Origin of the sequence: Bacteroides luhongzhouii (genome assembly GCF_009193295.2) — a bacterium.
Lineage (GTDB): Bacteria > Bacteroidota > Bacteroidia > Bacteroidales > Bacteroidaceae > Bacteroides > Bacteroides luhongzhouii.
Map to the genome: position 1 here is coordinate 1,557,128 of NZ_CP059973.1, position 57,671 is coordinate 1,614,798.

General features: G+C 39.6%; 40 protein-coding genes (2 of these 40 running past the window's edge). 21 read left to right on the plus strand and 19 right to left on the minus strand.

The genetic code is table 11. The features are described 5' to 3' along the window. From GD631_RS05640 to GD631_RS05690, 11 genes are all read left to right on the plus strand, one after another. A protein-coding gene (locus GD631_RS05640) for a ribulokinase (RefSeq protein ID WP_143256741.1) crosses the window boundary here: on the plus strand, positions 1-273 show its final stretch. 1,383 nt of this gene lie to the left of the window's left edge; only the last 273 of its 1,656 coding nucleotides appear in the window; the start codon falls outside the window, past its left edge; its stop codon occupies positions 271-273. 710 nt (positions 274-983) lie between these two features. Beyond that, on the plus strand, positions 984-3,953 hold the full coding sequence (locus tag GD631_RS05645; RefSeq protein ID WP_185911585.1) for a SusC/RagA family TonB-linked outer membrane protein: 2,970 nt from the start codon (positions 984-986) through the stop codon (positions 3,951-3,953). A 15-nt stretch (positions 3,954-3,968) separates the two neighbouring features. Beyond that, positions 3,969-5,711: a RagB/SusD family nutrient uptake outer membrane protein gene (locus GD631_RS05650; RefSeq protein ID WP_143256743.1), complete on the plus strand. Its 1,743-nt coding sequence runs from the start codon at positions 3,969-3,971 to the stop codon at positions 5,709-5,711. Between the two features lie 133 nt (positions 5,712-5,844). Continuing rightward, entirely contained in the window at positions 5,845-8,751 is a 2,907-nt protein-coding gene (locus GD631_RS05655) for a glycosyl hydrolase 115 family protein (protein WP_143256744.1), read from the plus strand. A gap of 1 nt (position 8,752) precedes the next feature. Continuing rightward, on the plus strand, positions 8,753-9,850 hold the full coding sequence (locus tag GD631_RS05660; protein ID WP_143256745.1) for a glycoside hydrolase family 183 protein: 1,098 nt from the start codon (positions 8,753-8,755) through the stop codon (positions 9,848-9,850). Positions 9,851-9,890: 40 nt separating this feature from the next. Next, positions 9,891-11,084 (plus strand): glycoside hydrolase family 172 protein, encoded by a 1,194-nt coding sequence (locus GD631_RS05665; protein ID WP_143256746.1) that lies wholly within the window; start codon positions 9,891-9,893, stop codon positions 11,082-11,084. A 45-nt stretch (positions 11,085-11,129) separates the two neighbouring features. Further along, a complete protein-coding gene (locus GD631_RS05670; RefSeq protein ID WP_143257075.1) occupies positions 11,130-14,741 on the plus strand; it encodes a beta-sandwich domain-containing protein in 3,612 nt (1,203 codons plus the stop codon). A 56-nt stretch (positions 14,742-14,797) separates the two neighbouring features. Next, the gene (locus tag GD631_RS05675) at positions 14,798-17,914 is read left to right on the plus strand and encodes a GH92 family glycosyl hydrolase (RefSeq protein WP_143256747.1); all 3,117 of its coding nucleotides are present in this window, start codon (positions 14,798-14,800) and stop codon (positions 17,912-17,914) included. Between the two features lie 230 nt (positions 17,915-18,144). Continuing rightward, on the plus strand, positions 18,145-19,347 hold the full coding sequence (locus tag GD631_RS05680) for a glycoside hydrolase family 88 protein (protein WP_143256748.1): 1,203 nt from the start codon (positions 18,145-18,147) through the stop codon (positions 19,345-19,347). 164 nt (positions 19,348-19,511) lie between these two features. Continuing rightward, complete coding sequence (locus GD631_RS05685) at positions 19,512-21,062, plus strand: sulfatase family protein (RefSeq protein WP_143256749.1); 1,551 nt, start codon at positions 19,512-19,514, stop codon at positions 21,060-21,062. Between the two features lie 132 nt (positions 21,063-21,194). Next, positions 21,195-24,056, plus strand: coding sequence for a chondroitinase family polysaccharide lyase (locus tag GD631_RS05690; protein ID WP_143256750.1), 2,862 nt, complete (start codon positions 21,195-21,197; stop codon positions 24,054-24,056). Between the two features lie 140 nt (positions 24,057-24,196). On the opposite strand, the gene cysS is transcribed toward GD631_RS05690, so the two are convergent. Continuing rightward, positions 24,197-25,678: a cysteine--tRNA ligase gene (gene cysS, locus GD631_RS05695; RefSeq protein WP_143256751.1), complete on the minus strand. Its 1,482-nt coding sequence runs from the start codon at positions 25,676-25,678 to the stop codon at positions 24,197-24,199. Between the two features lie 231 nt (positions 25,679-25,909). Next, positions 25,910-26,722, minus strand: a complete 813-nt coding sequence (locus GD631_RS05700; protein WP_143256752.1) for a Cof-type HAD-IIB family hydrolase — start codon at positions 26,720-26,722, stop codon at positions 25,910-25,912. 380 nt (positions 26,723-27,102) lie between these two features. Here GD631_RS05700 and GD631_RS22125 point away from each other — a divergent pair, with 380 nt between their 5' ends. Next, on the plus strand, positions 27,103-27,306 hold the full coding sequence (locus GD631_RS22125) for a hypothetical protein (RefSeq protein WP_223225801.1): 204 nt from the start codon (positions 27,103-27,105) through the stop codon (positions 27,304-27,306). An 80-nt stretch (positions 27,307-27,386) separates the two neighbouring features. Here the strand turns inward: GD631_RS22125 and GD631_RS05710 are convergent, their stop codons facing one another. The 3 genes from GD631_RS05710 to GD631_RS05720 all read right to left on the minus strand — a co-directional run bounded on the left by GD631_RS05710 (position 27,387) and on the right by GD631_RS05720 (position 34,923). Further along, on the minus strand, positions 27,387-29,414 hold the full coding sequence (locus tag GD631_RS05710; RefSeq protein ID WP_143256753.1) for a PL29 family lyase N-terminal domain-containing protein: 2,028 nt from the start codon (positions 29,412-29,414) through the stop codon (positions 27,387-27,389). A gap of 24 nt (positions 29,415-29,438) precedes the next feature. After that, a complete protein-coding gene (locus GD631_RS05715; protein ID WP_143256754.1) occupies positions 29,439-31,937 on the minus strand; it encodes a BT3328 family hyaluronic acid endo-lyase in 2,499 nt (832 codons plus the stop codon). Positions 31,938-32,082: 145 nt separating this feature from the next. After that, the gene (locus GD631_RS05720) at positions 32,083-34,923 is read right to left on the minus strand and encodes a DEAD/DEAH box helicase (RefSeq protein ID WP_143256755.1); all 2,841 of its coding nucleotides are present in this window, start codon (positions 34,921-34,923) and stop codon (positions 32,083-32,085) included. Positions 34,924-34,976: 53 nt separating this feature from the next. Here GD631_RS05720 and mnmA point away from each other — a divergent pair, with 53 nt between their 5' ends. Then, complete coding sequence (gene mnmA, locus GD631_RS05725; RefSeq protein ID WP_143256756.1) at positions 34,977-36,095, plus strand: tRNA 2-thiouridine(34) synthase MnmA; 1,119 nt, start codon at positions 34,977-34,979, stop codon at positions 36,093-36,095. A 188-nt stretch (positions 36,096-36,283) separates the two neighbouring features. On the opposite strand, the gene GD631_RS05730 is transcribed toward mnmA, so the two are convergent. Continuing rightward, positions 36,284-37,810: a GH3 auxin-responsive promoter family protein gene (locus GD631_RS05730; RefSeq protein ID WP_143256757.1), complete on the minus strand. Its 1,527-nt coding sequence runs from the start codon at positions 37,808-37,810 to the stop codon at positions 36,284-36,286. Between the two features lie 137 nt (positions 37,811-37,947). On the opposite strand from GD631_RS05730, the gene GD631_RS05735 reads away from it, so the two are divergent. Then, on the plus strand, positions 37,948-38,958 hold the full coding sequence (locus tag GD631_RS05735; protein ID WP_143256758.1) for an ATP-dependent 6-phosphofructokinase: 1,011 nt from the start codon (positions 37,948-37,950) through the stop codon (positions 38,956-38,958). On the opposite strand, the gene rnc is transcribed toward GD631_RS05735, so the two are convergent. The 3 genes from rnc to GD631_RS05750 are packed head-to-tail and all read right to left on the minus strand — an operon-like array spanning position 38,900 to position 41,345. Beyond that, complete coding sequence (gene rnc, locus GD631_RS05740; protein WP_143256759.1) at positions 38,900-39,865, minus strand: ribonuclease III; 966 nt, start codon at positions 39,863-39,865, stop codon at positions 38,900-38,902. The two genes, GD631_RS05735 and rnc, sit on opposite strands and share 59 nt — an antisense overlap. Continuing rightward, entirely contained in the window at positions 39,831-41,093 is a 1,263-nt protein-coding gene (gene fabF, locus GD631_RS05745; RefSeq protein WP_117809356.1) for a beta-ketoacyl-ACP synthase II, read from the minus strand. The genes rnc and fabF overlap by 35 nt, the downstream gene beginning before the upstream one ends. A 15-nt stretch (positions 41,094-41,108) precedes the next feature. Continuing rightward, the gene (locus GD631_RS05750) at positions 41,109-41,345 is read right to left on the minus strand and encodes an acyl carrier protein (protein WP_002558672.1); all 237 of its coding nucleotides are present in this window, start codon (positions 41,343-41,345) and stop codon (positions 41,109-41,111) included. 98 nt (positions 41,346-41,443) lie between these two features. Between GD631_RS05750 and purN the strand changes: the two genes are divergently transcribed. Continuing rightward, complete coding sequence (purN, locus tag GD631_RS05755; protein ID WP_143256760.1) at positions 41,444-42,067, plus strand: phosphoribosylglycinamide formyltransferase; 624 nt, start codon at positions 41,444-41,446, stop codon at positions 42,065-42,067. Here the strand turns inward: purN and pdxB are convergent. Continuing rightward, entirely contained in the window at positions 42,057-43,097 is a 1,041-nt protein-coding gene (pdxB, locus tag GD631_RS05760) for a 4-phosphoerythronate dehydrogenase PdxB (protein ID WP_143256761.1), read from the minus strand. The two genes, purN and pdxB, sit on opposite strands and share 11 nt — an antisense overlap. A 117-nt stretch (positions 43,098-43,214) precedes the next feature. On the opposite strand from pdxB, the gene GD631_RS05765 reads away from it, so the two are divergent. Genes GD631_RS05765 through GD631_RS05775 form a run of 3 tightly spaced genes read left to right on the plus strand, consistent with a single transcriptional unit; the run spans position 43,215 to position 45,992 of the window. Next, positions 43,215-43,820 carry a DUF4254 domain-containing protein gene (locus GD631_RS05765; RefSeq protein WP_117809353.1) on the plus strand — a complete coding sequence of 202 codons (606 nt, stop codon included), beginning with the start codon at positions 43,215-43,217 and terminating at the stop codon, positions 43,818-43,820. A 3-nt stretch (positions 43,821-43,823) separates the two neighbouring features. Then, positions 43,824-44,855: a glycosyltransferase family 9 protein gene (locus GD631_RS05770; RefSeq protein WP_117809352.1), complete on the plus strand. Its 1,032-nt coding sequence runs from the start codon at positions 43,824-43,826 to the stop codon at positions 44,853-44,855. Positions 44,856-44,915: 60 nt separating this feature from the next. Further along, positions 44,916-45,992 (plus strand): glycosyltransferase family 4 protein, encoded by a 1,077-nt coding sequence (locus tag GD631_RS05775; protein ID WP_117809363.1) that lies wholly within the window; start codon positions 44,916-44,918, stop codon positions 45,990-45,992. Here the strand turns inward: GD631_RS05775 and GD631_RS05780 are convergent. Next, positions 45,975-47,033: a glycosyltransferase family 9 protein gene (locus tag GD631_RS05780; protein ID WP_143256762.1), complete on the minus strand. Its 1,059-nt coding sequence runs from the start codon at positions 47,031-47,033 to the stop codon at positions 45,975-45,977. The genes GD631_RS05775 and GD631_RS05780 overlap by 18 nt on opposite strands. A 232-nt stretch (positions 47,034-47,265) precedes the next feature. On the opposite strand from GD631_RS05780, the gene GD631_RS05785 reads away from it, so the two are divergent. Continuing rightward, complete coding sequence (locus tag GD631_RS05785; protein WP_143256763.1) at positions 47,266-48,177, plus strand: lipopolysaccharide kinase InaA family protein; 912 nt, start codon at positions 47,266-47,268, stop codon at positions 48,175-48,177. Here the strand turns inward: GD631_RS05785 and GD631_RS05790 are convergent, their stop codons facing one another. The 6 genes from GD631_RS05790 to GD631_RS05815 are packed head-to-tail and all read right to left on the minus strand — an operon-like array spanning position 48,178 to position 53,568. Next, positions 48,178-48,990, minus strand: coding sequence for an FkbM family methyltransferase (locus GD631_RS05790; protein ID WP_143256764.1), 813 nt, complete (start codon positions 48,988-48,990; stop codon positions 48,178-48,180). Beyond that, positions 48,987-50,120 (minus strand): glycosyltransferase family 4 protein, encoded by a 1,134-nt coding sequence (locus GD631_RS05795; protein WP_143256765.1) that lies wholly within the window; start codon positions 50,118-50,120, stop codon positions 48,987-48,989. Before GD631_RS05795 ends, GD631_RS05790 begins: the two co-directional genes overlap by 4 nt. Positions 50,121-50,149: 29 nt before the next feature. Next, positions 50,150-50,962, minus strand: coding sequence for a LicD family protein (locus GD631_RS05800; RefSeq protein ID WP_009039123.1), 813 nt, complete (start codon positions 50,960-50,962; stop codon positions 50,150-50,152). 17 nt (positions 50,963-50,979) lie between these two features. Next, complete coding sequence (locus GD631_RS05805) at positions 50,980-51,711, minus strand: phosphocholine cytidylyltransferase family protein (protein WP_143256766.1); 732 nt, start codon at positions 51,709-51,711, stop codon at positions 50,980-50,982. Then, on the minus strand, positions 51,708-52,757 hold the full coding sequence (locus tag GD631_RS05810; RefSeq protein WP_143256767.1) for a pyridoxal phosphate-dependent aminotransferase: 1,050 nt from the start codon (positions 52,755-52,757) through the stop codon (positions 51,708-51,710). The genes GD631_RS05805 and GD631_RS05810 overlap by 4 nt, the downstream gene beginning before the upstream one ends. A 1-nt stretch (position 52,758) precedes the next feature. After that, positions 52,759-53,568, minus strand: coding sequence for a glycosyltransferase family 2 protein (locus GD631_RS05815; RefSeq protein WP_143256768.1), 810 nt, complete (start codon positions 53,566-53,568; stop codon positions 52,759-52,761). A 195-nt stretch (positions 53,569-53,763) separates the two neighbouring features. On the opposite strand from GD631_RS05815, the gene GD631_RS05820 reads away from it, so the two are divergent. Beyond that, a complete protein-coding gene (locus GD631_RS05820; RefSeq protein WP_143256769.1) occupies positions 53,764-54,747 on the plus strand; it encodes a glycosyltransferase family 2 protein in 984 nt (327 codons plus the stop codon). A gap of 28 nt (positions 54,748-54,775) precedes the next feature. Beyond that, a complete protein-coding gene (locus GD631_RS05825; RefSeq protein WP_143256770.1) occupies positions 54,776-55,885 on the plus strand; it encodes a glycosyltransferase WbsX family protein in 1,110 nt (369 codons plus the stop codon). Here GD631_RS05825 and GD631_RS05830 read toward each other — a convergent pair. Both GD631_RS05830 and GD631_RS05835 read right to left on the minus strand, forming a co-directional pair. Further along, positions 55,875-56,993: a glycosyltransferase gene (locus tag GD631_RS05830; RefSeq protein WP_143256771.1), complete on the minus strand. Its 1,119-nt coding sequence runs from the start codon at positions 56,991-56,993 to the stop codon at positions 55,875-55,877. The genes GD631_RS05825 and GD631_RS05830 overlap by 11 nt on opposite strands. A gap of 187 nt (positions 56,994-57,180) precedes the next feature. Beyond that, positions 57,181-57,671: the 3' portion of a transposase gene (locus GD631_RS05835; protein WP_244983359.1), read on the minus strand. Its footprint extends 421 nt past the window's final position; 491 of the gene's 912 nt are visible here — the last part of the coding sequence; its start codon lies beyond the right edge, outside the window — the gene reads right to left on this strand; its stop codon occupies positions 57,181-57,183.

A 57,671-nucleotide genomic window follows, 5' to 3' on the forward strand; every position in this document is an offset into this window, starting at 1 on the left:
CCTTTTGTAATGCAGACACTAGCAGATGTATTAAGTATGCCTATTCGTGTGATCCGTTCCGAGCAGGCTTGCGCTTTAGGAGCAGCTATGTTTGCTTCTGTTGCAGCCGGAATATACTCGGATATTAGCGAAGCTATGAAAAACATGAGTTCGGATATTGAAGTCGAATACAAGCCAAATAAAAAACGCTCCCTTGTTTATGAGGTGCTTTACAGAAAATATATTGAATTGTCGAAATTTTCTGAATCTTATTCGAATGATGTCTATTTATAAATTTGGGAGTTTGTTGCATGGATCATTTTGGTAGTATTCTAATTTCTTGTTTTTAAGGTTCATGATGAATGTCTGACAAAAGCTTTTTGGCATTACTTATTGCAAATCTGTGTTATGAAGGCCTTCACATTTTTCTTGCCAGAAGTAACAGTCTTATGGCTTTTGATATGTATGTTCATCGAACTTGATATGTGTTGTGGAATTGTCTATGATTAATTTTACAGGCAACTCCAATTGTTCTTTGGCAATATGAATATTTGTCTTCAACTCTGTGTTTATAATAAATTCTAACTATGGAGCTGTTGTTAGTGGCAGTACTTACACGCAGAATATAGTTTTTAGCCATTTCGGTGCTCCCCTATAGTTACAAGGTTTGCAGACAATATTTGATTGTTTCCTCTGTTCCTTTAGATAGGTAGAAGATGTACTGTCTGGGAATTGTCGTATGAATTTTTGTATATAAATATAATCCTATATTTTTTACTGAAAATGTATTTATTGTTAGTAAAATGTGTGACTATGTTAGTTGTGAATTTATAAAATCATTTGTAATGTTCAATAACATATACTAATGATCGTGTGTTTAATTTAATTATTTCTGTGCTATGAAAGTGTATTATAAAATTTTATTTATTTGTTTTTTATATCTAGGAATGGTGCCAACAGATGTAAAGTCTGAGATTAGGCTTCCTGGCGAAGGAACTAATTCCATGATAGGAGTTGATAAAAATTCTTCATTGGTTATTCAGCAAAATAAACGAAAAATTTCGGGAAAAGTAGTTGATGCCGCTACAGGTGAAGGGTTGATAGGGGTTACTATTGTTGCGAAAGGTACTCAAGATGGTACAATAACAGATGTAGATGGGAATTTTACGTTGTCGGTTTCAAATGGGACTATACTGGAAATATCTTATGTGGGATATAAGAAACAGACTATTACCATTAGAGACCAGCAGAAGCTGGACTTACGCATGCATTCGGATAATGAGATGCTTGATGAGGTTGTTGTTATTGGTTACGGTTCCATGAGAAAGTCGGATTTGACAGGAGCAGTAGTAAGTGCAAATATTAAGGATTTTGAGAAATCTCCAAATACAAATATATTGCAGTCACTGCAAGGTACTGTACCCGGATTGAACGTAGGACAAGTGACTTCGGCAGGTTCTTCTCCTAGTATACAAGTGCGTGGTAAAAATACGTTGTCTGGAAGTGAAAGTGTATTAATTGTTTTGGATGGTATCATATATACCAACTCTTTGTCTTCTATTAATCCGAATGATATTGAATCGATTGACGTCTTGAAGGATGCAAGTGCTACTGCTGTTTATGGTGCTCAGGCTGCTAACGGAGTATTGCTGATTACTACTAAAAGAGGAAAGACAGGAGGTACAAAGGTTGATTTTTCTTCATCTTACACAATTTCTAGCCCGACAAAGAACCTTCGCCCAATGAATCGTCAGGAATTCTTGGACTTTACAAAAGAGTTTTATTATGATAAAGCTTATATGGGTCCCGATTATACAACGCCTAATCCTGATTTCAATCTTGCTGATTATCTTCCGGCTCCGACAATGCTTGATAGCTCTCAGCCTGACGGAATCTCTGCTAAAGATTATAGCTGGTGGGATGAAGGTACACAGACAGCTTCGGTTTTTGAGAATCGTTTAAGTGTGTCCGGTGGTTCTGACGCAATGTCTTATTTGATTTCATTCTCTAATACAGAACAGCAGGGATATCTTATCAATGATGATTTTTCAAGAAATAGTATTCGTGTAAATCTGGATGTAAAACCGTATAAATGGTTGAAAATGGGAGTTCAGTCATTTGCTTCTTTTGTGAAGCAAGATGGTGCTTCTCCAACTTCACAGAGTTTGATACAACAGAGTCCGATGATTGAACCGTATGATGAAGAGGGAAAGATTGTCCCATACCCATTTAATACAGTGGCTACTAATCCTTTTATGCAATCGGATGTTAATGACAAGGAAAGACATAATTACTTCTTTGCTAATGTTTATGCAGAGGTTCAATTGCCGATAAAAGGGTTGACATACCGTTTCAATTATGGTAATAATTATCGCATTGACGAGCATCATCAGTCAAATGAATATGGCGCAAGTATGAAAGGAGAAGCTTATAAGCATCATACTACTTATTATGATTGGACTTTTGATAATATATTGAATTATAGTGCTGAGTTTGGCGATCATAGTATTGCAGCAACTTTACTTTATGGTGCTAGTGAACGTAAGGAAAGCTATACTTCTGCTTTAGCAAGAAAATTCTTGCGCTTATCATTGGGCTTTGATGCGTTGGAATCAGGAACGGATCAGTTTGTTGAGTCGAATGCATGGAGTGAAGCTTTGTTGTATCAGATGGCTCGTGTGAATTATAAATTGAAAGACCGCTATTTGTTGACTGCCACAGTGCGTCGAGATGGCTTTTCTGGCTTTGGAGAAAATAACAAGACTGCTATATTTCCATCTGTTGCGCTAGGTTGGGTAATGTCAGAAGAAGAGTGGTTTAAGATTGATTGGATTAATAATCTGAAATTACGTGGGGGTTGGGGTATCAGTGGTAACCAGACGTCTCGTTATAAATCATTATCCAAGACAAATGTTGATCCTGGCTATGTATTTGGTGATGGAGGTGAAACTGAGAATTCTCAAAGAGTAACAACCATGGGGAATAGTGATTTGAAATGGGAAAAGACAGCTGGCATAAACTTGGGACTTGATTTCTCTATATTAAATAATAGAATTAATGGTTCGTTGGAGTTCTATCAGACTACTACTCGTGATTTGCTTTATGATATGACGATTCCTACTATTACAGGTTTTGGTTCTGTTAGTTCAAATATTGGTAAAATTAGAAATAAAGGTGTTGAATTTATTATAACTTCGCACAATTTTACTACTCGTGATTTTGAATGGAGTACAACATTTAATATATCAGCTAACAGAAATAAAATTGTTACTCTGTTTGGTAAGGATGCTGATGGAGACGGGAAAGAAGATGATTTGACGTCAAGTAACCTTTTTATAGGAGAACCTATCTCTGCTATCTATAACTATCAAATAGATGGTATATGGCAGCTCGATGATGAGATTCCTACAGGTTATCATCCTGGTAACTATAGAATTGTAGATACTGATGGTAAGGATGGAATTACAGTTGATGACCGTATAATTCTTGGAAAGAAGGATCCTGCTTACCGTTTTGGTATAATGAATAAATTCCGTTATAAAGATCTTACTTTCAGCTTCTTTATCAATTCTGTACAAGGAGGTAAAAATGGATATCTGCAGGCTAATTCGGGTTCTCTGAATAGAGGAGATGTCAACCATCGTTTATACAACCGTATAAGTGAAATGGGAGCGGATTATTGGTCACCAAACAATCCTAATGCAACTTATGCACGATTTAGTCAGGCGCCTACTATAAATCCCACCCGTTATCAACAGCGTAATTTTGTTCGTTTGCAAGATGTAACTTTAGGATATAATCTTCCTAAGAGCTGGACAAAAACAGTTGGTATTGAAAATGTGAATCTTTATGTAACGGGAAAGAATCTTTTGACTTTTACAAAGTGGAAGGGATGGGATCCGGAAGCAGGCCAAGACTACAACGGTCGTCCGGTACTTAAGAGTTTTACATTCGGTTTAAATGTTACACTATAAATTAGAAGTACGATTATGAAAAAGTATATAGTTTTATGTTGTGTGTTGAGTGGAATGTTGTTCGGTTGTAATGAGAGTAGTTTCTTAAGGGAAGTTCCGGCAGACTTTATGAGTGCTGAAAACTCTTATGAGACTGAAGATGATTTCAACATGTCTGTAAATGATTTATATGGTTTGGTGCGGGAAGATATGTATGGTTATGATGAATGGCGCCCGTTTGATTATTTATATGGAACAGATTTGATCTTTGATGGTGAACCTGGTACGCAAATTCGACATAGTAATATGCTAGGAGCTTATCATCCCACAGCAGTAAGTCCAAGTGTTCATTGGAATCTAATTTATAAAATGATTGCTGGAGCAAATACTATTATTGATAGACTCGAGATATCTTCATTATCTGAGGACAAGAAGACTTTGTTTGAAGCTAAGGCTCGTTTTTTCCGGGGTTTTGGTTATAGAACTTTAGGGTATTTATATGGTGGAGTACCTCTGGAACTTCATGAAGTGAAACAGGCTAAGACTGATTATGTACGTTCTACTCGTGAACAGACCTTAATACAAGCTATGGAGGATGTGAAATTTGCCGCTGAAAAGTTACCGGATATTACTCAGGTAAGAGATGGTGAGGTTTCTTCTCCGGCAGCTTATCATCTTCTTGCAGAGCTTTATCTTGCGCTTGGTAGAGATCAGGATGCTGTTGATGCTGCTACTTTAGTGATTGATAATCCTGCGTTGGGATTAATGAAAGACCGTTTCGGTTCTAGAAAATCAGAAGCAGATAAAGATGTGTATTGGGATTTGTTTCGTAGAAATAATCAAAATAGAGGCGCTGGAAATACTGAAGGAATTTGGGTTATTCAGTTTGAGATAGATACTCCGGGGGGAGGTAGTAGTTCTACTAAATTGCAAGAGAAATTTAATTATAGATTAGAGCGAAATATTGCTCCTATGGTTCGTGATGTACGAATTAAGAAGAATGGAAAAACATATACACCGTTCAATTGGCCTGTTTCTGATTACACGGGAGGTCGTGGTATCGGTTGGGGTATATCCACTAAATATTTCTCTAATACTGTTTGGGAAGATGATTTTGACGGCGATATGAGAAATGCAAATCATAATTTTGTACGTAAGTTTCGGGTTCACAGAAGCGAGGTTATTAATTTAGGGATAACAGAACTTGATGTTGATCATTTGCCGGAGGGAGTGGAGGTCATCGTTGGGCAAGGAAATAGTACAACTATTCCTGGACGTTATTTATATGCATATCAGTCTAAATGTACTACCCCTGGTAATCATCCGGATGCATTATATTCCAATAAAGCTAATCTTTCTTTGAAAGGGGATGCGGGAGTTACTTATACAGATCAATATATGTTCCGTCTTGCTGAAACTTACTTATTGAGGGCCGAAGGATATATGAATCTGAATAAAAAAGATCTGGCAGCAAAAGATATAAATGAAGTCAGGGATAGGGCACATGCAAAACCGGCAGATGAATCAGAAATTGATATGGATTATATTCTTGATGAGCGTATGCGTGAGCTTGGTATTGAAGAAAAACGTCGTCTTACATTAATGCGAACACAGACTCTTTATGATAGAGTTATGAAGTGTAATCCATATTATGCGAATCCTGAGACTAATGGTGATGGCGTAGGGATGCAGAAGCATTATAATATTTGGCCTATTCCGCAATCTGCTATAGAGGCGAATAGTGACGCTGTTCTTGAGCAGAATCCAGGATATAATTAATTAAATAGTCCACTTGAAAAGGTATAGTCCGATCTTTGTATTTGTTGGAAAATAACTATAAAGGTTGGTTGTAACTAAAAAAGCTTTTTCAAGTGGACTCACTTAATGACTGTTTAATAATTAAATGAACTGTATGAGAAGAATACTTCTAGTTTTATTTGTGTTTTGTGCTGTAATCGTAAATGCACAAATTAAAGTTTGCGACAAGGCTGTGGGAGGAATAGATTTTCCCCTGTGCACTGACGGAAAAGTCAGCAACATTTTTGTTTCGGATGCTGATTATGAAGTTGTGAAAAGGGTGGCGAATATATTTGCTGATGATATTTGCCTTGTTACAGGGAAGAAGGGTAAGGTTACTACTTCTAAGTCTGTTAAAGGTAAAAATATAGTCATTATCGGTACTTTAGGTAGAAATGCTGTTATTGATGATTTTGTCCAAAAGGGACTCATAAATGTAGAAAGTATTAAAAATGGTTGGGAACAATATGTTGTTAAAGTACTAGATAAACCACAGGCGAATATAGATCGCGCATTGGTGATAGCAGGTTGCGATCGTAGAGGTACTGCTTATGGTGTGTTTGCAATTTCTGAAGCGATGGGAGTCTCTCCATTATATTGGTGGTCTGATATACCTGTAAAAAGATCTAGATCTTTATTCGTCCAAACTTCAGAATACATCTCAAAAGCTCCAAGTGTGAAGTATAGAGGGCTGTTTATCAATGATGAAGGATGGGGGATTACTCCATGGGCAAAGAAAACTTATGATCCGGAACTTGGTGATATAGGTCCGAAAACGTATGCTAAGGTCTGCGAGTTGATTCTTCGAATGAAAGGCAATATGTTATCTCCTGCAATGCATCCAGGTTCGGGAGCATTCAATAAGTATCCTGAAAACAAAATCGTAGCTGATAATTATGCTATCGTAATGACTTCTGCTCATTGTGAGCCATTGTTGTTTAATAATGTGACAGAATGGGATAAAAAGACAATGGGCGATTGGAACTATATGACTAATAAAGGTATGATTAATAAGGTCTTGGATAAACGTATTTCGGAGAATGGTCCTTATGAGAACTTTTATACTCTAGCTATGCGTGGAATTCACGATTCAGGTCTTATTGGCGTACCGAAAGATAAGGAAGTATCACTTATTGAGGAAGTTCTTGGTGATCAACGCGATATCTTGGCAAAGCATATCAATAAACCTATCGATTCTATTCCTCAATTATTTATGCCTTATAAAGAGGTGCTAGATATATATGAAAAAGGATTGAAAGTACCGGAAGATGTAACTTTGGTATGGCCGGATGATAATTTCGGTTATATAAAGAGACTAAGTAATAGTGAAGAACGTAAACGAAAGGGTGGAGCAGGGGTATATTATCATATTTCTTATTGCGGTGCTCCTCATGATTATCTATGGATTAATACAACTCCCAATACGTTGATTTTTGAGGAGATGCGTAAGGCTTATGATACTGGAGCTGATCGCTATTGGTTATTGAATGTAGGGGATATAAAGCCGGGAGAACTTGCGCTGAAGTTTTTCTTTGATATGGCGTGGAATGTTGATTATTTTAACTTCGAGAATTCTTATGATTTCAATACAAACTATTTAACTTCAATTTTTGGTGAGAAGTATAGAGACGATTTGAAAGATATTCTTGATACTTATTTCCTCCTGGGCTTTCAGCATAAACCGGAATCTATGGGCTGGGGTTATCTTTGGAACAACTATCAACATATGGAAAGAGTCATAGATACGGATTTCTCTTTGATAAATTATAGTGAAGCCGAAGACCGTATGAACGAATATGATCGTATCTCTGATAAAAGTGAAAAAATATGGAAGTCTCTTCCTGTAGAACTAAAAGCACCTTTTTATGAGCTTGTGCATTATCAAGTCAAGGGAGCTGCATTGATGAATAAGAAGATGCTGACTGCTCAAAAGAATCGTTGGTATGCTCGTCAAAATCGTGCAGCAACGAATCTTTATGCTGATAAAACCAAGCTCTTCCATGATAGTCTTGATTATTATACTAAAGAGTATAATACAATGCTTAATGGGAAATGGAATCATATGATAACTGTTTCTCCAGGGTGGAAAGGTAAATATCAGAATATGCCTCCAATAGAAAAGTATCACCCGAAGCATGGTGAGGATATGCAGATATTTATACCAGGTAAAGATTGTACTTTGGGTCTTGGCGCTGCAAATGTATTGCCAACCGTCAATCCGTTCGTTGAGAAAAAACTATTTGTTGAACTTTATAATAGGGGCGATAAAGCGTTTAGCTGGGAAGCAACCACAGATATGCCATGGGTAAAACTTAGTAAGAAAACTGGGACTACATTACTGCAGGAACGTATTGATATATCTGTTGATTGGGCTAAGGTTCCTACAGGAGATAATCTTGTAGCTGAGATTGAATTTAAAACGAAAAATAAAGTGGAAAAGGTGATTTTACCGGTGTTTAATCCTCAAACTCCAACAGTAGCAGAGATTAAAGGACTTTATGTGGAAGATAATGGGTGCGTATCGATTAATGCAGGTAAGTTTCATCGTAAGCAAGAGGCCAATGGAGTAAAAGTACGTACTGTTATGGGTCTTGGATATGAGAATGAATGTGTGCAGTTGGGTGAGGCAACTCAGGAAACCCAAAGTATGTGGAATACTCATAAAGTTTCTCAGGCTCAATATGATTTTTATTCATTCAACGGTGGCAATGTAGTAGCATATATATATGCACTTCCTTTATTTCCGATAGATCCGAAGCATGACACTCGCTATGGCGTTATGGTTGATGACGGTTTAGTGCATTGGGTAACAGTTTCATCTAAAGAATACTCTGGTGAATGGCATCGGAATGTTTTCCGTAACAGTGCGATTGCTACGGTAAAAATGCATGTAGGGAAACCTGGTAAACACACATTTAAATTGATTTGTGCTGATCCGGGAATGATTATTCAAAAAGTGGTATTAGATTTTGGTGGTATGAAGCAATCATATTTGGGGCCAAAGGTAACTATGGTAGAATAAGATGAATAGAGTAAGTATTCTGTTGTCTTTGTATTTGTCCTTTTGTTCATGCATATTGCATGGGCAAGGGACATATATATATAACCCAAGTATAGGTAAAACAACTTGTGTTGCTCGGGTAACAGGGATGCCTTTGCCTGATGAGGAATTCTCGTCGCCAAATTTGACTGTTCAGCAATGGAATATCGGAGGGACTGATCTTGGCATAGTTTGGGAACAGAATCCGGGTCAATATGGAATTTTTTTTGGTGATAGCTATGGTAGGAATTTCAAACCTTTCGAGCCAAAGCCGAATGATGCAAGCGGTGAATGGAGATGTAACTTTCTGGCTTTTTCAACAGATACTGATCTTGAGGATGGACTGTCGTTTTCGGGTGTGGCAACTGATAATAAAGGGGAAGCTCGTGAGATTATTCCTGGTGGAAAGGATAAGTCGGGAAAGGGGGATTGGACATCTATTCCGACAGCGGCTATTCGAGCTAATGGAAAAGATTATGTTCATTATTTCAATATGCGAAACTGGCGTCATTGGGATACTAACTATTCTGGTCTCTATCGTTCTGCTGATTCAGGAATAACTTGGGGACCATGTATTGATGTTAAATTCTCGTCAAATAGTTATTTCGGTCAGATTGGCTATTTTAAGAAAGATGGGTATATTTATATGATTGGGACAGAGACAGGACGTAATACTCCTGCCCGTCTGGCCCGTTTCCGGGAGAAAGACATAGAGCGACAGAAACGTTATGAGTACTGGGACGGAATAGCGAAAAGATGGATACGTGGTGATGAAAAGCGTGCTACTGTGATAATTGATGATAAAGTCGGTGAGCTATCATTCATTTATAATTATAAGTATAAGAAATGGATAATAGCTTATTTTGCTTCAGCCCGATATGACATCACTCTTCGCATGGCCGATGATATTACGGGGCCTTGGAGTGAACCGTACAAATTGGTTGACTCTAAAGAGTATCCTCAATTATATGGTTCTTTCTTTCATCCATTGTCTTCCTATGGCGATGAGCTTTATTTCTTGATGTCAATGTGGAAACCATATAATGTTTTTCTCATGAAAGCTAAGCTTCTTAAAAATTAATTGTGTATGTGTAAATTATAAATTTAAAACTAATTATTGTATGAAGAAAATTTCATTCTTATTTTTGTTTTTTCTTTTAGGAAATGTTTGTTCATCTGTTTTCGCACAGATTGGCTTGGATAATGATTTATTCAATCTGGCTCAGATTAAATCAGGGATGAGAAACAGAAGAATTTCAAGTACTGATCCGACTAATGGTAATCGTGACCATTTGGAACCATTTAAACCTGGTGAAAAGAGAACTATTGCTGAGATCAAAGGTACTGGAGTGATTAATCATATATGGATAACTTTATCTCCGACTCCAGATCAATTGAGCCGTAATGATATTATTATTCGTATGTATTGGGATGGCAATGATTTTCCTTCTGTTGAATCCCCAATCGGTCCATTTTTCGGACAAGGCTGGAATGAGTCGTACAATTATGGGGCTATGCCTCTGTCGGCCGGACCGAAGAATGGTACTGGGCTTACTTCTTATTTTACGATGCCTTTTGAAAAAGGTGCACGTATTGAGATTGAGAATCAAAGCGGAAAGACAATTAAAGCTTTCTATTTTTATGTAGACTATCTTGAGATGAAGAAGCTTCCTAAGGATATGGGACGATTTCATGCGTGGTATAACCATAATCTTACAGAAGCTTTGCCGGAAGGAGAAACAGAATGGGGGCTTACAGGAGAGCAACATCCTAATACAAAGGAAGAACGTAACTATGTGTTTATTGAAACGAAGGGCAAGGGACATTTTGTAGGTATAAATTATTATATTCATTGTCCGACGCCTATGTGGTACGGTGAAGGGGATGATATGTGGTTTATTGACGGTGAAGAGCATCCTTCACTTATCGGTACTGGTACTGAAGATTTCTTTAATACATCGTGGTGTCCTAAAGAGCAGTTCTCATTTCCATATTTTGGAGCTCCTCGGGTGAATGACGATCATGGTTGGTTAGGACGTACTCATGTATACCGCTTCTTTATTTCTGATCCCATATTCTTTGAAAATAGTGTGAAGGGTACTATAGAGCATGGATCCAATAACAATCTTACTTTGGACTTGGCTTCTGTTGCATATTGGTATCAGGATACAGCAGTTGCTCTGCCCCCGGCTCCAACAAAAGAACAGAGAGCGTTGAAACCATTTATCAATTATAAAGATATGCATCGTTGGCGTGATGCTTGGCGTAAATCAAAAGGTAATAAGCCGACTCTTTGGGGGAATGAAATTAAATAAAGAGCAATAAATAGAATATTTATGAGCAAAATAATAACTGGAAAAATGAGGAAAACCATTGCTTTGATAATCTCCGTATTTTTGCTGTCTGGCAGTGTTTATGCTCAGGATGTTGCTTCGAAACAAAAGCCAAAAGCATATATTGTGTCGAATGCGCATTTGGATACTCAATGGAACTGGGACATACAGACTACGATTAAAGAGTATGTGTGGAATACAGTAAACCAGAACCTTATGCTTCTTAAACAATACCCTAATTATGTGTTCAATTTTGAGGGTGGTGTCAAGTATGCATGGATAAAGGAATATTTTCCTATTCAATACGAAGAGATGAAGAAGTATATCAAGACCGGACGTTGGCATGTGAGTGGCGCGAGTTGGGATGCTACGGACGTATTAGTGCCGTCAATAGAATCTTCATTACGTAATATAATGTTGGGTCAGGATTATTATCGCAAGGAGTTTGGAATAGAAAGTACTGACATATTTTTACCTGACTGTTTTGGATTTGGTTGGACTTTACCAGCCATAGCCTCACATTGCGGGCTTATCGGATTTTCATCTCAGAAATTAAAATGGCGTACTAATCCTTTCTATGGGAAAAGTAAATACCCATTTACTATTGGACTGTGGGAAGGTATAGATGGTTCTACTATAATGATGGCGCATGGTGAAGATTATAATAAACGTTGGAAAGAAGAAGATCTGTCCAATAATAAGGATTTACTTAAATTCACAGCACAATCTCCTCTGAATATGGCTTATCGTTATTATGGCACAGGGGATATAGGTGGGTCTCCTACATTGGAGTCTGTGCGTACAGTGGATAAAAGCGTAGAAGGTGATGGATTGGTTGAAATTGTTAGTGCTGCTAGCGATCAACTTTATAAAGACTTTATGCCATATAAGAATCACCCTGAGCTTCCACGATATAATGGTGAGTTACTGATGGATGTACATGGTACTGGATGTTACACTTCTCAAGCTGCGATGAAATTGTATAATCGTCAGAATGAATTGTTAGCAGATGCTGCAGAACGTTCATCTGTTGTAGCGGATTGGTTGAATCAGGCTTGTTATCCGGGGAAAGCTTTTACGGAAATTTGGCGGCGTTTTATTCTTCATCAATTCCATGACGATTTGACGGGTACTAGTATACCTCGTGCTTATGAGTTCTCATGGAATGATGAACTCATTTCACTTCAGCAACTTTCTGGTATTCTTACATCTTCCGTGGATGCTGTTGTTCGCCAGATGGATACGAAAACTAAGGGTGTGCCAGTGGTTATTTATAATTCTTTGGGCTATAATGTTACCGATCTTGCAGAGGTGGAAATAGAAATGTCCAAGGCTCCTAAGGGTGTTTCTGTGTATGATGCTAATGGTAAGAAGGTTCCAGCACAGCTTTTGAGTTACTGCAATGGCAAAGCTAAGTTGCTGCTGGAGGCAACAGTTCCTGCTGTTGGATACGCTGTATATGATATACGAACTTCAAATACTTCGGAACGTACTGTCATCCCTTCTAATGCTTTTGTATTAGAAAATTCAATCTATAAATTGTCTCTCGATCAGAAGGGGGATGTGATCTCTTTATTTGATAAGCAGCATAACAAAGAGCTGGTTAAAGAAGGCAAAGCAATACGTTTAGCCTTATTTACTGAAAATAAATCGTATGTTTGGCCTGCTTGGGAAATTAAGAAGGAAACAATTGATACTATTCCTCAATCTATTACAGATGATGTTAAGATAACGATGGTAGAGAATGGTACACTACGCAAGTCTATTTGTATCGAAAAACATTATGGAGAGTCAAGCTTTAAGCAATATATTCGTCTGTATGAAGGAAGTCGCGCTGATCGTATTGATTTTTATAATGAAGTAGACTGGCAATCCACTAATTCATTGTTGAAGGCGGAATTCCCATTGAATATAACTAATCAGAAGGCTATGTATGATCTTGGATTAGGTTCTATTGAGAGAGGCAATAACACTACTACTGCATATGAGGTTTATGCTCATCAATGGGCTGATCTGACAGATAAAAATAACAGTTATGGTGTTACGGTAATGAATGATTGTAAATATGGTTGGGATAAGCCTGATGATCATACCATTCGTCTTACTCTCCTTAATACACCTGGAACTAATAAACGCTATGTATATCAGGATAAACAAGATTTCGGTTATCATACATTTACTTATAGCCTGGTTGGACATAGCGGAAAATTAGAAAAACCGAAAACTGTATGTAAGTCTGATTTGCTGAACCAAAAGCTAAAAGCTTTCTCTACAAGTAAACATCAAGGTACTCTGGGTAAAGAATTCTCTTTTGCATCTTCAGATAATGAAAATGTTATTGTTAAAGCGATAAAGAAAGCAGAAAATTCAGATGAATATGTGGTGCGTGTTTATGAAATTGGTGGTGAAAAGAAGCAAAAAGCGACTATTACTTTTGCAGGTAATATTATAGATGCATGTGAGGCTGATGGTACTGAAAAAGAAATAGCTCAAGCTCAATTCAGCGATAATATGTTGTCTTTGAATATAAAACCGTTTTCTATCAAGACCTTCAAAGTTCGTCTCAAAAAATCAGAATTGGAACCTTTTGAGTTGCAATATACTCATCTTCTTTTGAACTATAATCAAAAGTGTTCTTCTTTTAATGAGTTCCGTGCAGAGGGTGATTTTGATGCAGGTTATTCATATGCAGCGGAATTGTGGCCTTCGAAACTCTGTGTTGATCAGATACCTTTTGAATTCGGTGAAAAGGATACTGCAAATGGTATGTCCTGTAAAGGGGATACGTTGTATTTACCAGAAAAAGGAACATACAATAAATTGTATGTTTTAGCTGCTGCTACTGATGGGGATTATACAGTTCCATTTAAAAGTGGACATGTTGAGAGCAAAGTGTATATTCCTTCATATACCGGTTTTGTAGGTCAATGGGGGCATACGGCGCATACTAAAGGTTACTTGAAAGATGCGAATATTGCATTTGTAGGAACACATCGCCACTCATCTACGGATGATGAGCCATATAATTTCACTTATATGTTTAAGGTAGGTATAGATATACCGAAAGGTGCGCGTAGTATTGTATTGCCAAATAATGAAAAGATTGTACTTTTTGCAGCGACGTTAGTTAATGAAGTTTTGGATCCGGTGGAGGTTGCATCTGTTCATTTTAATACAGCTATAAAAGAGAATGCTATTAATCTGAATGATGGGGATATTAAGTATGATAATCTTCTTAAAGGTGCTAAAGTTATAGGATTCTCCGGCTCTTATAATGAGCGTGAAAAACCTCATCAAATTATTGATGGTAATTATAATACAAAATGGTGTGATGTCGGAAAACATCTTAATTACGCAGATTTTGATTTAGGGGAAAGCAAGTCACTTACAGGCTGGAAGCTTGTGAATGCAGGGCGCGAAGATAAAGGTTATGTTACCTCTGCCTGTTTCTTATTGGGGCGTAACAGCCTTGACGAGGAATGGCAGCCACTTGATAACTTTGATGGTAATCGGCAGAATATCGTGCAACGCACCATGAAATCTCCGGCTAAGGTACGATATGTTCGTTTAATGATCACTCGTCCGATGCAAAATGCTGATGGAGATGTTCTTCGTATTAATGAATTTGAACTATTTTAAGCTTTATAAGGTAGGGGTGTTTTTATTAAAACATCCCTATCTTATGTTTATAGATTATGGGAAAAACATATCTTATATCTTGTATTGTAGCAGTTTTATATGTGTTAAATGTAGATGCTAGTAATATAATTTGGCAAATAGGCAAAGCTGACAATTCAGCTTCTGAATTTGCTCTTGGCCCTTCTGAATATAAAAAGTTTTTATCAAAAGATTTTGGTTATGAAGATAGATACTTTTTGATTGGTTATTCAAAGGCTGATGAGGATTTTCCATATGTGTTACCTGGGCCAAATGATGTATGGGGAGGTACCTGGCGTACTTCCGGTTGGCGCACTCATAGTACGAACATCTTATTTGGTTTAGATAGAATGCCGGAATGTGGAGAGTATAGATTGATTGTCGATCTATTGGATGCTGATCCAAAAAGATCATTGGTCAAGATCTCTATCAATTCTATCGAGAAAAAGTTTGAGATAAAAGGAAAATCTGAAAAGGTACTTGATGGAATTGTTAGTGGTTCGCAAGGAGTTGTCTTGGAAGTTCCTGTTGCTGCTTCTGATTTAAAGAACGGAGGTAATATTGTTACAATCTCTGTTTTAGAAGGTGGTTGGATTGTGTTTGACCAAGTTAGGCTTGAAGGTTCTCGCAGTATTGCGTTGAAAAAAAAATCTAATTCTGCATTTCTTCGTAATGTGTCTCCTGCTGAGTATGAGTTGAAGCAATGTGGCTCAATGATTCAACCTTTGTTGGTGGACATTGAACACCTTTCTGGAAAACCTGATTTAACAGTTAAACTTGATGGGAAACTGATCTTTTCCTCTGAACTTGATACTGCTCGCTATATATTTGAGGTGCCTATGCCTGCAGTGAAGAAGAAGGTGAAGAGTAAATATCAGATATTCTCTGATGGTAAACTATTGGAAAGCGGTATTGTTTTACGTTCTCCACAAAAGGAACAGACTTTAGCCGATTATGTTGACACGAAAATGGGGACTGCACATTCTCGTTGGATGATTGCTCCTGGCCCTTGGATGCCATTTAGTATGGTTAAGTTAAGTCCTGATAATCAGAATAAAGGTTGGCAAGCGGGTTATCAGCCAACATTTGAGACAATAGGGTGTTTTAGTCATATACATGAGTGGACTATGGCAGGATTAGGCATGATGCCGACAAATGGTGAACTTTATACAAAAGTAGGAGATCAGTTTTGTCCTGATAAAGGTTACCGTTCTCGAATTGAGAAGAGAACTGAAGAAGCTCCATTAGGTTATTATAAGGTATTTCTGGCTGATACGCAGATCAAAGTGGAGGCGACTGCCACAGAACGTGCCAGTTTCCAACGATATAGTTTTCCTCAAGATAAGGATGGGCGTGTGATGATTGATTTGCACATTCAGGCTGAATATGATTATAAGTTGTTTGATGTTGATATTAATAAGGTCAGTAATAAGCGTATTGAGGGGTGCTGTCGACAAGTTTCTTCTCGTATATGGGGTAAAGATGCCGAACAGGAATATGTTGTTAATTTCGTTATAGAGTTTGATGCTCCGATAAAAAAAGTGGGAGGATGGAAAAATGATGAGGTCTTTGATACATCTCAAATTTCGGGAGAAGAGCTTAGTGATGCAGGTTTATTTGTGGAATTTGACACAAAAAAATACCCCATAGTTCAGCTTCGTACAGGATTGTCGTATGTTAGTGTAAGCAACGCCTCTGAAAACTTGAATAAGGAGATTTCAGAGCGTTTCGGTTGGGATTTTGATGCTGTGGTAAAGTATCAGAAAGAAGTATGGAATAGTTTTCTTAATAGAGTTGTTATTTCTACTAATGATAGATTAGAAAAGATTCGTTTTTATTCTAATATGTATCGTGCGCTTTGCCGTAACCTATTTAGTGATGTAAATGGAGAGTGGGTATCGGCTGATGAAAAAGTACGTAAACTATCAAATCCCGATCATTTGGCTTTAGGATGTGATGCTTTTTGGAATACATTCTGGAATTTAAATCAGTTCTGGAATTTGGTTACTCCTGAGTGGTCATCTAAATGGGTGAATTCACAATTGGCAATGTATGATTCAAATGGATGGCTAGCCAAAGGTCCGGCCGGAATGGAATATATACCAGTGATGGTAGCCGAACATGAGATTCCTTTAATAGTATCTGCATATCAGATGGGAATTCGAGATTTTGATTCGGAAAAGGCTTTTAATGCTATGAAAAAGATGCAAACTACTCCTGCTGTGCACATAGGAGGTGGATTTGCAGGAAACCGTGATCTTGTTGAATACCTAAAATACCGATATGTACCCATTGAGAAGGGGCGGTTCTCTAATTCACTGGAATACTCTTATGATGACTGGACTGTTGGTCAAATGGCAAAAGCTCTGGGCAAATCTGATGATTATAACGTTTTTAATGAACGTGGCTATTGGTGGAAGAATGCTATTAATCCTGAAACCGGCTATGCTCATATGCGACGGGCAGACGGAAAATTTGTTTCTGATTTCGATCCTTTTCTTACGGGACGTAATCAACATTATGTGGAAGGTAATGCTTGGCAACTTACTTTTTTTGTACCACAGGACGTCCCTGCTCTTATAGAAACAATCGGTGAGAAGAATTTTGTAGAACGTCTTAATTGGGGATTTGAAGTTAGTGAGCAATGGAGATATAATGCTCCAAATGATCAATATTGGGACTACCCGGTTGTGCAAGGAAACCAGCAATCTATGCATTTTGCATTCTTGTTTAACTGGGCAAAAAAGCCCTGGCTGACTCAGAAATGGTCACGTTCAATTATAGATAGATATTATGGCAGTGGTGTGGCTAATGCTTATCTTGGTGATGAGGATCAAGGGCAGATGAGTGCTTGGTTTGTGATGGCTGCATTAGGATTATTCCAAACGGATGGAGGATGTAGAGTCAATCCTATATATGAGATAGGTAGTCCTCTTTTTGAGAAAGTTGTTATAAATTTAGGTGGGCTTTATGGGCGTGGTGATTGTTTTGTTATTGAAGCAAAGAATGTTTCAAGAAAAAACAAGTATATTCAGAGTGCGGTTTTGAATGGAAAAACATTGAATTCTTTTTACTTTCAAGCTTCGGAACTGCTGAAGGGGGGAAAGCTTATACTTGTTATGGGGGATAAACCGAATCATTTGTGGGGAATTTGATTGAGGAGTTAAGAATAAACTATCTTATAAGTCGTATTCTTGGAATTGGGTAGAGCCCTTTGGACATTTTTTGTAGTTTGTTTTTAGGAATATCTATGCAAACACGTTCTTTTAGATCAAAATGTACCAAAATTGTCCTTCATTTGGATTATTTGGGTCGGTCAAATCTATTTAAATGCACTACTTTTGCCATCAAGAAAATTAATCACTTAACAAATAATCCCTGTATTATGAAAACAATTCTTAGCGCATTAGGATTTTCCCTTTTGATCTTAACGAGTTGCGGTGGACAAAAAAAGGTTGAAGTAGACTTTATTCAGGACAACATCGACAACGCAGTTGCACAAAACACGATTCAAACGGACATTATTGAAAAATCCGGTAAGATCCTGAATCCAAGAACCATCAACGAAGACGGTAGTATATCCTATATACCTATCGAAGACTGGTGTTCCGGTTTCTTCCCCGGCAGTATGTGGCTCACATATAATCTGACCGGAGATCAGAAATGGTTACCATTGGCCGAAAAATATACGGAAGCTCTCGATTCGGTAAAATATCTGAAGTGGCATCATGATGTAGGCTTTATGATCGGTTGCAGTTATCTGAACGGCTACCGTTTTGCGGACAAGAAAGAATATAAAGATGTAATCATTGAAACAGCCAAGTCACTTTCTACTCGTTTTCGTCCGAACGCGGGCGTTATCCAGTCATGGGATGCCGATAGAGGCTGGCAGGGAACACGTGGATGGAAATGTCCGGTGATTATTGATAATATGATGAATCTCGAACTTTTATTTGAAGCAACCACTCTTTCCGGTGATTCTACTTTCTATAATATTGCAGTGAAACATGCTGATACAACGATGGCTCACCATTTCCGACCGGATAATAGTTGCTACCATGTGGTAGATTATGATCCGGAGACAGGTGAAGTGCGTAAGAGACAAACTGCGCAGGGATATGCGGACGAATCGGCTTGGGCGCGCGGACAAGCTTGGGCACTCTACGGATATACTACTTGCTATCGTTATACGAAAGACAAGAAATATCTCGACCAGGTACAAAAAGTATATAATTTTATATTTAATAATAAGAATATGCCGGAAGATCTCGTTCCTTATTGGGATTACGATGCTCCGAATATTCCGAACGAACCGCGTGATGCTTCTGCTGCCGCTTGTACAGCTTCTGCTCTTTACGAACTGGATGGCTACCTGCCGGGTAATCACTATAAGGAAACCGCTGATAAGATTATGGAAAGTTTAGGCTCGCCTGCTTATCGTGCGAAGGTTGGAACAAATGGAAACTTCATCCTGATGCATTCAGTAGGTAGTATTCCTCACGGTCAGGAAATCGATGTCCCTCTGAACTATGCTGACTACTACTTCCTGGAAGGACTGATGCGTAAAAGAGATTTGGAAAAGAAATAAGGAATAAGAAATAACAAAAAATAATGAACGGTAAACAGTGAACGATGAATACTCTACAGATTCTAACGTAACATGTTTACCGTTTATCATTCAGCATTGATTGTTTATTATTCCCCTCTTATCATTTATCACTAACCTGTTTAAATCATTTATCGTAAACTATCATGAACAAACCTATTAACCTCCTTGTAGGAGGCCTGACACTGTTTGTTGCACAGGGTTGCAAGGCTCCGAAGCAAGTGACCCAACAAGCTGAACATCCCAATATAATCTATGTATTTCCCGATCAATACCGTAATCAGGCGATGGGCTTTTGGAACCAGGACGGATTCCGGGATAAAGTAAATTTTAAAGGAGATCCCGTGCATACTCCCAACTTGGATGCGTTTGCGCGTGAATCGATGGTACTGTCGTCTGCACAGAGTAACTGTCCGTTGAGTAGCCCTCATCGTGGAATGTTATTGACCGGTATGTACCCGAATAAAAGCGGTGTGCCATTGAATTGTAACTCCACACGTCCGATCAGTTCCTTACGCGAAGATGCGGAATGTATTGGCGATGTATTCAGTAAAGCAGGTTACGATTGTGCCTATTTCGGCAAACTTCATGCTGACTTCCCAACTCCGAACGATCCCGAACATCCGGGCCAATATGTGGAAGAGAAACGTCCGGCATGGGATGCTTATACTCCGAAAGAACGTCGTCATGGTTTTAATTACTGGTATTCTTATGGTACATTTGATGAGCACAAGAACCCGCATTATTGGGATACAGACGGCAAGAGACACGATCCGAAAGAGTGGTCGCCCCTGCATGAGGCAGGTAAAGTCATTTCTTATCTGAAAAATGAGGGCAACGTACGTGATACCAAGAAACCGTTCTTTATTATGGTAGGTATGAATCCCCCTCACAGTCCGTACCGTTCTTTGAATGACTGTGAAGAACAGGATTTCAATCTTTATAAAGACCAGCCTCTGGATAGTCTGTTGATTCGTCCGAATGTCGATTTAAAAATGAAGAAGGCAGCATCCGCCCGCTATTATTTCGCTTCCGTAACAGGTGTAGACCGTGCTTTCGGTCAGATTCTGGAAACATTGAAAGCGATGGGATTAGATAAGAACACAGTTGTCATCTTTGCTTCCGATCATGGTGAAACGATGTGTAGCCAGCGCACTGATGATCCGAAGAATTCCCCTTATTCCGAATCTATGAATATTCCGTTCCTGGTTCGTTTCCCCGGTAAGATTCAGCCGAGGGTGGATGATTTATTGCTTTCTGCTCCTGATATTATGCCTACGGTACTTGGCCTGTGCGGGCTGGGTGATTCTATTCCGGCAGAAGTGCAGGGGCGTAATTTTGCTCCTCTTTTCTTCGATGAAAAGGCGGAAATCGTTCGCCCTACCGGTGCGTTGTATATCCAGAATATAGATGGTGATAAAGATGAAAATGGATTGGTACAGACTTATTTTCCTTCCTCAAGAGGTATCAAGACCGCTCAATATACGTTGGCTTTATATATCGACCGTGATACGAAGCAATTGAAGAAAAGCCTTTTATTCGATGATGTAAAAGATCCATATCAACTGCATAACTTGCCTTTGGAAGAAAATAAGGAAATTGTGGTACAACTTTGCGGTGAAATGGGAGCTATGTTGAAGGAGATTAACGATCCCTGGTATACGGAAAAGATTCTGTCGGATCGGATTCCTTATTAACGATTTATGTATTCTTAATATAATCATTTAGGCACAGATTACACGGATTTCACGGTCTTTAGTGTTGTCATTGTTGCAAAGTAGCCGCATTCATCCGTGTAATCCGTGCCTAAAAAAGATAACAATTCAGTAATGAAAAGTAGTTGTTTTATAATATTATTCCTTTTGGGAATCATTCCTTCAACTTTCGCTCAACTCATCGGATTTGAAGAGGAAGTACCCGAAGCATTTAAAGTTTCCGGAAAGGGAGAAGTGAAAATCTCTTCTCTTTTTTACAAAGAGGGTGAAAGTAGTCTGGAATGGGACTTTCAACCCGGTTCTACGCTGGATGTTCAAATTGCTCCTTTATCGTTGAATACGAGAAACGAGAAGCAGTTCGGCATTACCTTGTGGATTTATAATGAGAAACCACAGCAGGATTCCATTCGTTTTGAGTTTCTGAATAAGGAGGGAGAAGTCTCTTATTGGTTTTCTTATCGTTTGCAGGCAGCAGGTTGGCGGGCTTGCTGGATCTCTTTTGAGTATATGCAGGGAGATAAGAAAGATAAGAAGATCGTAGCTTATCGGCTGGTTGCCCCGCAACGGAAGGGGCGTATCTTTCTTGACCGTCTGATTTTCCCGGAAAAGAAAATGAATCTTCGTACCACCCCCGATCAGCAGTTGCCTACTAATAATGGATTGTCTAATCGTGACCTGTGGCATTGGTGTCTCGTGTGGAAATGGGAACAACAGTCGTATGATATTCCTCTGCCTTCTAAATTGACAAGCGAGCAAAAGAAGGAACTGAAGACTATCGAACAACGTTTGACAGATTTTTTGGAAGTAAAGAAGGCACCCCAAGGAGCGATTAATGCTGCCTATAAGACATTTGAGAAGGCTGCAATTAGTCCGTCCATCGCCGGAACGGGATTTATAGGAACCCCTATTGTTGCTCCTGATGAACAGGACAAGAAGAAAGGGGAAATGTCATGGAATGATATTGAAACAATGCTTTCCGGTTTTGCTTATGATGCTTATTATAATCAGAACGAAACGTCAAAGAAGAATTATTTTACCGTATTCGATTATGCTATTGACCAGGGATTTGCATATGGTAGCGGTATGGGTACCAATCACCATTATGGATATCAGGTGCGTAAGATATATACGACTGCCTGGCTGATGCGCGATGCAATCTACAAACATTCTCATCGGGAAGCTTATCTTTCCACATTGCGTTTTTGGGCTGCTTTGCAGGAAACTCGTCAGCCATGCTCTCCAACACGTGATGAATTGTTGGATTCCTGGCATACATTATTGATGGCGAAATTTATCTCTGCTATGATGTTTCCCGATGCAAGAGAACAGGCGCGAGCTTTGAGCGGCTTGTCACGTTGGTTATCTTCTTCTTTGCGTTATACTCCGGGAACGATCGGTGGTATAAAGGTAGACGGTACGACTTTTCATCATGGCGGTTTCTATCCGGGATATACCACTGGAGTACTTGCGACTGTAGGAGAATATATTGCATTTACCAATGGTACAAGTTTTGAACTGACCGAAGATGCGCGCAAACACATGAAATCAGCCTTTATTGCTATGCGCAATTATTGCAATTTCTATGAATGGGGCATCGGAATCAGTGGCCGTCATCCTTTTGGAGGGAAGATGGGAAGCGATGATATCGAAGCATTTGCCAATATCGCTTTATCCGGCGATTTGTCCGGTCAGGGAAATACGTTTGATCGTGGTCTGGCTGCCGACTATTTACGTCTGATACGCAATAGTGATACTCCGAATGCGCGTTTCTTCAAGAAGGAAGGTATTCAACCGGCACAGGCTCCACAGGGATTCTTCGTTTACAACTATGGTTCGGCAGGCATTTTTCGTCGTGCGGACTGGATGGTGACATTGAAAGGGTATACCACTGACGTATGGGGATCTGAAATTTATACGAAAGATAACCGTTACGGACGTTATCAGAGTTATGGCTCCGTGCAGATTATGGGGAAAGGAAATCCCGTGTCACGTGCCGGAAGCGGTTTTGTGCAGGAGGGATGGGACTGGAACCGTTTGCCGGGTACAACTACCATTCATTTGCCTTTCGACTTGCTTGATAGCCCATTGAAAGGAACGACTATGGCACGCTCCAAAGAGAATTTCTCCGGAAGCAGTTCTTTAGATGGTAAAAATGGAATGTTCGCTATGAAGTTGGCAGAACGGGATTATGAGAATTTTACACCGGACTTTGTGGCCCGTAAATCCGTATTCTGTTTTGATAACCGGATGGTTTGCCTGGGAACAGGTATTTCGAACTCCAATGCGGATTATCCTACGGAAACGACTCTTTTCCAGACAAAATATAATGGTAAGGAGCCCAAAGTAGGAGAGGATAACTATTGGCTTCATGATGGTTATGACAATTATTATCATGTAGTGGACGGAACCGTTCGCGCACAGGTGGCAGAACAGGAATCGCGGCATGAAAAGACGCGTGAAATAACCAAAGGAAAATTTTCTTCTGCCTGGATAGAACATGGCAAGGCGCCGAAAGAGGGGACTTATGAATATATGGTATTGATACAGCCTTCTGCTTCCGATCTCGACGAACTGCGCAAAACTCCTGCATACGAGGTGTTGCAACGGGATCAGACTGCTCACGTTGTTTATGATAAAAAGACTGGTATCACGGCGTATGCTGCTTTTGAAGCTTATCAGCCTGCCACTGATAAAGTGTTCGTGGCTATTCCTGCGGAAACAATGGTGATGTATGCAAAGGAATCTGATAAGGGGATCCGTTTAAGCGTCTGTGATCCGAATCTGAATATAGAAGAGAAGACGTATACAACGAAAGAACCCAGTCGTCCTATTACTAAGGAGATACGGCTTAAAGGGCATTGGACATTGACAAGTCCGATGGAAAATGTCCGGTTGGAACAGCAGGGAGATCAGACCGTACTGACGGTAACTTGTCAGCATGGACAGCCGGTTGAAATGCTCATGGAAAATAAATAATTAGTGAATAAGATAAGAGAAAATAAGAATTTAAAGAGAGGGTATTAGTTATCATGTTTCTATGAAAAAAGAGAAGACCGGTTCGTGTTGAGCCGGTCTTCTCTGCAGTTATACGGTGCGTTGGGCACTTTCTTTTCTTGTTATTTATTCAGTCTCCATTCGAAACCGTCTTTGGTATCTTTGATTTCAAATCCGAGTGCTGTCAGTGTGTTGCGGATTTCGTCGGAAGTAGCCCAGTCTTTGTTGGCTTTCGCTTTCATACGTTGTTCCAGTAACATATCTACTACCTTGCCGTAAGCTGCTTCACGACCATCTGAAGAGCCTTTTTCTTCTTTCAATCCCATGATGTCGAAACTGAACAGATGAAATGTTTCTTTCAGGTCTTTCAGGTCTTCGGCGGAGATGGTGGCATTGCCGGCAATGATATTGTTTATAATGCGGGCGCCTTCGAAAAGCTGTGCGATGACAATCGGTGTATTCAAGTCGTCATTCATTGCTTCGTAGCATTTAGCGCGCAGTTCTTTCACGTTGATTCCCTCTGAAGTTGTCGATGAGGGAGTTATCTTATCCAATGCGTCAATGGCTTCCATCAGACGCTGCAGGCCTTTTTCGGATGCTTGCAGTGCTTCATTGCTAAAGTCTACCGTGCTGCGGTAATGAGCTTGCAGGATGAAGAAACGGATTGTCATTGGTGTATAGGCTTGCGCCAGCAGCTTATGAGTACCGGTGAAGAATTCGTCCAGAGTGATGAAGTTGCCAAGTGATTTACCCATCTTGGTTCCGTTGATGGTAATCATGTTGTTGTGCATCCAGTAGTGAACCATGTCATCGCCTTGTGAAGCTACCGATTGTGCGATTTCACATTCGTGGTGAGGGAAAATCAAGTCCATTCCTCCTCCGTGAATATCGAAGTGTTCACCCAGGTATTTACGTCCCATAGCGGTACATTCGGCGTGCCATCCGGGGAAACCGTCGCTCCATGGAGACGGCCAGCGCATGATATGTTCAGGTTGTGCCTTTTTCCAAAGGGCGAAGTCGGCGGGATTGCGTTTTTCGCTTTGTCCGTCGAGGTCACGGGTGGTATTTAATACGTCGTCCAGATTACGTCCGGAAAGTTTTCCGTAGTGGTAATCTTTATTGTATTTGGCTACATCGAAGTAGACGGAGCCTTCGCTTTCATAGGCATATCCGGCATCCAAAATCTTCTGTACCAGTTGGATTTGTTCAATGATATGTCCTGAAGCATGTGGCTCAATGCTTGGAGAAAGTACATTCAACGCTTCCATTGCTTTATGATAGCGGTTCAGGAAATATTGAACAACCTCCATTGGTTCCAACTCTTCCAGACGTGCTTTCTTGGCGATCTTGTCTTCTCCGTCATCGGCATCGTGTTCCAGATGACCTACGTCGGTAATATTTCGTACGTAGCGTACTTTATATCCTAGGTGGGTGAGATAGCGGAATAACACATCGAAGGTTATAGCCGGACGGGCGTGTCCTAAATGGGCATCTCCGTAAACAGTCGGTCCACACACATACATGCCTACATGAGGTGCATGAAGCGGTATAAACAACTCTTTCTTTCTATCTAAGGTGTTGTAAATGGTAAGTTGATGTTCCATAACATTTTATATTTGTTTTATTGGAATCGCAAAGTTAGTATAAAATCTGAATATGCGCCCTATCTTTAATCGGTTGATTTTAAGTGTCGGGTCGTTTTTACCAGTAATGTGATTTGTTTCCCGGTATGAAACTAACAGTTTCACACCGAGGAACCAATAGTTTCATTCCTTGAAACCAAAGGTTTCTCACCGAGAAACTAAAACTCTGCCGGCATGCCAGTAAATGTTTGGCTATTGTTGATTGCAAAACTTCTTGATTGCTTCTGCTACACCGTCTTCTTCGTTACTTAGAGTGATGTAATCTGCTGCTTTCTTTACAGGTTCTTGAGCATTTCCCATGGCAATCCCCAGTCCTGCAAACCTAATCATGGATAGGTCATTATATCCATCACCTATGGCTATAACTTCTTCACGTGCTACTCCTATTTCTTTTAACAGGACGGCCAGAGAAAGAGCTTTGTCGATACCTTGCGGGACTAATTCGAGAAAATAGGGTTCTGAACGGAAAACGTTAATATGTCCTTGTAGCCGGAGACTAAGTTCTGCTTCAAGCGGAATGAGTTTATCTGCGTCTCCCACGATGAGGCATTTGGCTACAGGAAGCGTGATCTCTGTGAGGAAGTCGTTTGTTTCTCGTACTGCCATTTTATTGAGAAAGGCCTCTTTCTGTACGTATGGGTCTTGAGAGTTTTCTGTTATTATATCTGCTCCGTCATAGGTTAATATACTTAGTTGGTGAGTACGGGCACATTCGTAGAGCATCGGAACAACTTCATTAGGTAACACATTTTCATATACCATCTCTTTTGTTTCCCAATTGATAATTTCACCTCCGTTATAGGAAAGAATGAAACCTCCGAATTCATTCATCCGTAATTCGTTGGCTAATGGTACAATACCATAAGTAGGTCGTCCGGAAGCTAATACGAGTCGTATTCCTTGCTCTTGTATACGTATTAGGGTTTCCCTGTTGCGGGGAGTGATTTCTTTTTTAGAATTGGTGAGTGTGCCGTCAAGGTCGAGCACGATAAGTTTGTATTTCATGTAGCGTTGTTTTGGGTGCAAAGATAGATTAAAAAAGTTTTTCCGCAAGGTGGTGAGGGAAAAGATATGGCTTTAGCTGAAATTGCACTATAAGAGTGCGATTTATTTTGTTATTTGCACTGTTATAGTGCAAATAATCGTATTCAAGCCAGCCGTTGTTTGTTCGACTTGGCAGATGCTTTTGTAAAGATTGGGGCAAATGCCTGTTTATTGAAGAAATTTATAAATATAAAAATTAGTCGGAAGAGCTTAATTTAATTTACGATTATCATTCAGAGTTGAATATTGTTTTTACAGGTCCATCTGTATTGGATATTAATAAAGGAGATTCTGATTTGAGTCTTCGCGGTGTCATGTATCAAATGTAGGGACTTTCTTTTTTGAACCAGACCCGCATCTTTTCGGATGTAATAGCTTCTCCTGTTTTTGATTTCTTGATTGATGATATGACATTTGAGGTGGGGGAAAGAAAAAAGGGACAAAAGCAAATTCAGGATGTACAGAAAGGATTTGTGGTGAAGGATGATGTTGAGAGAGGCTTTATGAATGTGGTGCCGTTGTGGCAGTTTGGGATGGGATATTAAGATAAATTTATGATAATATAAAAATGAGGGTGTCCGAAAATGAAGTGACACCCTCTTTTTTAGTTAACTATAAAGGCTATTTATCTATTTTGCATTCCGTAATCTGTATATGGAGCTTTTAAGCTATAGTCTCCTGTACTAAAATCTGTTGCATTGAATGGATTTTCGGTAAGGTAGGTTAATTGATCTGTAGTGGGATTACTCGGTCTACTAGTGGAGGCCGATGGAAAATTAACCCATTTTCCAGAACCTGCAAGGCCAAAAGCTATATTTTCCTGAACATCAAATGTTGGATTACTACCAGCTTTATATACAGCGCATAAGTTGGAACTTAAAGCAGATGAAGGATCTCCGTAGAAAGCATTCTTTTTAATTGTTATGGACTGTGCGTCATATACTTTTAAATGATAATTGGCTCCAACAAAATTGATAATTGTGTTGTTTTGTAACAGAACTTTTATAGATTGTTGATCAGGGGATTGGGCAGTACCATTTGTCCATCCGAAAATCTGTCCTTTTATAGCAACTGGGTTGTAGATTAGATTATTATCCATTGTTAGCTTCTGAAAAGCGTCCATATTAGATGTTTTTCCAAGATTGAATAGTACAATACTAGTATCAGTAGTTCCGGTTTTAGCGGGAGCATTCAATAAGAAACGATTATTTTTCAAATGTATAGTATTAATTCCAAATGTGAGGGAATTGCCGCTGGAAGTAACAAATAAATTCTTTTGCATCTCTGTTATTTCACAATCTTCAATAGATAAATTATTGAAACTTTCAGTTGCACTCGCGTTATTGAATAGATATGTTGCATTTGAAGCACCATTAATCTGGCTCATATCGATATGTAGATTCTTGAAGATAAGCTTTCCACTTATCAAGTTCCAACATAATTTTGGCTGTAACGTTGGTTTGCTATCACTGTATCGCCCTATAATGACAATCTCTGCATTGATTTTGGCAATTTTGTCTACAATGAAGTTGTATTCTCCATTTTCTAAAAATAGTAAGACCTTAGCACCTGCTTTTTGGGATATGTCATTCATTAAGTTAAGTTCTTCAGTCATATCTGCCGCTTTGTATAAGATAGGAGTGCCATAATCATTCTTATTAACTTTTAGATCTCCGATTTCGATGTCTTGCCCATTATTGTATAAGGTATAATAGTCAATCCGTGTTTCTGCTTCTCCGAGTTCTACCTGTATTTTTGCAATGGCAGCATACGATCCTGAAGTAGCGAGAATAGACACATCTTTTGTATTATCAGCAACAGCACGCGATAAAGTCTTTATTGTTGCAGGAGCTTTTATTGTCAATGTTCCTTCATCATTATCTGCGGACGGTTCAGATAAAGTCGCTTCCCAACCTTCGGGAGCAGTAATGATATAAGATTCTACACCCTTCATGTGTACAATGAAATCTTTCGTAGATCCTGCTGCGATTCTTTGTACACCTACAATACTTTCATCAAACTTGCAGTAGAAGTTGCTGATGATAGGGATAGATAACTTTGTGCCATCTCTTAATTCAATATTAAAGCTGTTGCCAACCTTTTCTACAGAGTTGAAGAATTTATCTTTTACGGCTTCCCCGTCAGTAGCTTTTACGGGATTGCCAGCAGAGTCTTTCACATTTTCATAAGTAGTACCGTCGTAGCTGACTTGCCAGTATCCTGTTTCTGCATCGATCTGGAAAAGAGGAGTCTTTCCATTTTCTGCAGTTGCTTTTATAGGATTTCCACTTTTATCTTTCAGTTGTGTAAAAGTGACTCCGTTGTCATAGCTGACGGTCCAATAACCATCGTTATCAATCCCCATTTGTGGAATCAAGGCACCAGCTCCGGTTTCCTCAACGAGTTTGAGTGTCTTGCCGTTGCTTAATGTTATTGTATATATACCATCCTTTAATTCAATATCAGTAATGGTAGCGCCTTCCTTGCAAAGTTCGCGTACAGCTTCAATGTTCCAGTTCAAATCTTGAACGGTTTTTTCAAGGGCGGTAACACGAGTCTTTAAATCGTTAACGTCGTCCCACAAGTCGTCTGTCTTATTACATCCTATCAGACATAAAGTCAGTAACATACATACGTACCAAAGTTTCTTCATAATTGTATTTTGTTTTTAAAGTTATTACTGGAGTGAATTTAACCAAGCCGGAACTGCACCTAAACGTTTGCGCAATTGGGCTTCGTAAAGTGAATATGGAGTGACTGTTTTACCTTGTTCCTCATTCAATTTCATTTGGCTTTCATTGAAGTTAATGCTTCCGCCATGATAGCCAACTACGATTGGGGGAAGGAATTTCCACCAAAGAGAATTACTATCCCACCAAATAAATGGAGAATCTGTGACATTATTCTTTGCGTTAAAGTTCCATAAAGTCAGATCGGCTAAATGATTAGGCATTTGATTATAATCACCCCCTTGGCGGAATCTCATAAAACCACCTGTACAACGGTCAATCAATGTAGCACGAGGTTGTGTTGCGTGAGACTCAAAACAAGCATCGGTTCCCCAGTCTACATTCCAAAGTACAGCACCTATACTTTGCTTGGAAACGCCACATGCATGATATTGTCCTGCTCCTTGTTCATATACATTTCTGTTGTCTATAAGGAATCCATTTGACTTATCTGTCACTTTACCTATAAATACACGTGATGAGGCTTGCGAACGAATGGCTGCATGTCCGCGGTTACCATCAATGATTACGTCGTATACTGATACGTTCGAACTATTAACGATAGAACTAGCTTCACTGACGCTACGAAAACCTACACGGCGCATCCATGAATTTGTTAGACGGACTAGATTAATCGGTTTGTAGGCTCCATCGTCCTCCCATGAACCGTGATGGGTAAAGTCTACCTTGGCTTTTCCTTCAAAGGTCATATCTTCCACACCTACGTTTTCATAGTGGGGGTATTTTTGGATAGTCCATTTCCATTGTGAATCTACAGCGTGCATGATTGGTTCTTTGAAAGTGATAGTTTGTCCGTTGATCGCTGCTACTAAATGATAATCATAGACTTGTACACCATCATTATGTAGATTAGTCATGTTTGAAGTAGGTTGATAAGGTGATAACTCAGTTTTGATAAGTTCCGGACTATTATCCACCAATTGTAAACATACCCAATCTCCAACTTTAATGCCTGTGGTGGAGGCTACTTCTACGGAGAAAGTTCCCTTATCGGCATTTCCTGTAACTTCAGTAAGCTGGGATAGTCCGCTATTATGCTTGATTTCCAGCATTACCGGCGAAGAATACATGACATTTGGATCTTTCGGTTGGTTGGGAGCATCCATTTTTATAATGGTTTGGTCGCGTCCGTCACCTTTTAGAATAACTCCTCCCATTAATAACTGGATTGTTTGTGATTGTCCATCTACATCGTCAGCTGCTGTGTGTAAGATGTATTCTCCTTTGGGGAAATAAATTATAGCTTTGGCATTATCCACTTTAGAACCGATTTTAGCTAATATTTTAGTCAGAGCTTCTCGGTCAGACTTATTATCATTGGGAATAGCACCGTAATCTTTTACATTATATACTGTGTAACCTAAAGACCATACATCAGGGGGAGCAACTTCGCCATGCTTATAACCTGCATAGGAGAAATCAAGCAATAGATTGTCGGCTTCTCCCAAATTGTATTTATTCCATGCATCACATGCATTGGCATCATAACCTGTTGTCAGTAGTTGTACTTTGAGAGGTACTATACGAATATAGTTTTTGGAAGAAGTAATGATGATATTGATTATTTCTTCTTTATTCTCTATGTCGTTTGCCTTAGGAGAAGTAACAGATAGTTCATTGTCTTTTAAGATAATATTCCATCCTTTAGGAGCTTTTATTACTGCTTCTGTTACATCTTGTTGTTCTACCTCATAAAGACGTGTTTCGTTTAGTGGGAAAATTTGCATATCTTCCATTCCTTTTACCTTTAAGTAGAAAGTATCGATCACTTGAAGTTCAATGGTTTTGTCTGCATAGGTAACTGTAAGCTTTTTGGAAGTTGTGTTATATTCCACTTTGTCAAAGATCGAATTTTTACCAGCACTTTCAATGGCTTCTATTTTACTGCCATCGTTGTTGGTTAAGTTCTGATATGTTTTTCCATTATCATAGCTTATCAGCCAGTAACCATTTGCATCTATCTTTAGCTTGGGAGATTGAATGGGAGTGGCAGGTTTACTGGGATCACTAGGCTTACTGGTTGGAATGGCATATATTTTATTGCCATTAACGTCCTTCAAAGGCATATAAGTAGCACCTCCGTCTATGCTATAAATCCAATAGCCTTCATTATCTACAGATAAAGAGGGTACTAGTGCATTGACGGCTTCTCCACTCATAACGGTAATACTTTTTCCATCGCTTAATTCTACAGTATAGCCATTTTTGATGGGAGTGATACCCACAATGACTGGATCATTCAATAAGTACTGTAAACTTTCGATAGAGGTGTTCAATTGATTGGCTGTCTCTTCCAATATTTGGACGCGATTCTTAAGCGAATCAATTTCAGAACGCAGGTCATCCGTTTCTTGGCAAGATTGCAGAACGAATAACATGCTGCAAATACCAAATAGTAATAGGTAGGTAATGCTCCTGTTTTTCATACATTTATTATTTCGGGTTATTTATAATTTTCACAGTGGCAAAGATAACCGGATAAAATAAGAGTATATGGATAAAAAAATTCAGGAATACGATGAAATAATACATTTTACGTATCTCTGTGATAGATTGAGGCTTTATGTATTATTAGAGTAAGTCTACCCATTGCTCATTGCTTAATATAGGCAATGACTCACTGTCGGCAACAAATGTTTCCGCCAGTTTTCGTTTCTCATCTTGCAGATGCAGAATCTTTTCCTCAATGCTGTTTTGTGTAATGAAGCGATAGGCAATCACTTGTTTGTCCTGACCGATGCGATGGGCACGGGCGATCGCTTGCGATTCGGCGGCAGGATTCCACCAGGGATCTATGATAAATACATAGTCGGCTTGCGTAAGATTGAGGCCCACACCTCCTGCTTTTAGTGAAATAAGGAATGCTTGAACATCTTTTTGTTCGGTGAAATGAGCAATTTCGGAGGGCCGATTGTTGGTTGCTCCTGTTAATAGGGCATATTTCCAACTCCGTTCTCGGAAAGCTTCGGCCAGTAGCTCCAGATGTCTGACGAATGAAGAGAAAATCAGGACCTTGTGGCCTTCACTTTGTAATGTATCGAATGTTTCGATTATTTGTGCGGTTTTTCCGGATGTTCCGGTATAATCAGGAAGAATGAGTTGCGGATGACAAGAGAGTTGTCGTAAACGCAAAATGCCATTTAGTACACTGAATGAATGGAGTCTGTTCGTACTTTGAGAGTGCTGGAGAAGTATGTTTCGCAGGCTGTTTTTCTCCTGTTCGTAATACGTGTTCTGCTCTTCAGTCATGTCGCAGTAGATTGTTTCTTCGGTAAGTTCAGGAAGTTCCGGAGCTACCTCTTTCTTGCTTCTGCGGAGGATGAATGGGGCAATCAGTTGTTGTAACTGCACTTGTATGCGGGTGTTTCCCTGACGAATCGGCATTATGAACTGTTTTTGGAATGCGCTTTCCGTTCCCAGTAAGTTCGGTTGTATAAAATGAAATTGAGCCCACAGGTCCTTTAATGAATTTTCGATAGGAGTACCTGTCAGTACAAGTCGGTGTTTGCTTTGCAGTTGAATTGCCGACCGGAAGGTGAGCGATTCGCTATTCTTGATATTCTGACTTTCATCGAGCACGATGTATTCGAAACGGTAAGAACAGAGTGTATCAATGTTGTTTCTCATCATGCCATACGTAGTAAAGATCAAGTGAAAATGACCGAAGAATTTTTCCGGACGTTCCTTGTCTATAACCACGGTATTGTTGTATTCCGCCATTGAGAGCCCTGTAAAACGTTTGGCTTCCCGTCGCCAGTTGTGAAGTAGCGATGTGGGGACTACGATCAGAGTAGCGGGTTGTTTGGGAGCGGATGGCTTATATATGTACTGCAGCAGGGTAAGAGTCTGAAGCGTCTTCCCGAGTCCCATGTCATCTGCCAGGCATCCGCCAAATCCTTGTTTATACAGGTGTACCATCCACGAGAATCCTTTCAGCTGATAGGGGCGTAACGTTGCTTTAAGCGTTCTCGGCGCGGAAACGTTACGTATTTGCAGCTTCGCCGGGAATTTTTTAAGTCCATCCTCACCTAAAGCTGTCTGTACGGCACCTATAAATGTATGTTTCAGACGAATTCCTTTTTCTGTTTGTACTCCCATCTCCAGTAAGTTCGCATATTTGCTGAACCACTCTTCAGGCAGGAGAATCATACGGCCGTCAGGTAACAAGTACTCCCTCTTTTCTTCAAGAATATGCTTGCGGAAACGTGAAAAAGGAATACGCAGATTACCGATAACAACAGTGATGTACAGTTCAAACCAGTCAACCTCATCGTCGCAACTTTGCTCGATACGTATCTCATCCAGACAATAAAACGCATTCTCTACATTACTGATAAGGTGAAAGGATTGCTGCAACATCTCCCGGTGATTGTTGATCCATTCGACAATTGTCTTCTCGGGAGCTGCGGGAGATAGTCGGAAGTGCGTGCCATTGAATTGCTGCAGACCGGCATTCGTTAAGAGTAGGACAACTTGTTCTTCCACTGTAATATTACGTCGGAAAAAGCCGATTTCACCGGATGTTTTCCGATAAATGATTTTCTTCCTTTCATTAGCACTATCCGGTGTGAATGTCTGGTCTCCATAGCGGAAGGCAAGTTGCAATGCTTGTCCGTTGTATGTGACATCTTCGAATGAAAGAACTGCTTCACAGGCACATTCTTCTTCAATAATGTTCAAACCGTGAGTCTCGATATCGTGATAGCGTGCAATCGGAATAACGATGTTGTCTATGTATTTTTCAATCTGTGAAGCGTCCACGCTAATCGATCTTTTTTTGGTGAAAGGTAAGATACGTGCGCTTTCAATGTGCGGAAAGAAGTATAACTCCATTCCTAATAATAGGGTGGCCGGCGAGGAGGTCAGTACAACCACAGGTTTTAACTCATTCAAAGAGAACGGTTGCCCTTCATAATAACACTGCAACTGATAACGGAATGTTTTACTGTCAACATGAAACGTTACGCGAATTTCTACGTCATGAGGGTTTATATGATAAGCATGATGGGCGTATAAGATTTTACTGCCCGCTTGTTTCTGATAAAAAGGCAGTCCGTTTTCCCGTATCAACACCAGCATCTCCAACAATTTCTTTTCGATAAACGGGCGAATATTGTTTTTAATTCGTTCCGGATCTTCGGATAGCTTATGTAGAAAGCGTGATACTGTTTTTTCACGGGAGTAGAGACCCATCAAATACTTTTCTGTATAGTATGAAGCGATATCTATAGCTTGTCTTTCCGCTTCGCTCATTATGCTCATAGCTTCCGGAGAGGCGTGAAACGCTTGCTCCACTAATTGCAAGGTACCATCGTTCAGCCTTTCCACAATATACGGAATCAGTAATATGCCGAGTATCGGATGCTCTGTGAAAACGATTATAACTTGTTCGTTAGTTGGTCTCTCTTTCATTCTCTTTTATGCTTTAACTGACAAAGATACGGGAAAATACTTAATTTTGCAGCATGATAGAGGAAAACAAACGCGTATTGCTTGGAATGAGTGGCGGTACAGATAGCTCTGTTGCTGCTATGCGATTGCTGGAAGCCGGTTATGAAGTAATCGGGGTAACCTTCCGTTTTTATGAATTGAATGGTTCGACAGAGTACCTGGAAGATGCCCGTAATTTAGCAGAACGTTTAGGAATACGGCATATAACATACGACGCCCGTGAAATATTTGCCCGGCAGATTATTGAATATTTTGTGCAGGAATACCTGGCAGGACGTACTCCGGTCCCCTGTACATTGTGCAATAATTACCTGAAATGGCCTTTGCTTGCTAAAATTGCCGATGAAATGGGGATTTTTTATATTGCTACCGGGCATTATGCGCAGAATATACAACTAAATAAAACTTTTTATATAACATATGCTGCCGACTCGGATAAAGATCAAACCTTCTTTTTATGGGGATTGAAACAGGATATTCTTAATAGGATGTTGTTGCCGATGGGCGATATTACGAAAGTTGAAGCCCGTGCTTGGGCTGCTGAACATGGCTTTCGAAAGGTGGCAACCAAAAAGGATAGTATCGGTGTTTGTTTTTGCCCGATGGACTATCGGACCTTTTTAAAAGACTGGTTAGTCAGAAATGGTCAGACATCAATCAGCAATAACCAGACATCGGCCGGTGATAAACAAGCCTGGTCTGACAGAATCAGAAGAGGACGATTTGTCGATGAAAAGGGGAATTTTATTGCCTGGCATGAGGGCCATCCCTTTTATACTATTGGGCAGAGGCGCGGCTTAGGCATTCATCTGAATCGTCCTGTTTTTGTGAAAGAGATTGATCCGGAAAAGAATGAAGTGGTGTTGGCTTCTCTTTCATCGTTGGAAAAAACGGAAATGTGGTTGAAAGATTGGAATATTGTAAATCAGGAGCGTACTTTAGGACGCTCTGACATAATTGTGAAGATACGGTATCGCAAGCAGGAGAACCATGGTACGGTTACCATCACACCGGATCGCTTACTGCACGTGCAGCTCCACGAACCGCTAACTGCCATTGCTCCGGGACAGGCGGCTGCGTTCTATGGAGACGGATTACTATTAGGAGGAGGAATCATAGTCAACGCCCGGTAATTTTATATATAGGGAAGATAAACGCTCTGACGAGAGTGCGTTAAAACCAAACTTAGCTTGCTAATTGACATAACTTAGGCACGGATTATGCGAATTACAAGGAATTGGAGAGTTGTGTTGACACACCCTCCTTGTACAAGTATCTTTGTAATAGAGAAAACTTGTGGTGGCTATGTTTTGGCTTTTGGTTATTCTTCCGAATGAGTACTATTATTCAGCACCAGCATTGTTTCTATATATTCGCGTGTATTGCTTAATCTGGGGACTTTGTGTTGCCCTCCCAGTTTCCCTTTCTGCGCCAGCCAGTCATGGAACAATCCCTGACGGGCAACGATTACTTCCAATGGTTGCAAAGCAATATCTTTCCATCGTTTGGCTTCATAGTCAGAGTTAACCTCTTTCAGCGTAGCGTCAAGTATCGCGGCGAACTTTTCTACCGAATCCGGCATTTTGGCAAATTCTATTAACCACTGGTGCCTGCATTTTGCGTTCTTATCCATAAACACCGGCGCCGCAGAGTATTCGCAAATTTGTGCTCCAGTCTCGGCGCAAGCCTTTGCCAATCCTTTTTCAGCATTATCAACAATCAGTTCTTCACCAAATGCATTGATGAAATGCTTCGTTCTTCCCGTGATGACAAACTTATAGGGATTCTTGCTGGTAAACTTCACTGTATCACCAATCATGTATCTCCACAAACCACAGGAAGTAGAAATAACCATTGCATAGTTCTTGTTGAGCTCGACTTCTTCAAGACAATAAGCCCGTGGATTTTCTTCTCCTACTTCCTCCAACGGAACAAATTCGTAGAAAATCCCATAGTCGATCATTAATAACATGGCAGGATCGGAAAGGTCGTTCTGGGTTCCGAAATATCCTTCCGAAGCATTGTAGGTCTCTACATAATGCATTTTAGGTGTTTTAATCACCTGTTTATATTGCTCACGATATGGCGTGAAAGCCACTCCACCGTGGAAGAAGACTTCCAGGTTAGGCCATACTTCTTCCAGAGCTTGCTTTCCTGTCTTTTCAAGGACACGTTTGATAAGTACCAGCATCCACGACGGTACGCCGGACAAACTTGTCACATTTACCGGAATGGTGCTGTTGGCGATTGCTTCTATCTTGGTTTCCCATTCGCTCATCAACGCAATTTTTTTGCTTGGTACACGGATGAAATTGATAAGCGGATTTACGTTTTGAATCAGAATAGCGGATAAATCTCCTACTAAACTATGATTGGAGTTGAGGTTCGGGCTATGGCTCCCTCCTAGAATCAGTCCCTTGCCAGAGAAGAAATGGCTATCCGGATTGATGCGGAAATAAAGAGCTGCCGCGTCTTTTCCTCCTCTGTAATGAATATCTTCCAAAGCTTCTTTGCTGACGGGAAGGAATTTACTTTTATCATTAGTCGTTCCGGAGGATTTTGCAAACCAGCGTATCTCCGATGGCCAAAGCAGATTCTGTTCCCCGGCTCGCAAACGTTCTACATACGGTTTGATTTCTTCGTATGTTTGGATAGGAACACGTTTACGGAAATCTTCATAGTTACGGATAGAGGAATAATCGTACTTTCTTCCCCATTCAGTTTGAGCGGCCTGGTGTATTAAGCGGCTTAACACACGATGCTGTATCTCACTAGCCTGACTAGCATATAAGTCTATTTGTTTTAAACGGGAATCGAAAGTCTTACTAATAATTTTTGTAATATTCATTTCTGCTTTAACATAATAATGTTTAGTCGTGCAAAAGTAACTTATTTATCTTTTTTTTCTATCTTTACGACGGAAATAATCGTTAAAAATAGACGAGTTTCATATAAATCCCGAGTTTTAGACTAAAAAATGCGACAATGAGAATTGGAATCTTAACATCCGGCGGGGACTGTCCCGGTATCAATGCCACGATTCGTGGCGTGTGCAAAACTGCCATCAATTATTACGGGATGGAAGTGGTAGGTATTCACAGCGGTTTTCAGGGCTTGCTGACTAAAGATGTCGAATCTATTACGGATAAGTCGCTTTCCGGTTTGCTCAATCTGGGTGGAACGATGTTAGGAACCTCTCGTGAGAAGCCTTTCAAAAAAGGTGGCGTTATCTCGGATGTTGACAAACCGTCTTTAATCCTTCAGAATATCCGGGAAATGGGACTCGATTGTGTCGTTTGTATCGGCGGAAATGGAACACAAAAGACTGCGGCGAAGTTTGCTGCGATGGGAGTAAATATCGTATCTGTGCCCAAAACTATTGATAATGATATTTGGGGTACAGACATCTCTTTTGGTTTCGATTCGGCAGTAAGTATTGCTACCGATGCTATCGACCGCTTACATTCCACCGCAAGTTCTCACAAAAGAGTGATGGTGATTGAAGTGATGGGGCATAAAGCGGGTTGGATTGCTTTGTATTCCGGTATGGCAGGAGGAGGAGATGTGATTCTTGTCCCCGAAATCGCTTATGACATTAAAAATATTGGTAATACGATTCTGGAGAGGCTGAAGAAGGGTAAACCTTATTCTATTGTAGTGGTAGCAGAAGGTATTCAGACTGACGGGCGCAAACGTGCTGCTGAATATATTGCGCAGGAGATTGAATATGAGACTGGTATAGAGACCCGTGAAACAGTTCTAGGGTATATTCAGCGTGGTGGTTCACCTACTCCTTTCGATCGTAATCTTTCTACCCGTATGGGCGGCCATGCGACAGAATTGATCGCCAATGGCGAATTCGGGCGTATGGTAGCTTTAAAAGGAGACGACATAGCATCTATCCCTCTTGAAGAAGTTGCAGGAAAACTGAAATTAGTTACTGAAGATCACGATTTGGTGATTCAAGGGCGTCGCATGGGGATTTGCTTTGGCTAGTCTCTGTCTCTGCGGTTTCTGTGGTAAGTTGTACCATAGAGATTTCATTATCGGGGATGTTTTCTTCTGAAACATTCTCCGGTTCTGTTGCAGTTACCGAATGTTGTGCTTTGATCTCTTCGATGGTTGACATAAATTCGGGCTCCTTTACTTTCCTTATAGCCATTTGGGCGGCATTCTGCTGAGACTCTTTCTTGGAATATCCCGTACCTGTTCCTGCCGGAAGCCCTTCAATGCGTACTTCGGTTTGGAAAACAGGATTGCTGTCATGATCGAGGAACTGCTCGATTAACTCAAAGGAAACCTTCATCTTGTTTTTTTGGCTCCACTCAATAAGTTTGGATTTGAAGTTGACCTCTTTTCGGGATATTTTATCCAGGTCGATGTAGTGGTTGATAATCCGTTGTTCCATAAATTGTTTGCAACGTTCATACCCCTGATCCAGATAAATAGCTCCGATAAATGCCTCAAAAGCATTTCCGTACATGTAACTGTTGTGAGAAGAAGAGCGGGTAGAATACTTTATGAGTTTGTCCAAACCGATTTCAACGGCCAACTTATTCAAAGTCTCCCGTTGTACGATCTTAGAACGTGTGTTGGTCAAGAAACCTTCCCTTTTCCCTTCAAAACGTTTATAGACAATATCTCCTACGATGGCGTCGAGGATGGCGTCACCTAAAAACTCCAGTCGTTCATTGTTGAGGGGACGTCCCTTGTCGGAGCGGACAGAAGTCGATTTGTGCAGGAGAGCCTGCTCATAAAGCTGGATATTGCGCGGGTAGAACCCGAGTATCCGGTAAAAACAAAGATAAGACTCTCTATCCTTGCGGAACAAGAGCCTTATCTTATCTATTTCATTACGTAACACGATATTACTCTGCGTATTTCTTGAAGATAACGCACGCATTGTGACCGCCAAATCCAAATGTATTGGACAGGGCAACATTAACTTCGCGTTTCTGTGCTTTATTGAACGTGAAATTAAGGTTATAGTCGATGTTCTCGTCGTTGTCACCTTCTTCGTGGTTGATAGTCGGAGGAACAATGCCGTTCTTGATAGCAAGGATACTTGCAATAGATTCTACCGCACCGGCAGCTCCCAGCAAGTGACCTGTCATTGATTTTGTTGAACTGATGTTCAACTCGAACGCATGATCACCGAATACTTCCTTGATTGCTTTTGCTTCTGAAATATCACCAACCGGAGTAGATGTACCGTGTACATTGATATAATCTACTTCTTTCGGATCCATTTCCGCATCTTCCAGTGCATTTCTCATCACTAATTTCGCTCCCAGACCTTCCGGATGAGAAGCTGTCAGGTGATGTGCATCTGCAGACATACCTACACCGGCAACTTCTGCATAGATTTTTGCACCGCGAGCTTTAGCGTGTTCCAGTTCTTCCAGGATCAGGCAACCGCCACCTTCGCCCATAACGAAGCCATCACGGCTTGCGCTAAACGGACGTGAAGCTTTAGAAGCTTCGTCGTTGCGTGTTGACAATGCGTGCATAGCGTTGAAACCGCCCACACCTGCCGGGAAGATCGCAGCTTCCGAACCACCGGATACAATCACGTTTGCTTTACCCAGACGAATCAGGTTGAAAGCATCTGCAATAGCATTGGTTGAAGTAGCACATGCTGAACAAGTCGCGTAGTTAGGACCATGGAAACCATACATGATAGAAATCTGTCCGGCTGCAATATCCGAAATCATCTTTGGAATGAAGAACGGATTAAATTTCGGACCCATTTCCTGACGAGTGTAGTAGTTGCCTACCTCTTCTTCAAATGTATGTATACCACCAATACCGGCGCCGAAAATAACACCGATTTTGTTCAAGTCTTCTTTCTCGACATCAAGACCGGAATCACTCACCGCTTCTTTGGCAACAGCGATGGCATATTGAGTATACAGGTCCATCTTTCTTGCTTCTTTGCGGTCTATGTATTTCGTTGCATCGAAGTTTTTCACTTCGCATGCGAATTGGGTCTTGAATAACGACGCATCAAAATGAGTAATAGGCCCTGCTCCACTAACCCCGTTCACAATGTTTTCCCAAAACTCGGGAACGCTGTTGCCAACGGGAGTAATGGCGCCAAGGCCTGTTACTACCACTCTTTTTAATTCCATATTGATGAAATCGAATTACTTAGCGTGTTCTTCGATATAAGATACAGCATCACCTACAGTACCAATCTTTTCTGCTTGGTCATCAGGAATAGAGATACCGAATTCTTTTTCGAATTCCATGATAAGTTCTACAGTGTCAAGAGAATCTGCTCCCAGGTCGTTAGTGAAGCTTGCTTCGGTTGTAACTTCTGATTCTTCTACGCCTAATTTATCAACGATAATCGCTTTTACTCTTGATGCAATTTCAGACATAACTTTAAGTTTTTAATTAATAATTAGTTTTATTTCTTTAAATTTGCGGTGCAAAGGAATGAATATTTATCGTTTTGCGCAAATATTTGACTAAATAAATGCAAAGTTTTGCACATTTTTCACTGTTTTGTGCATCGAATTTGAGAGTTATGAAGAAAAACATCGCAATTTTTGCTTCCGGTTCCGGTTCAAATGCCGAGAATATTATCCGGTATTTCCAAAAAAACGATTCCGTTCAGGTTTCGTTGGTGCTTTCTAATAAAAGTGATGCCTATGTTTTGGAACGTGCGCATCGTTTGGGAGTGCCTTCTAACGTGTTTCCAAAGGAGGACTGGATAGCCGGAGATGAAATATTGGCTATTTTGCAGGAGTATCGTATCGACTTTGTCGTACTGGCTGGCTTTCTGGTTCGTGTGCCTGACTTGCTTTTGCATGCTTATCCCGATAAAATTATAAATATACATCCTGCTCTTCTGCCGAAGTTCGGGGGAAGGGGAATGTATGGTGATCGGGTTCATGAAGCGGTAGTGGCTGCTGGTGAAAAGGAAAGCGGTATCACTATACATTATATAAATGAGCATTATGACGAAGGAAATGCAATCTTCCAGGCTACCTGTCCTGTTCTTCCGACAGATTCTCCGGATGATGTAGCCAAGAAAGTGCATGCCTTGGAATATGAACACTTCCCGCAAGTCATAGAGCAAGTATTACTTAATACTTAATTAAATAAGCTGTCTCTTCTCGTCGTAAAGGATAATCCCCGCGTAAGGTTTCGAATAGTTCCGGTTGATTTTTCAATCGGGTACTATCTTCGACAGGATTATACATTTGGAGGATTGCTTCTTCATGGTTTTTGGCATGTATAATAGGAGAGGCCGGTGCCGGTGCATTTATATTATAATCACCTTCTATTTGGAAGAATTTGCAAATAGCATCCAGTGACATGCGTGTGGCGTTTGCTTTTCCATCGGCAGAATAACCCGCAATGTGGGGAGTGCCAATAAATACTTTTTCCAATAACTCACGGTTGATTTCCGGTTCATGTTCCCATACATCAATGATGGCATCCGAGATGGTCCGACTCTCCAAGGCTTTTAAAAGAGCATCAGTGTCAATGACCTCTCCTCGTGAAGTATTAATGATAACCGGTCCTTGTTTGAGTGACCGGAAGAAACTCTCATCTGCCAGGTGGAAGGTTTTATATTTCCCTTCCTTATATAAAGGTACGTGAAAGGTAATGATATCACATTCTTCTGCTATTTTATTTAGTGAGACGAACTGCTCTGTTCCTTCTTTTTCCTCCCGTGGCAAATCATTCAGTAAAACGCGCATACCAAAATTCCGGGCAACTTTAGCGACTTTACTCCCTACGTTTCCCACTCCTATGATTCCAATCGTCAGTTCGTTTAACTTTTTGTTTCTGCAAGATTTCCACACCAGAAGCGATGACTGTATATATTGGGCGACAGAAGCAGAGTTACATCCCGGAGCATTTGTCCATTCTATACCTGCATGTTTGCAATACTCTGTATCAATGTGATCGAAACCAATAGTTGCCGTCGCTATGAATTTCACCCGACTACCTTCCAATAAATCCCGGTTGCAATGTGTGCGGGTACGGACAATAAGCGCGTCTGCATCCCGTACGAGCTCCGGAGTGAAATCTTTCCCCGGTATATAAACCACCTCATCGGCTATTTTCTGAACCGCTTCTTTTATATAAGGTATTTTATTGTCGATAATAATTTTCATATACAATTCATCTTTTATACCCACAAAGGTAACAAATAAAAAAGTAAGAAACGGTTGCTTGTCTGAAAAATATTACATAGATTTGCCCTATTATATATCTATTAGCTAGTTAAGATTATGACATTTAGTAACCTTTGCAACGAGATTTTTTGGAAATCGACAACAGATTACCATGTAACAGATAGTGTGGATGCTCCGATGAACAATCCTTACGAGTTGAAAACTATTGAGTATTATTTATATCTAAAGAACTGGATTGATGCTGTGCAATGGCATTTTGAGGATATTATCCGTGACCCGCAGATTGATCCGGTGGAAGCATTGGCTTTGAAAAGAAGAATTGATAAATCAAATCAGGATCGTACAGACTTGGTGGAATTAATTGATAGCTACTTCTTAGACAAATACAAAGAGGTAAAACCTCTCTCTGACGCAACGATCAATACAGAAAGTCCTGCATGGGCTATTGACCGCTTGTCAATTCTTGCATTGAAAATTTACCACATGCAGCAGGAAGTGGAACGTACGGATACCACAGAGGAACACCGTGCTCAATGTCAGGCTAAGCTGAATATTCTGCTGGAACAACGTAAAGACCTCTCTGTGGCTATTGAGCAGTTGTTGGCTGATATCGAAGCCGGGAGAAAGTATATGAAAGTATATAAACAGATGAAGATGTATAATGACCCGGCATTGAATCCGGTGCTTTATGCTAAAAAATAACGAATGGCGCGTATTCTCATTATTCGTTTTTCAGCTCTTGGCGATGTAGCCATGACAATTCCGGTAATACATTCGCTGGCTGTTCAATACCCGCAGCACGAAATAACAGTGTTAAGTCGTGCTGTATGGCAGCCGCTCTTTCAGGGGCTGCCTGCGAATGTAGGCTTTGTCGGAGCTGACTTAACAGGCAAACACAAGGGACTTTGGGGCTTGAATAGCCTTTATTCAGAATTGAAAGCCATGCATTTCGATTACATCGCAGATTTTCATCATGTGCTTCGTTCAAAATATTTATGTCTGCGATTCCGTCTTGCCAATAAACCGGTAGCTTCCATATGTAAGGGAAGGGCAGGTAAAAAGAAACTGGTTCGTCGTCACGATAAGGTGATGGAGAATCAGAAGAGTTCTTTTCGCCGTTATGCCGATGTGCTTGAGAAGCTCGGTTTGCCGGTTTTATTAAATTTTTCTTCTATTTATGGCGAAGGAAAAGGCAACTTTGCGGAGATAGAGCCAGTCACAGGACCTAAAGAAGATCAAAAATGGATTGGTATAGCTCCTTTTGCCAAACACAGAGGTAAAATTTATCCGTTAGAGTTACAGGAGCAAGTTATAGCACATTTTGCAGCTAATCCGCAAGTGAAAGTTTTTCTTTTTGGAGGTGGCAAAAACGAGCAGGAAGTGTTTGACGCATGGATTGCTAAATATCCTTCTGTTGTTTCAATGATAGGTAAGCTGAATATGCGTACCGAGCTGAATCTGATGAGTCATTTGGATGTGATGCTTTCGATGGATTCTGCCAATATGCATTTGGCGTCCTTGGTCAATATTCCGGTTGTTTCTGTTTGGGGAGCAACTCATCCTTATGCTGGTTTTATGGGCTGGAAGCAATTGCCGGTCAATACCGTGCAGCTTGATTTATCATGTCGTCCCTGCTCTGTATATGGACAGAAGCCTTGCTGGCGTGGTGATTATGCCTGTTTAAGAGATATAAAGCCAGAACAGGTTATTGCAAAAATAGAAGGGATTGTCGGTTGATATTTGCAGGAATTCAATTTAGTTGTTTTTTGAGTCGAAAGAGCGTAGAATCAAATAATGATGGAAAAAGAGATACAACGAAAGAAAAAGGTACTGATAGATCTTACAAATTATGGTAGTCTAACAGCTGGTTTCGGACAGATTGCGGCCAACTATGCGGCCGCTTTTTCGTCTATGTCGGTAGAGGATCTTCATTTTGTATATTTGTTGAGACAGAAATATATGCAGGAATTTGGTCCGAATGTGACCTCTGTTCCGGTACGTCGTATCAATAAATTTTTCCCTTTTACTCTTCCTAAAGTAGATGTATGGCATGCGGTGAATCAGCAGCGGAAGTTGTTGCGTATTGCCGGTGGTACAAAGTTTATCTTTACTATACATGACTTCAATTTCTTAACGGAGAAAAAGCCCTGGAAGGCTAAAATGTATCTTCGCCGGATGCAGAATAAAGTCAATAAGGCCGCCGTAGTCACAACGATTTCTCATTATGTAGCAGATGTCATTCGCCAACATATAGATTTGAAGGGAAAAGAGATTCGAGTCATCTATAATGGGGTGGAGAGGATCGATATGTTGGAAGGAACCCAACCCTCTTTCGCAACGGGACGTCCCTTCTTTTTTACGATTGGACAAATCCGTAGAAAAAAGAATTTCCATCTTCTGGTTGACGTAATGCGCCATTTCCCGGAATATGATTTATATATTTGTGGGGATGCCCATTTCGCTTATGCTGAAGAAGTGCGTAGCTTGATTCGTGAGAAGCAAGTCACTAATGTGTTTTTGACAGATGTAATCACTCAAAGTGAAAAGATATGGTTGTATCGGAACTGTGAGGCGTTCCTGTTTCCTAGTGAAGGAGAAGGCTTTGGACTTCCTGTGGTGGAAGCTATGCAGTTTGGAAAGGCTGTATTTGCTGCTAATCGCACTAGTTTACCGGAAGTTTGTAATGGACATGCCATCATGTGGGAACATTTGGATGCAGAATCTATGGTGCAAAGTATCCGGGAACATTTGCCTGATTTCTATAAAGATGAAGAACGCTTGACCAGAATGAAAGAACATGCGGCTTCATTCAGTTATGAGAAGCATATACAAGCTTATCTTGATTTATATCGCGAGTTAGCTCAGTTGCGTTAATGTCGAAATTAATTGCTCGTATACCTTTTCTGGAGTGATTAATGCAAAACGTTCCTCATAAGTTAATGTCGCTTGTTGTTCCGGCGGAAGAATGTCGTCGGGACTAATTCCTCGGGCAAGTACGGAATTTACAGGTAACCACATTGATTTGGAAGCGCTTGGTGAATAAATAGCGAATGAAGGGATTTCGAGGGCTTGCGCAATGTGCCGGGCTCCTCCTTCGTTTCCGAAATAAAATGAGCAGTTGGCGCAAAGTGCGGCTAGCTGTCGTAATGAAGAGGCTTGTATGTCGATCTTGATGCGTTCCGGACATCCCAATTCCTTGTAGATATTTCTTGCATCTTCTTCTTCATACCCCGGTGCATAGTTGAAGATCATTTGTATGTCCTTGTATTCTTCCAATATTCTTTTAAGTGTGGCTATCATGAACTCCGTATTCCATTTTTTATGGAGGAGCTTAGTGGTGACTCCTATTAGGAATACAGGGCGCGCGAAATCTATCCCCTCCTTTTCCATATAATATCGAAAGTCTTTTTTCTCCTGGTCAGTGAGGTATAACCTGAATTCTTTTGTATATTGAATAGGCTTGATTTTCTCTAATGGCGCTGCAAGCAATAGGTTGCGTTCTACCATATCAATTGTCAGACTATTGCTGTAAGTGTCTGCTCGATAATTTAATAGGGAACGTGTATATCCCTTGATGCGCCCTATCCGGAAAGGAGTTTTTAATGAAAAAAGAGAGAAAAAAAGAGTCCGGATCGTAGAGCGCATATCGATGATGACATCGTATTTGTTTTGGTGCGTCACTTGCCATACTTTTTTTATGTAAGCAGTGAATGGTTTATTCTCATTCTTGTCAAATGTAATAACCTTATCTATGTCCGGATGACCCTCATAGAGCGATGCTATATTTTTATTAAGCACAAAATGTATTTCTGCATCGGGAAAACTTTTTTTCAGTGTACTGCACAATGCAACAGCTAGAATAGAGTCTCCTATTTGTCTAAATCGAATAATCAGAATTTTTTTGATTGGTTTCATGCTTAACTTCTTTATGCTTTTTTATCGTGCAAACATAGCTAAAAAAAAGCATTTATGTCTAAATATAAATGAAAAGAAAAAAGAAAAAACGGCTAAAGTTGTTCGCAACAGTACTTATATGTATAGAGAGTTAGCCAATCTTTGTGAGAAAAGAAAAAAATATAGTCGGAATATGCCTTAATTTCTTTATCTTTGCTCCATCTTTGTAATTAGTATTATATAGGAGAGTGTAATGAGAGTGATTGTAAATCCCAAGTACGCGCATCTGCAGAAGGAGATAGAAGAAATTCCAAGGTCCTTCCAGGAAAAAGGAGATGTGGTGTACGATGGGCGTAATGTTTTAAAACGAATTGGCTTGGGCAGTACTGATGTTGTGGTGAAGAGCTTTAAGAAGCCTCACATCATCAATCGTGTTGTATATTCGTTTTTCCGGCAATCAAAAGCAGAGCGTTCCTATATTTACTCTATGGAAATTCAACAACATGGCTTTGACACTCCGGAGCCAGTTGCTATGATCGAACAATTCCAGAGTGGCCTTCTTTCACATAGCTATTACATTTGTTGTTATGATGGTGGCGAAACAGTTCGTTCCCTGATGGATGGGAAAGTGGAAGGAAACGAAGATAAACTTTCTGCTTTTGCACGCTACACAGTTGCTTTGCATCAGGCAGGTATCCTGCATTTGGACTATTCTCCCGGCAATATATTGATCCATCAGAATGATGCGGATGAATATAGTTTTTCTCTGGTTGACGTGAACCGCATGCAGTTGTTGTCAGATATTGATTGTGATACTGTATGCCGTAATATGTGTCGTTTATGCATCTCTCGTGAAGTGCTGACTTATATAATGACAGAATATGCTTCTTTGAGGGGATGGGATATCAAATCTACTGTTAGTCTGGCTCTTCGTTACAGCGATCAGTTCTTTACTCATTATATTTATCGTCGTGCGGCGCGAAAAGAAAAAGAAAAGCATATCGTATCCTTGATTTTATTCTTTCGTTTGTACCGTTCTGTGCGTAAGTTTTTTTCCTGGGAACCGCATATTTCACGTTTCTTATTGAAAAAAGAAAAGCACATTTATGATACATACCTGTGCAAGTATGACTATTGTGACTTGCTTTCTGCTGATTATCAATGATTAGCTTTTACTTCCGCGCATGACTACGCTGCGGATTTTATGCCTGAAAAACCCTTTTTGATTTGTATATGTGCAGTTATGCTTATCCAAAAATGCAGAAATGACTGCTTCGTCATCATGTAGATGGTATGTGCAAATTGCAAAATCCAACTTTCGGCAATTCTGAAATAAGTTCTTGCATCCGGCCAATGCATGCCGTTCAGCTCCTTCGATATCCATTTTTAGAAATAGATGCTCCTCCGTTTGATTGTTGAAGAAGTCATCCAGAGTTTGTTCTCTCGAAGAATTATGGTCGCTTACATATTTTTGGACAATCGTAACTTTATTTTGCCATGGTTCAAAAGTAGCTCTGATGGCCTCCAGCCATTGTTCGTCCTGCTCAAACAAGTAGACATGTTTAGCTTCTTCGATGATTTCCAATGAAGAATATCCTTCAGCGCAACCGACATCCACAAATACCTTTCCTGTCACTTCTTTAACGCTGTTGAAGTAATGGTGAGGTGAGCGTCTGTCTTGTTCCATGCTCAAAGCCCTGTAATATTTTTGAATTTTCTTGGCCGGAGTGCTCTTTCTGAAATAGAGCCGTTTCTCTTCTTTTTGAACATAGTATAAACCTTTCTTCTCGTCTTTTTGTACGTCAACGGGCATATTGGCATATTCATCTTTGAATTCATACAGGTGTCTTGAATATCCATGCTCTTTAATATATTCATAGTATTTCAGATAAGGAGAGCTAGGCTTATATCCTTTCATGAAATAATATGGGAGAGTGCCATATATAAATTTCTTTATTGTATGTTTAAGTACGTTCATCTCATTAGTTTTTTGTAGATGTTTAAGATCTCTTCCGCTTGCTTTTCTTCAGAGAATCTTTTGGCAAATGTTTGCCCCTTTTCAATCATCTCCTGCTTTCTCTCAGGGTCAGAGTATATCTGTTTGAAAGCATTGGCCATTCCTTTGATATCATCGGGATGTATATAGATCGAGTCGGGACCTCCGGCTTCTTCCAGGCAAGAACCTGTTGCGGCTACTACCGGAATTCCGGAGTATAAAGCTTCTATTATGGGGATGCCAAAGCCTTCAAAGCGTGAAGGATATACAAAAATTTCAGCTAGCTGATAAAAAGTCGGCAGATCATCAAAAGGAACATTGCTGATGATGTGCACTCTTTCTTCCAGCTTGTTCTCCTTAATAAAACGTTCAATCTTATCAGTGTATTCTGTACGGCGTCCTACAATGACAAGGTGGATTTGTTCAGGAAGCATTGTCAGTGCTTGTACTGCCGAAAGGGCATTTTTTCGTTCTTCAATACTTCCTACGTTGAGGATATAGTGTTCCGGTAGCTGATACTTAGCTCGAACTTCTCTTTTTTTCTCTTCTGTTACAGAGTGCGTGAATGAAGTATCACATCCCTGATAAACAACCTCTATCTTATCGGCTGGGATTCCGAAAAACTCAATAATATCACGTTTGGTACATTCGCTGATAGCAATGATTCTATCTGCATTTTCGCAGGCTTTGCGGAATTTGTATGTATATATATTCCTGTCGATCAGATGGTAGTATTGTGGGTATCGTAGAAATATCAGATCGTGGATCGTTACGATACTTTTTACCTCACTTTTATGGATATTCAGGGGTAATTCATTGCTAAGTCCGTGAAAAATATCAATTCTTTCTTTTTCCAATTGGCGGGTGACTCCCAACACTCGCCATAATGAACTTAACTTTTTCCAGAAAGAAGTAGTGGGATAAGAAAGCTGTAGTTGCCGATATTGCTTCGTTAATTTGTTCAGCCTTTTATTTTCCCGTTTCTTGGGGGCATACAATACATATTCATTCTCCGGATAGAATTGGCATAGAATATCCACTATATAGCGGCTATAATTGCCCAAACCGGTGAAATTTTGTACTGCACGTTTTCCGTCAAAACCTATTCTCATTTCTACTTCTTGCCTTTATGTGATTATAGTTAGACTTCAAATTCCCGATAAGGTTTATTCAGGTCTAAATAATGGAAATTGTGCTGTCTTTGTCCACTTTGTTTAGGTATGGTCATGTAATCTCCGTATTTCTGTGACAGATAGACATCGTATTTCTGTACTCCCCATACTTCTTCATTTTCAAATAAGATTGGAGTAGGGGTACCCAGAATATCTTTAGACATGATTCCTTTCATACCGTCATCATAATCACAGACCAATGTGGATTGGTCGAAATCATACTTTTTCATTACTTTCCTGATACTTTCCTGTGCTCCGGTAAGGGTGAAAAGCTTTCTGCATAATAGCGGTATCCATGAACTGGGGCCTTTTCCATGCTTGTATGGATCGCGATGAATCAGATAAAGTACACGTTTGTAGAATTCGTATTTTGCAAAATGCATTCTTTGCGCCATGCGGCTTTCCGGAACCCCGTCAAGTGGAAATATATCAATATATACACCTCCCAAATATTTAAGATGCATACGCTCAATTAGAGTTGTGTCAGCATCCTGTACTTTTGCGAATGGAAGAGGATATTCCTTGTCGTTTTCAGCACATACAGCTTCGTATGGTTTCGGCAACCATTCTTTGGCATTAGCCATTAATAAATCATAATCGGCTCTTGGCATACCGATATCCAGATCATCATCCCAGGGGATAAATCCTTTGTGGCGGACGGCTCCCAGCATGGTGCCTGCCATGATGTAATATCGCAGATTATGTTCTTTGCAAACTTTGTCAACAGCTAATAAATTCTTTAATATGCGAAGCTGTAGAGGGCGGATATCGTAATTTGCCATTTTTATCTGATTTTTGATTAATAAAGACTGGCTGGAATCAGCTTTTGTGCTTGTTGAAAGTCCTCTACAGTGTCCAGTTCGGCCGAGAAGAACTCGGTGGTGTCCATGACGTAAAAACTATATCCTTGCGGAATCAGTCGTTCAAAAGCCCGTTCGTAGAATATATTGTCCAGTCCTTCGGTAGTAATCATAATTTCCAGTTCACGGAATAGAGCTTTGGTGTATTCTGCTGACATCTTTTCGATACCGATAGACTCTCCGATAGCATCGGATATAGAACAAACTTTGCTGATTTCAACAACCTTTTGTGCATCGTCTACGATGACTTTTATTTCTTCCGCTCCGAGCTCATGCCGGTTCAGTGCCAATATGTCGGCCTTGTCCGAGTGAAGCAGTTTCTCTACAATTTGAGGATCAAAAACAATGTCGCTGTCTAATAACAATATTTCTTCCCCGTCTGTATACGGTCGGGTAAGCCATAATGAATAGATATTGTTGGTTGATTCATATCTGTCATTATAGATGAAAGTAATATTTTGGACTGGATAACGTGTCTGCAGAAAATCAACGATTTGTTGCTGGCGATACCCCGTGACGATAATGAATTCGTCGAATCCATTTTGTATCAGAGCATCAAAAGCCCTTTCCAGTAGACATCGTTCTCCTATCTTGAGGAGGCATTTGGGCGTTGTATCGGTCAGCGGGCGTAAGCGTGAGGCTATTCCTGCGGCTAATATTACTGCTTTCATTTGGATGCGATTTCTTTAATTGTATCTATAACAATCCGGTTCTGCTCTGGGCGTCCCAATGTGATACGCAAATGAGTGTTGATATCCGGTTCATTCATAAACTTCACTTTATAGCTCTGTTCTGCAAAAGCCTTTTGCAAAGCCTCTTTTAACTCTATCGGGTATTTGATTAAGATAAAATTGGCCACTGATTCATATACTTTGAACCCGGGCAATACACCAATTTCTGTCTCGTAACGCTTTCGATCTTCGTTCATTAGTTTTGCAATGTTCCGGTAGTGTGTATCCGATTTAAGAGCTGCAATAGCAATATCTTCGGATATTCGGTTGTATCCCAAATACTTATTACTGTATTTACTGAATTTTTCCAGTTCTTTACTCATAAATCCGAATCCCATGCGTAGGCCTGGTAATCCATAAAACTTGGATAAAGTACGGGAAATAATCAAATTCGGATATTTGTTGACCAAGCGTTTGATATAACTCGTATCAGTTGAAACAAAAGAAGCGTATGCCTCGTCTATCAGTACCACTGTTTGGCTGGGTACCTCTGCAAGCAGTTCATCCAGTTCTTCCGGAGTTAAACCGTTACCGGTAGGGTTATTGGGAGAAGCCAGTAAAAGAATCTTCGGATTCTCTTTCTGAATCATATCTTTCAGTGTCTCAAAGTCATATTTAAAGGTGTTGCCGTCTTCGTAAAGAGGATATTGCAGAGTATGACCATTCACCTCATCTGCTATTGATTTATAATACCACCATGAGAACTTGGGAATCAACATCGTTTTGTTTCCATCTTCTTGAGTCAGGAAGTAATGAACAGCTTGCTTCAGAATATCTTCTCCACCGTATCCTAACAAGACTTGAGTTTCATCTATATCATATAGCTCGGATAAGAAAACGGATAATATACTTTTCTTTCCTTCATCATAAATGCGGGTATAAAAACAAAGTTTATTTATATCGAAGCTTTTTAAAGCCTCTACCACTTCTTTTGATGGGCTGTAGTTAAATTCGTTTCGATCTAAAAAGTTCAAATTCTTTTCCATATTAGTTTTGTATGATTCCTTTATCGCACCAGGTTAGTTTCCTGACTTTTGTTTCGTTCAAAATACTGCGGTTGTTGTATAGATTATCTGTTCCGTGTAGTTCATGATGAAGATGGAACACAATTCCCGCAAATTTGATGGTACGCTTGCGTACACCGTTATTGATGAGGCGGCATACTAATTCATGATCTTCACTTCCCCATCCGGTTATAGCTTCATTGTACCCATTGACCTTTAACAAATCCTCTTTCCAGAAAGCCATATTGCATCCTCTCGAGTAAGAAACATCCCATTGACGATAATGTTGAAGTAGCGGACTCAACCAAGGTAAATGTACTCCGTTGATTGTGTTTTTAGTACCTTTGTCGTGAATGGAAATGATGCAGTTTTTTTCTGCTAACATTTTTCTTGTTAAGCCTTCCCGGATTAATACACGGCTACCGGTTACGAAGCTACCTTTTTGGGCAAAACGTACATGATCTTTGACGAAATCTTTGTGTAAGACGATATCTCCGTCAATTTGTATAATATATTCTTTAGATGCTTTCGCAATAGCTTTGTTGCGGATGGAGGCCAGTCTGAAGCCTAAATCCTCATGCCAAACATGAATAATGGGAACTTCGGAGGAAGCTGCCAATTGATGAATTAGTTCTCTTGTGTCTTCTTTGGAACCATCATCTGCAATGATAATTTCACCAGGAAGGAGAGATTGACGTAGCACGCTTTTAACGCATAATTCTAATGCGTCGCTTCTATTATAGGTGGATATAATTAGCGATGTACTTATGTTGCTCGCCATGGGTTTATTCATATAATTATTACTAAGTTAGTTAAATAGTTAAGGGGCTTGCATTAAAATTCTACAAATGTATACATTTTATTTGGTTGTGACAAGCGTTGAGGGCTTTTTTGCTAAACATTAGAGGGTTAGCGTCTTTTTTAAGAATAATATCTGTATCTTTGCTATCAGTTTGTTATAATAACTAAGATAAATAGTGTATTTGTAATGGAAAATCACCCGGTGGAAGTTAGCGTAATCATCCCTAATTATAATTATGCTCGTTTTTTACAACAACGTATTGAGTCGGTATTGGCACAAACATATACGGATTATGAGATTATATTATTGGATGATGCTTCAACCGATGATAGTGTGTCTATTTTAAACCATTATAAAACAAATTCTCGTGTTGCTCATTTGGAGATTAATTCAGTCAATACAGGGAGTCCTTTTGCTCAATGGCAAAAAGGAATAAGTTTGTCTCGTGGAAAATATATATGGATTGCCGAGAGTGATGATGCAGCTGATGCTTCTTTTTTGGAGAAAGCTGTTTCTGTTTTAAATCAATATCCTCATGCTTCTTTCTGTTTTTTAGGTTCACACTGTATAGACGAGAACGGGAATCAACTATCTACAGATTTTGACCGTTGGACTTCAAAACAATTGCGTCGCCCTTGCAATATGGGTGTCTTTAATGGTGAAGATTATATAAAACATAATCTTTATTGGCGTAATTATATTTATAATGCTAGTGGCGTTGTTTTTCGTAAACAAAGTTTTGAACAGATAAAGGATTTGTCTTGCTTTTCAATGCGCTATAGTGGTGATTGGCTTTTTTGGATAGAGATGGCGAGGCAAGGGAGTGTTGTTGAGTTATATGAAAAGTTAAACCTGTTTCGATTGCATTCAACAAGTACAACTGTTGAGGGTAACGCTTCAGGTAATGCGATTCTTGAAGATATTCAAGTTGTACATTATGTTGAATCATTTTCTTATCCAATAGAGTGTTATAAGCGTTTGATACGGCATGGAATGCTTTATAAAAATATAAAGCGTGCAAAAGTTGATCCGAAAATGAGATTGTTGTTGTTTGAAAAGCTGAAAGGATGTTTTGGAACAAGTGTGTGGGCATATAGATGGGAACGGTTTAATAAATACATGAGTTTTTTGAATCCATGGCAACCTACAAGAGATAGAGATAGGTTGTAATGAATTGTGAAGTGTAATAAAGAAAGATATGGTTGACAAAAGAATTATAGCATTTTATTTGCCGCAATATCATCCATTTCCAGAAAATGATGAATGGTGGGGCAAGGGATTTACAGAATGGAGAAATGTGGTCAAAGCTAGGCCTCTTTATCGTGGTCATTATCAGCCGCATTTACCTGCAGATTTAGGTTTCTATGATTTGCGTATTCCGGAAGTTCGTGAGCAGCAAGCAGATATGGCTCGAATGTATGGGATTAATGGTTTTTGTTATTATCATTATTGGTTTAATGGTCGTCAATTAATGGAAAGGCCATTAAAAGAAATACTATCTTCCGGTAAACCTGATTTCCCATTTATGCTTTGTTGGGCTAATGAGAACTGGACTAGGGCATGGGATGGTGGAAGTCGGCATGTTTTGATTGCTCAAAATTACTCAGAAGAGGATGATCGTGCACATATTCGTTATCTGTTAGAAAATGTTTTTAGTGATTCTCGGTATATAAAAGTGGATGGTAAGCCTGTGTTTTTGATTTATCGTTCCATGCTTTTCCCAAATATGAAAGAGACCATTCGAGTATGGCGGGAAGAAGCAGCTAGTAAAGGAGTTGAATTATATTTATGCCGCGTCGAAACTATGGATTGTTATGGAGAAGAATACCTTCAGGATGGTTTTGATGCTGCTGTAGAGTTTCAACCTTTCACTCATCAAATGAATGAATTTCAAAAAAAGAGAAATCCATTACGGAAGTTTGCTTATAATATAAATCGTCACCTTTTTAATACATGTAAGAAGAAAAAGATTAATTATTCGGAATATGTAGATTATATCTGTAAAACTCCTTTTCCTGACTATAAAATGTATCCGGGGGTTACTCCAATGTGGGATAATACTTCTCGTCGAAAGCAAAAGATGTTTATAATGGATAAAAGTACTCCGGAAAAATATGGTGAATGGTTGCGAACAGTGGTAGGTAAATTTGTTCCATTTAGTAAAGATGAAAATTTTGTTTTTATCAATGCTTGGAATGAATGGGCGGAGGGAAATCACTTGGAGCCTGATTTGAAATGGGGATTTCGCTATTTGGAAGAAACTCGAAAAGCGACTGAATTTTCAAAAGATGGGGCTATTAACCAATGATTTTCTTTATTAATGTATTGAAATCACTTTGTTGCTTTTCGGTGATAACTCCATATCTGATATTTGCTTGTTCTTTATAAAAGAGGTAGTCTTTTCTGAACATTTTAAGTTTCATGAAAAGATCGTTTTTATAAAATGGGGAGAACATCAGAGCGCTGTTGGATAAAATAATGGGCATAGAACATACATTTGATGAGATTACGGGAACTCCATATCCCATAGCTTCTAGTGGTGGGTAACCAAATCCTTCTTGAAGAGAAGGAAAGATGAGGGCGTAAGCATTTTTATAAGCATGACCTAAATCTGAAGGCGATAGTAATGGGAGATTTATGTGTTTGGGGAACAGCTTTTCACCTCCTCCGGTGGTTACAAGACTGCTATCGTATTCAGTGGCAAAACGTTTGAATACTTCTAGTACCATTTGAGCATTTTTGTCTTTTCTATGTATGTTTAAAAGCAAAAAATAAGATCTGCCAGTGAGTAAAAAATTTCTTAATGTGTCATTCTCTATAGATTCTTCAATGATAATTTTTCTCATTGGTGGATATAGTATGTCTATTTTCTTAGATGATAATTGGGGAAAATAATATAAAATACTACTTTGAGAGTAATCTGATACTGTTATTATATTTACATTAGGCTGTTCACAAAATAATATTAATTTCTGATAGTTATCATAAGGGGTTTTCTTTACCTTTTGGGGGAATAATTTTAGCTGAAAACGTTTTTCCTTTTTCCATAACATAGATATTTTGTTATCATAAGTCTCAATATCTCCAATGTCGTGGATAACAATAACTATTTTACAAAATATATTTTCAAGATTGTACTCGAAGTAACGTTGTGCTATGCCAATGAAAAATGTATCTATTTGTTCTTGTTCTATGATATGGCTAATGCTTTCGGACTGGTTTATGTCTATGACATTGGATAATTTTTGATGATAAAAGTCAAGATCCTTTTCAATAAATTCAATATTTGAATCATATAAACCAATTATTCGGATATTTTTCAGTGCTATTAGCTCCTCCAGAACTCTAAAAGTGAATTCTGCACCTCCATTAATGCTTCCTTGAATTGAAATAATATCAAATAAAATATTGGTCATTTCTGATGAATTTTAATGTGTGAAATCAAGCTTATTGTGATACTTATAGCTTATATAGAGACAAAAGTAATGATAAATAGTATGTAAAAGTGGATTTTTCTATAAAAAACGATGAAAATTTAGTTGAAACTGATTTTATGGCTATCTTTGTTGCATCTATTAATAATGCGGATCAGTATTTGATTCCTTAGTTAAAAATTAGAGTAATTAATGCGATGGCAATTTTTCCCATCGTATGTACCAGAAGTCCAGATGTAGATCTGACTTTCATCGCTCTTTGAATATTTGTTTTTTCATTCAACCAGTTGAATAATGCTTCAATGGGTTGTCTGACTTTTGAGACTGCCGTTGAAAACAAGTCTCTTGCCGCTTTCTCCCTTTTTGTTATTTCAGGTGATTCTCCTTTGATAGCTTTTACAGGAGTAAATAGTTCGAGTTTTTTGGATTCTTTTGTCTCTTTATAGAATGGTATATCCGAATATATTTTATCGGCATATATTTCTCTATTGTTCAGATTTCCCACACATTCTCTTTTGAATACAGTGGAGTCATTTTCATCAGCCGCGGAAAGTATGAGCATTTCAGGAAAAGGTATAGTTCCTTTTCTACGGAAAGCCACTGCATGGAGTTTTAGTCCGAAATAATATATGTTCTTTGTCGAACAATATCCTTTGGAAG

What these genes read in the sequence shown, in the direction of transcription:
- GD631_RS05825 (WP_143256770.1), top strand. Translation starts at nt 54,776, where the DNA reads ATGGTTGACAAAAGAATTATAGCATTTTATTTGCCGCAATATCATCCA.
- GD631_RS05690 (WP_143256750.1), top strand. Translation starts at nt 21,195, where the DNA reads ATGAAAAGTAGTTGTTTTATAATATTATTCCTTTTGGGAATCATTCCT.
- GD631_RS05830 (WP_143256771.1), bottom strand. Translation starts at nt 56,993, where the DNA reads ATGACCAATATTTTATTTGATATTATTTCAATTCAAGGAAGCATTAAT.
- pdxB (WP_143256761.1), bottom strand. Translation starts at nt 43,097, where the DNA reads ATGAAAATTATTATCGACAATAAAATACCTTATATAAAAGAAGCGGTT.
- GD631_RS05800 (WP_009039123.1), bottom strand. Translation starts at nt 50,962, where the DNA reads ATGGCAAATTACGATATCCGCCCTCTACAGCTTCGCATATTAAAGAAT.
- fabF (WP_117809356.1), bottom strand. Translation starts at nt 41,093, where the DNA reads ATGGAATTAAAAAGAGTGGTAGTAACAGGCCTTGGCGCCATTACTCCC.
- GD631_RS05680 (WP_143256748.1), top strand. Translation starts at nt 18,145, where the DNA reads ATGAAAACAATTCTTAGCGCATTAGGATTTTCCCTTTTGATCTTAACG.
- GD631_RS05670 (WP_143257075.1), top strand. Translation starts at nt 11,130, where the DNA reads ATGAGGAAAACCATTGCTTTGATAATCTCCGTATTTTTGCTGTCTGGC.
- GD631_RS05795 (WP_143256765.1), bottom strand. Translation starts at nt 50,120, where the DNA reads ATGAGAATAGGTTTTGACGGAAAACGTGCAGTACAAAATTTCACCGGT.
- GD631_RS05720 (WP_143256755.1), bottom strand. Translation starts at nt 34,923, where the DNA reads ATGAAAGAGAGACCAACTAACGAACAAGTTATAATCGTTTTCACAGAG.
- GD631_RS05780 (WP_143256762.1), bottom strand. Translation starts at nt 47,033, where the DNA reads ATGAAACCAATCAAAAAAATTCTGATTATTCGATTTAGACAAATAGGA.
- GD631_RS05735 (WP_143256758.1), top strand. Translation starts at nt 37,948, where the DNA reads ATGAGAATTGGAATCTTAACATCCGGCGGGGACTGTCCCGGTATCAAT.
- GD631_RS05710 (WP_143256753.1), bottom strand. Translation starts at nt 29,414, where the DNA reads ATGAAGAAACTTTGGTACGTATGTATGTTACTGACTTTATGTCTGATA.
- GD631_RS05785 (WP_143256763.1), top strand. Translation starts at nt 47,266, where the DNA reads ATGAGAGTGATTGTAAATCCCAAGTACGCGCATCTGCAGAAGGAGATA.
- GD631_RS05805 (WP_143256766.1), bottom strand. Translation starts at nt 51,711, where the DNA reads ATGAAAGCAGTAATATTAGCCGCAGGAATAGCCTCACGCTTACGCCCG.
- GD631_RS05700 (WP_143256752.1), bottom strand. Translation starts at nt 26,722, where the DNA reads ATGAAATACAAACTTATCGTGCTCGACCTTGACGGCACACTCACCAAT.
- rnc (WP_143256759.1), bottom strand. Translation starts at nt 39,865, where the DNA reads ATGCGTGCGTTATCTTCAAGAAATACGCAGAGTAATATCGTGTTACGT.
- cysS (WP_143256751.1), bottom strand. Translation starts at nt 25,678, where the DNA reads ATGGAACATCAACTTACCATTTACAACACCTTAGATAGAAAGAAAGAG.
- GD631_RS05730 (WP_143256757.1), bottom strand. Translation starts at nt 37,810, where the DNA reads ATGAATATTACAAAAATTATTAGTAAGACTTTCGATTCCCGTTTAAAA.
- GD631_RS05655 (WP_143256744.1), top strand. Translation starts at nt 5,845, where the DNA reads ATGAGAAGAATACTTCTAGTTTTATTTGTGTTTTGTGCTGTAATCGTA.
- GD631_RS05650 (WP_143256743.1), top strand. Translation starts at nt 3,969, where the DNA reads ATGAAAAAGTATATAGTTTTATGTTGTGTGTTGAGTGGAATGTTGTTC.
- GD631_RS05810 (WP_143256767.1), bottom strand. Translation starts at nt 52,757, where the DNA reads ATGGAAAAGAATTTGAACTTTTTAGATCGAAACGAATTTAACTACAGC.
- GD631_RS05790 (WP_143256764.1), bottom strand. Translation starts at nt 48,990, where the DNA reads ATGAACGTACTTAAACATACAATAAAGAAATTTATATATGGCACTCTC.
- GD631_RS05750 (WP_002558672.1), bottom strand. Translation starts at nt 41,345, where the DNA reads ATGTCTGAAATTGCATCAAGAGTAAAAGCGATTATCGTTGATAAATTA.
- mnmA (WP_143256756.1), top strand. Translation starts at nt 34,977, where the DNA reads ATGATAGAGGAAAACAAACGCGTATTGCTTGGAATGAGTGGCGGTACA.
- GD631_RS05675 (WP_143256747.1), top strand. Translation starts at nt 14,798, where the DNA reads ATGGGAAAAACATATCTTATATCTTGTATTGTAGCAGTTTTATATGTG.
- GD631_RS05685 (WP_143256749.1), top strand. Translation starts at nt 19,512, where the DNA reads ATGAACAAACCTATTAACCTCCTTGTAGGAGGCCTGACACTGTTTGTT.
- GD631_RS05765 (WP_117809353.1), top strand. Translation starts at nt 43,215, where the DNA reads ATGACATTTAGTAACCTTTGCAACGAGATTTTTTGGAAATCGACAACA.
- GD631_RS05660 (WP_143256745.1), top strand. Translation starts at nt 8,753, where the DNA reads ATGAATAGAGTAAGTATTCTGTTGTCTTTGTATTTGTCCTTTTGTTCA.
- GD631_RS05715 (WP_143256754.1), bottom strand. Translation starts at nt 31,937, where the DNA reads ATGAAAAACAGGAGCATTACCTACCTATTACTATTTGGTATTTGCAGC.
- GD631_RS05775 (WP_117809363.1), top strand. Translation starts at nt 44,916, where the DNA reads ATGGAAAAAGAGATACAACGAAAGAAAAAGGTACTGATAGATCTTACA.
- GD631_RS05645 (WP_185911585.1), top strand. Translation starts at nt 984, where the DNA reads ATGATAGGAGTTGATAAAAATTCTTCATTGGTTATTCAGCAAAATAAA.
- GD631_RS05665 (WP_143256746.1), top strand. Translation starts at nt 9,891, where the DNA reads ATGAAGAAAATTTCATTCTTATTTTTGTTTTTTCTTTTAGGAAATGTT.
- GD631_RS05770 (WP_117809352.1), top strand. Translation starts at nt 43,824, where the DNA reads ATGGCGCGTATTCTCATTATTCGTTTTTCAGCTCTTGGCGATGTAGCC.
- GD631_RS05815 (WP_143256768.1), bottom strand. Translation starts at nt 53,568, where the DNA reads ATGAATAAACCCATGGCGAGCAACATAAGTACATCGCTAATTATATCC.
- purN (WP_143256760.1), top strand. Translation starts at nt 41,444, where the DNA reads ATGCAAAGTTTTGCACATTTTTCACTGTTTTGTGCATCGAATTTGAGA.
- GD631_RS05820 (WP_143256769.1), top strand. Translation starts at nt 53,764, where the DNA reads ATGGAAAATCACCCGGTGGAAGTTAGCGTAATCATCCCTAATTATAAT.